51 protein-coding genes, 1 tRNA gene and 4 pseudogenes (1 of these 56 only partly in view) are annotated in these 57,066 nt (G+C 60.2%); 22 read left to right on the forward strand and 34 right to left on the reverse strand.

The window, feature by feature from the left end:
* Positions 1-117 precede the first annotated feature (117 nt).
* Genes IMCC21224_RS19745 through IMCC21224_RS19755 form a run of 3 tightly spaced genes read right to left on the reverse strand, consistent with a single transcriptional unit; the run spans position 118 to position 2,981 of the window.
* Positions 118-1,434 (reverse strand): TRAP transporter large permease, encoded by a 1,317-nt coding sequence (locus tag IMCC21224_RS19745; protein WP_082135353.1) that lies wholly within the window; start codon positions 1,432-1,434, stop codon positions 118-120.
* A complete protein-coding gene (locus IMCC21224_RS19750; RefSeq protein ID WP_047997324.1) occupies positions 1,427-1,918 on the reverse strand; it encodes a TRAP transporter small permease in 492 nt (163 codons plus the stop codon). Before IMCC21224_RS19750 ends, IMCC21224_RS19745 begins: the two co-directional genes overlap by 8 nt.
* A gap of 55 nt (positions 1,919-1,973) precedes the next feature.
* Entirely contained in the window at positions 1,974-2,981 is a 1,008-nt protein-coding gene (locus IMCC21224_RS19755) for a DctP family TRAP transporter solute-binding subunit (RefSeq protein WP_047997325.1), read from the reverse strand.
* 145 nt (positions 2,982-3,126) lie between these two features.
* On the opposite strand from IMCC21224_RS19755, the gene IMCC21224_RS19760 reads away from it, so the two are divergent.
* From IMCC21224_RS19760 to IMCC21224_RS19775, 4 genes are read left to right on the forward strand one after another with little or no spacing between them, the layout of a single operon-like run.
* Positions 3,127-3,951, forward strand: coding sequence for an IclR family transcriptional regulator (locus IMCC21224_RS19760; RefSeq protein WP_047997618.1), 825 nt, complete (start codon positions 3,127-3,129; stop codon positions 3,949-3,951).
* Positions 3,948-5,117, forward strand: a complete 1,170-nt coding sequence (locus IMCC21224_RS19765; protein WP_047997326.1) for an acetyl-CoA acetyltransferase — start codon at positions 3,948-3,950, stop codon at positions 5,115-5,117. The genes IMCC21224_RS19760 and IMCC21224_RS19765 overlap by 4 nt, the downstream gene beginning before the upstream one ends.
* Entirely contained in the window at positions 5,114-6,685 is a 1,572-nt protein-coding gene (locus tag IMCC21224_RS19770) for an acyl-CoA synthetase (protein ID WP_047997327.1), read from the forward strand. Before IMCC21224_RS19765 ends, IMCC21224_RS19770 begins: the two co-directional genes overlap by 4 nt.
* Complete coding sequence (locus IMCC21224_RS19775) at positions 6,678-7,505, forward strand: hypothetical protein (RefSeq protein ID WP_047997328.1); 828 nt, start codon at positions 6,678-6,680, stop codon at positions 7,503-7,505. Before IMCC21224_RS19770 ends, IMCC21224_RS19775 begins: the two co-directional genes overlap by 8 nt.
* An 81-nt stretch (positions 7,506-7,586) precedes the next feature.
* Here IMCC21224_RS19775 and IMCC21224_RS27955 read toward each other — a convergent pair whose 3' ends face one another.
* The 6 genes from IMCC21224_RS27955 to IMCC21224_RS19805 all read right to left on the reverse strand — a co-directional run bounded on the left by IMCC21224_RS27955 (position 7,587) and on the right by IMCC21224_RS19805 (position 13,335).
* Positions 7,587-7,739 carry a hypothetical protein gene (locus tag IMCC21224_RS27955; RefSeq protein ID WP_156178374.1) on the reverse strand — a complete coding sequence of 51 codons (153 nt, stop codon included), beginning with the start codon at positions 7,737-7,739 and terminating at the stop codon, positions 7,587-7,589.
* A gap of 199 nt (positions 7,740-7,938) precedes the next feature.
* Positions 7,939-9,216 (reverse strand): amylo-alpha-1,6-glucosidase, encoded by a 1,278-nt coding sequence (locus IMCC21224_RS19785; protein WP_047997329.1) that lies wholly within the window; start codon positions 9,214-9,216, stop codon positions 7,939-7,941.
* An 8-nt stretch (positions 9,217-9,224) separates the two neighbouring features.
* Positions 9,225-10,268: an ABC transporter ATP-binding protein gene (locus IMCC21224_RS19790; protein ID WP_047997330.1), complete on the reverse strand. Its 1,044-nt coding sequence runs from the start codon at positions 10,266-10,268 to the stop codon at positions 9,225-9,227.
* Between the two features lie 30 nt (positions 10,269-10,298).
* On the reverse strand, positions 10,299-11,138 hold the full coding sequence (locus IMCC21224_RS19795) for a carbohydrate ABC transporter permease (RefSeq protein WP_047997331.1): 840 nt from the start codon (positions 11,136-11,138) through the stop codon (positions 10,299-10,301).
* Positions 11,135-11,980, reverse strand: a complete 846-nt coding sequence (locus IMCC21224_RS19800) for a carbohydrate ABC transporter permease (RefSeq protein ID WP_047997332.1) — start codon at positions 11,978-11,980, stop codon at positions 11,135-11,137. The genes IMCC21224_RS19795 and IMCC21224_RS19800 overlap by 4 nt, the downstream gene beginning before the upstream one ends.
* Before the next feature lie 86 nt (positions 11,981-12,066).
* Positions 12,067-13,335 carry an ABC transporter substrate-binding protein gene (locus IMCC21224_RS19805; RefSeq protein WP_047997333.1) on the reverse strand — a complete coding sequence of 423 codons (1,269 nt, stop codon included), beginning with the start codon at positions 13,333-13,335 and terminating at the stop codon, positions 12,067-12,069.
* A gap of 285 nt (positions 13,336-13,620) precedes the next feature.
* Between IMCC21224_RS19805 and IMCC21224_RS19810 the strand changes: the two genes are divergently transcribed.
* Positions 13,621-14,655 (forward strand): LacI family DNA-binding transcriptional regulator, encoded by a 1,035-nt coding sequence (locus IMCC21224_RS19810; protein ID WP_047997334.1) that lies wholly within the window; start codon positions 13,621-13,623, stop codon positions 14,653-14,655.
* Between the two features lie 66 nt (positions 14,656-14,721).
* Here the strand turns inward: IMCC21224_RS19810 and IMCC21224_RS27305 are convergent.
* The 4 genes and pseudogenes from IMCC21224_RS27305 to IMCC21224_RS28990 all read right to left on the reverse strand — a co-directional run.
* Positions 14,722-14,964, reverse strand: a pseudogene (locus IMCC21224_RS27305) (transposase); the annotation flags it as partial.
* Positions 14,954-15,142: a hypothetical protein gene (locus IMCC21224_RS19815; RefSeq protein ID WP_047997335.1), complete on the reverse strand. Its 189-nt coding sequence runs from the start codon at positions 15,140-15,142 to the stop codon at positions 14,954-14,956. The gene IMCC21224_RS19815 and the pseudogene IMCC21224_RS27305, both read right to left, overlap by 11 nt.
* Before the next feature lie 80 nt (positions 15,143-15,222).
* Positions 15,223-15,726 (reverse strand): annotated as a pseudogene (locus tag IMCC21224_RS19820) (ABC transporter substrate-binding protein); the annotation flags it as partial.
* A gap of 73 nt (positions 15,727-15,799) precedes the next feature.
* Positions 15,800-15,985, reverse strand: a pseudogene (locus IMCC21224_RS28990) (hypothetical protein); the annotation flags it as partial.
* A gap of 24 nt (positions 15,986-16,009) precedes the next feature.
* Here IMCC21224_RS28990 and IMCC21224_RS28995 point away from each other — a divergent pair.
* Both IMCC21224_RS28995 and IMCC21224_RS26685 read left to right on the forward strand, forming a co-directional pair.
* Positions 16,010-16,126, forward strand: coding sequence for a hypothetical protein (locus IMCC21224_RS28995; RefSeq protein WP_369796057.1), 117 nt, complete (start codon positions 16,010-16,012; stop codon positions 16,124-16,126).
* 17 nt (positions 16,127-16,143) lie between these two features.
* Positions 16,144-16,524, forward strand: a complete 381-nt coding sequence (locus IMCC21224_RS26685; RefSeq protein ID WP_053079093.1) for a hypothetical protein — start codon at positions 16,144-16,146, stop codon at positions 16,522-16,524.
* Positions 16,525-16,768: 244 nt separating this feature from the next.
* Here the strand turns inward: IMCC21224_RS26685 and IMCC21224_RS19830 are convergent.
* The 10 genes and pseudogenes from IMCC21224_RS19830 to IMCC21224_RS19880 form a co-directional block, all read right to left on the reverse strand.
* Positions 16,769-18,120 (reverse strand): IS3 family transposase gene (locus IMCC21224_RS19830; RefSeq protein WP_156178093.1). Its coding sequence is split into 2 segments (ribosomal slippage): positions 16,769-17,784 and positions 17,784-18,120, totalling 1,353 coding nucleotides; the frame shifts between segments, so codons are not numbered across the junction.
* A 52-nt stretch (positions 18,121-18,172) separates the two neighbouring features.
* Positions 18,173-19,609 carry a hypothetical protein gene (locus IMCC21224_RS19840; RefSeq protein ID WP_231582157.1) on the reverse strand — a complete coding sequence of 479 codons (1,437 nt, stop codon included), beginning with the start codon at positions 19,607-19,609 and terminating at the stop codon, positions 18,173-18,175.
* A 263-nt stretch (positions 19,610-19,872) separates the two neighbouring features.
* Positions 19,873-19,948: transfer RNA gene (locus IMCC21224_RS19845), tRNA-Thr, on the reverse strand.
* Between the two features lie 207 nt (positions 19,949-20,155).
* Positions 20,156-20,269: pseudogene (locus tag IMCC21224_RS27310) on the reverse strand (transposase); the annotation flags it as partial.
* 230 nt (positions 20,270-20,499) lie between these two features.
* Positions 20,500-21,522 (reverse strand): Gfo/Idh/MocA family protein, encoded by a 1,023-nt coding sequence (locus tag IMCC21224_RS19855; RefSeq protein ID WP_047997337.1) that lies wholly within the window; start codon positions 21,520-21,522, stop codon positions 20,500-20,502.
* Positions 21,522-22,559 (reverse strand): Gfo/Idh/MocA family protein, encoded by a 1,038-nt coding sequence (locus IMCC21224_RS19860; protein ID WP_047997338.1) that lies wholly within the window; start codon positions 22,557-22,559, stop codon positions 21,522-21,524. Before IMCC21224_RS19860 ends, IMCC21224_RS19855 begins: the two co-directional genes overlap by 1 nt.
* Before the next feature lie 9 nt (positions 22,560-22,568).
* Positions 22,569-24,425 carry a TRAP transporter large permease subunit gene (locus IMCC21224_RS19865; RefSeq protein ID WP_053079143.1) on the reverse strand — a complete coding sequence of 619 codons (1,857 nt, stop codon included), beginning with the start codon at positions 24,423-24,425 and terminating at the stop codon, positions 22,569-22,571.
* 74 nt (positions 24,426-24,499) lie between these two features.
* Positions 24,500-25,525, reverse strand: coding sequence for a TRAP transporter substrate-binding protein (locus IMCC21224_RS19870; protein WP_047997339.1), 1,026 nt, complete (start codon positions 25,523-25,525; stop codon positions 24,500-24,502).
* Positions 25,526-25,666: 141 nt separating this feature from the next.
* A complete protein-coding gene (locus IMCC21224_RS19875; RefSeq protein WP_047997621.1) occupies positions 25,667-26,371 on the reverse strand; it encodes a GntR family transcriptional regulator in 705 nt (234 codons plus the stop codon).
* A gap of 142 nt (positions 26,372-26,513) precedes the next feature.
* Positions 26,514-27,200, reverse strand: coding sequence for a TetR/AcrR family transcriptional regulator (locus tag IMCC21224_RS19880; protein WP_047997340.1), 687 nt, complete (start codon positions 27,198-27,200; stop codon positions 26,514-26,516).
* Positions 27,201-27,326: 126 nt separating this feature from the next.
* Between IMCC21224_RS19880 and IMCC21224_RS19885 the strand changes: the two genes are divergently transcribed.
* Together IMCC21224_RS19885 and IMCC21224_RS19890 are read left to right on the forward strand one after the other, a co-directional pair.
* Positions 27,327-28,475 carry an HlyD family secretion protein gene (locus IMCC21224_RS19885; RefSeq protein WP_047997341.1) on the forward strand — a complete coding sequence of 383 codons (1,149 nt, stop codon included), beginning with the start codon at positions 27,327-27,329 and terminating at the stop codon, positions 28,473-28,475.
* Positions 28,476-28,480: 5 nt separating this feature from the next.
* Positions 28,481-30,064, forward strand: a complete 1,584-nt coding sequence (locus tag IMCC21224_RS19890; protein ID WP_053079094.1) for a DHA2 family efflux MFS transporter permease subunit — start codon at positions 28,481-28,483, stop codon at positions 30,062-30,064.
* 198 nt (positions 30,065-30,262) lie between these two features.
* Here IMCC21224_RS19890 and IMCC21224_RS27965 read toward each other — a convergent pair whose 3' ends face one another.
* Together IMCC21224_RS27965 and IMCC21224_RS27970 are read right to left on the reverse strand one after the other, a co-directional pair.
* The gene (locus IMCC21224_RS27965; RefSeq protein WP_053079095.1) at positions 30,263-32,719 is read right to left on the reverse strand and encodes a calcium-binding protein; all 2,457 of its coding nucleotides are present in this window, start codon (positions 32,717-32,719) and stop codon (positions 30,263-30,265) included.
* Entirely contained in the window at positions 32,716-33,072 is a 357-nt protein-coding gene (locus IMCC21224_RS27970; RefSeq protein ID WP_156178376.1) for a hypothetical protein, read from the reverse strand. The genes IMCC21224_RS27965 and IMCC21224_RS27970 overlap by 4 nt, the downstream gene beginning before the upstream one ends.
* Positions 33,073-33,162: 90 nt before the next feature.
* On the opposite strand from IMCC21224_RS27970, the gene IMCC21224_RS19900 reads away from it, so the two are divergent.
* The gene (locus IMCC21224_RS19900) at positions 33,163-33,981 is read left to right on the forward strand and encodes an N-acyl homoserine lactonase family protein (RefSeq protein ID WP_047997342.1); all 819 of its coding nucleotides are present in this window, start codon (positions 33,163-33,165) and stop codon (positions 33,979-33,981) included.
* Positions 33,982-33,984: 3 nt separating this feature from the next.
* Here the strand turns inward: IMCC21224_RS19900 and IMCC21224_RS26695 are convergent, their stop codons facing one another.
* Positions 33,985-36,033: a TRAP transporter large permease subunit gene (locus IMCC21224_RS26695; RefSeq protein WP_053079096.1), complete on the reverse strand. Its 2,049-nt coding sequence runs from the start codon at positions 36,031-36,033 to the stop codon at positions 33,985-33,987.
* A gap of 297 nt (positions 36,034-36,330) precedes the next feature.
* Between IMCC21224_RS26695 and dctP the strand changes: the two genes are divergently transcribed.
* Positions 36,331-37,290, forward strand: coding sequence for a TRAP transporter substrate-binding protein DctP (dctP, locus tag IMCC21224_RS19910; protein ID WP_231582158.1), 960 nt, complete (start codon positions 36,331-36,333; stop codon positions 37,288-37,290).
* A gap of 57 nt (positions 37,291-37,347) precedes the next feature.
* Here dctP and IMCC21224_RS19915 read toward each other — a convergent pair whose 3' ends face one another.
* On the reverse strand, positions 37,348-38,124 hold the full coding sequence (locus IMCC21224_RS19915) for an SDR family oxidoreductase (protein WP_047997344.1): 777 nt from the start codon (positions 38,122-38,124) through the stop codon (positions 37,348-37,350).
* A gap of 32 nt (positions 38,125-38,156) precedes the next feature.
* A complete protein-coding gene (locus IMCC21224_RS19920; RefSeq protein WP_047997345.1) occupies positions 38,157-39,062 on the reverse strand; it encodes an NAD(P)-dependent oxidoreductase in 906 nt (301 codons plus the stop codon).
* Between the two features lie 243 nt (positions 39,063-39,305).
* Here IMCC21224_RS19920 and IMCC21224_RS19925 point away from each other — a divergent pair, with 243 nt between their 5' ends.
* The 6 genes from IMCC21224_RS19925 to IMCC21224_RS19950 all read left to right on the forward strand — a co-directional run bounded on the left by IMCC21224_RS19925 (position 39,306) and on the right by IMCC21224_RS19950 (position 45,980).
* On the forward strand, positions 39,306-40,337 hold the full coding sequence (locus IMCC21224_RS19925; RefSeq protein ID WP_197089256.1) for a TAXI family TRAP transporter solute-binding subunit: 1,032 nt from the start codon (positions 39,306-39,308) through the stop codon (positions 40,335-40,337).
* A gap of 72 nt (positions 40,338-40,409) precedes the next feature.
* Positions 40,410-42,374, forward strand: coding sequence for a TRAP transporter fused permease subunit (locus IMCC21224_RS19930; protein WP_047997347.1), 1,965 nt, complete (start codon positions 40,410-40,412; stop codon positions 42,372-42,374).
* 19 nt (positions 42,375-42,393) lie between these two features.
* Entirely contained in the window at positions 42,394-43,311 is a 918-nt protein-coding gene (locus IMCC21224_RS19935; RefSeq protein ID WP_047997348.1) for an NAD(P)-dependent oxidoreductase, read from the forward strand.
* A complete protein-coding gene (locus IMCC21224_RS19940) occupies positions 43,308-44,156 on the forward strand; it encodes an oxaloacetate decarboxylase (RefSeq protein WP_047997349.1) in 849 nt (282 codons plus the stop codon). Before IMCC21224_RS19935 ends, IMCC21224_RS19940 begins: the two co-directional genes overlap by 4 nt.
* 50 nt (positions 44,157-44,206) lie before the next feature.
* The gene (pcaC, locus tag IMCC21224_RS19945; RefSeq protein ID WP_047997350.1) at positions 44,207-44,620 is read left to right on the forward strand and encodes a 4-carboxymuconolactone decarboxylase; all 414 of its coding nucleotides are present in this window, start codon (positions 44,207-44,209) and stop codon (positions 44,618-44,620) included.
* Between the two features lie 25 nt (positions 44,621-44,645).
* Entirely contained in the window at positions 44,646-45,980 is a 1,335-nt protein-coding gene (locus IMCC21224_RS19950) for an MmgE/PrpD family protein (RefSeq protein WP_047997351.1), read from the forward strand.
* Between the two features lie 34 nt (positions 45,981-46,014).
* On the opposite strand, the gene IMCC21224_RS19955 is transcribed toward IMCC21224_RS19950, so the two are convergent.
* The 3 genes from IMCC21224_RS19955 to IMCC21224_RS19965 all read right to left on the reverse strand — a co-directional run bounded on the left by IMCC21224_RS19955 (position 46,015) and on the right by IMCC21224_RS19965 (position 49,010).
* On the reverse strand, positions 46,015-46,698 hold the full coding sequence (locus IMCC21224_RS19955; protein WP_047997625.1) for a GntR family transcriptional regulator: 684 nt from the start codon (positions 46,696-46,698) through the stop codon (positions 46,015-46,017).
* Between the two features lie 139 nt (positions 46,699-46,837).
* Positions 46,838-47,644: an SDR family oxidoreductase gene (locus IMCC21224_RS19960; RefSeq protein ID WP_197089257.1), complete on the reverse strand. Its 807-nt coding sequence runs from the start codon at positions 47,642-47,644 to the stop codon at positions 46,838-46,840.
* A gap of 1 nt (position 47,645) precedes the next feature.
* Entirely contained in the window at positions 47,646-49,010 is a 1,365-nt protein-coding gene (locus tag IMCC21224_RS19965) for an MmgE/PrpD family protein (RefSeq protein WP_197089258.1), read from the reverse strand.
* A gap of 182 nt (positions 49,011-49,192) precedes the next feature.
* On the opposite strand from IMCC21224_RS19965, the gene IMCC21224_RS19970 reads away from it, so the two are divergent.
* From IMCC21224_RS19970 to IMCC21224_RS19980, 3 genes are read left to right on the forward strand one after another with little or no spacing between them, the layout of a single operon-like run.
* Positions 49,193-49,642, forward strand: coding sequence for a tripartite tricarboxylate transporter TctB family protein (locus tag IMCC21224_RS19970; protein WP_231582159.1), 450 nt, complete (start codon positions 49,193-49,195; stop codon positions 49,640-49,642).
* A 9-nt stretch (positions 49,643-49,651) separates the two neighbouring features.
* Positions 49,652-51,193: a tripartite tricarboxylate transporter permease gene (locus IMCC21224_RS19975; protein WP_047997354.1), complete on the forward strand. Its 1,542-nt coding sequence runs from the start codon at positions 49,652-49,654 to the stop codon at positions 51,191-51,193.
* Positions 51,190-52,167 (forward strand): tripartite tricarboxylate transporter substrate binding protein, encoded by a 978-nt coding sequence (locus IMCC21224_RS19980; protein WP_047997355.1) that lies wholly within the window; start codon positions 51,190-51,192, stop codon positions 52,165-52,167. Before IMCC21224_RS19975 ends, IMCC21224_RS19980 begins: the two co-directional genes overlap by 4 nt.
* 182 nt (positions 52,168-52,349) lie before the next feature.
* On the opposite strand, the gene leuD is transcribed toward IMCC21224_RS19980, so the two are convergent.
* The 3 genes from leuD to IMCC21224_RS19995 are packed head-to-tail and all read right to left on the reverse strand — an operon-like array spanning position 52,350 to position 55,143.
* Positions 52,350-52,937 carry a 3-isopropylmalate dehydratase small subunit gene (gene leuD, locus IMCC21224_RS19985; protein WP_047997356.1) on the reverse strand — a complete coding sequence of 196 codons (588 nt, stop codon included), beginning with the start codon at positions 52,935-52,937 and terminating at the stop codon, positions 52,350-52,352.
* Positions 52,934-54,331 (reverse strand): 3-isopropylmalate dehydratase large subunit, encoded by a 1,398-nt coding sequence (leuC, locus tag IMCC21224_RS19990; RefSeq protein WP_047997357.1) that lies wholly within the window; start codon positions 54,329-54,331, stop codon positions 52,934-52,936. The genes leuD and leuC overlap by 4 nt, the downstream gene beginning before the upstream one ends.
* A complete protein-coding gene (locus IMCC21224_RS19995; protein WP_047997358.1) occupies positions 54,328-55,143 on the reverse strand; it encodes a GntR family transcriptional regulator in 816 nt (271 codons plus the stop codon). Before IMCC21224_RS19995 ends, leuC begins: the two co-directional genes overlap by 4 nt.
* Positions 55,144-55,360: 217 nt before the next feature.
* On the opposite strand from IMCC21224_RS19995, the gene IMCC21224_RS20000 reads away from it, so the two are divergent.
* On the forward strand, positions 55,361-55,747 hold the full coding sequence (locus IMCC21224_RS20000) for a nuclear transport factor 2 family protein (RefSeq protein ID WP_053079099.1): 387 nt from the start codon (positions 55,361-55,363) through the stop codon (positions 55,745-55,747).
* Positions 55,744-57,066, forward strand: partial view of a hydantoinase B/oxoprolinase family protein gene (locus IMCC21224_RS20005; RefSeq protein WP_047997359.1) — the 5' portion only. The gene runs 372 nt beyond the window's last position; only the first 1,323 of its 1,695 coding nucleotides appear in the window; its start codon is at positions 55,744-55,746; the stop codon falls past the right edge of the window. The genes IMCC21224_RS20000 and IMCC21224_RS20005 overlap by 4 nt, the downstream gene beginning before the upstream one ends.

The following is a 57,066-nucleotide window of genomic DNA, read 5'->3' on the forward strand; positions in this document are numbered from 1 at the left end:
TTGATCGCCGCGGTCATCGCGCCCCGTGAGCACCCACGCGAGCGGTTCCTAAAAGCCCAAGATTAGCCCCACAAAGTGGCAACAACAGACGCAAGCCGTGAAGATAGCTTTTTAGAGCTATTTCATCAGTTCGGGCAGAAACAACGACAGCCCCGGCAATGCAGCAACGATCGCGAGACCAATCAGACTGACGACCAGAAACGGCAGGGCCGCCCGTGCAATCCGTTCTATTGGCAGGCGCGTGACGTTCGCCGCGACATAGAGGTTGATCCCGACCGGTGGCGTGATCAGCCCGATGGCAAGGTTAACCATCACCAGCACCCCGAACCAAACCGGATCCCAGCCCAGTTCGCGCACCACCGGCATAAAGATCGGCAGCGAGATGAACATGACCGTGACCGGGTCCATGAACATCCCGGCGATCAGAAGGATCACCATGATCACCAGCAGGATCACCGCGCCATTGTCGCTCAGGCCCAAAAGCTGCCCAGAGTATTGGCCGACCAGATCCTCGACCGTGACGACCCAGCCGAACAGGCTGGCATAGGCGACCACCAACATCACCACGGCCGAAGACGCCGCAGCATCGGTCAGCGCGTCATACAGCACGCGCCATGTGAGGGTGCGATAGGCAAAGGCCCCGACGGCAAGCGCATAGACAGTGGCGACCAACGCAGCCTCGGTCGGGGTGAAAACGCCGGAATAGATGCCGCCCAAGATTACCACCGGCGTCATCAGCCCCCAAAACGACTCGCGGAAGGTGCGGCCAAGATCGCGCCAGTACCCGGCAGTAACCGGCGCAGGAGCGAGCCGGTCGAGCGCGTCCCGCCCCCGTGCCTTGATGAAGGGCAGAACCAGCAGCATCAGCAGACCCATGAACAGGCCCGGAATGATTGCAGCAATGAACAGCGCGGAAATCGAAGTTTCAGCAATCACGCCGTAAATCACCAGCCCGATTGAGGGCGGGATGACGATGGACAGCGCCGCACCCGTGCAGACGAGCGCAGCAGCGGCGGCGCGAGGATAGCCGTCTTCCTCCATCCCGCGGATGATCATTGGGCCGATGGCCGCAACCGACGCTGGACCGGACCCGGACACCGCCCCCCAGAACAGACAAACCACGGTGCCGACCACACCCATACCTCCGGGCAGATCGCCGATCAGCACGCGAAAGAACCGGACCATACGTTCGGCAATGCCAAGCGATCCCATCAGCGTGCCGGCAAGGATAAAAAACGGGATCGCCAGCAGGGCGTATTTGCCAATGCCGGTGGCGATGAGATCTCCGGCAAGTTCAAAGCCAAAGCCGATTTTCCACATGGCGTACATCGCTGACAGCCCCAGCGCAAAAGCCACCGGAACCCGCAGGGCCATAAACACGAAAAACGCGACAATCATCTGGGTCCCGGCACCCATGCCAAACAGATCAGACACTGGGGGTTGCCGGCACTTCGGCGCGAGGCGCGTGCCATGTTTCGGCGGCGTGCTGCAGGTAGCGTATCAGCACCAGCGCAAAACCAAACGGCAGCGCCGCCTGATACCACCATGCGGGCACACCAAGCGCATAACTGCGCATGCCATTGCTCATCATGTTCATCAGCGACGCCCAGGAAAACCACGCCGAGGCCGCCAGCAGCGCAATGCTGAGCAGGGCGGATAGTGCCAACACCGCCTGCGCCAGTCGTCGGGGCAGCGCGTCCTGCACCAGCGTCACCGCCAGATGTTCGCCACGCCGCGCCGCAATCGCTGCGCCAAAAACGGTAAGCAAAAGGAAACCGTTGGTCAGAATCTCTTCGGAGGCCGCAAAGGAATAGTGGGTTCCATAGCGTACAACAACATTGGTGAACCCAAGCAGCGTCATGCCGAGAAACAGCACCGCGCAGACAATCTTTTCGAATTCCCGCAGAATGAACCGCAAGGCGTCCTCCTCCCGAATGGGCGCGGCCCGGTGTCCGGTGCCGCGCCGATCTGGTTTAGCTGCCTTGACCGGCCTCGTCGATGGCCTTGCGGAAGGCGCCGACGATTTCGTCGCCGACCTTGGCCGCCCACTCGTCAAACGCGGGTTGTGTCGCTTCGCGGAACGCGACCAGTTCGTCCTCGGACGGCTCGTAAACCTCCATGCCTTTGTCACGCAGGAAGGCAACACCGTCAGCGGTGCCCTTGCGAGTGATCTCGCGCTGATAGGTCATCGCCTCTTCTGCGGCTTCGCTCATTTGGCCCTGAGTTTCGGCATCGAGGCCGTCCCAGACCTTCTTCGACACGCCAAGGAAGATCGGGTCGTAGGAGTAATGCCATGTGGTCAGGTATTTCTGCACCTCATAGACCTGCTGCGGAATGATCACCGCGCCAATCGGGTTTTCCTGACCGTCAACCACACCTTGTTGCAGCGCGGTCATCGTCTCACCCCACTGCATCTGCTGCGGGTTGGCGCCAAGCGCGTTCATCACGTCGATATACATCGGCCCCGCGACGCGCATGTTCAGGCCCTGCATATCTGCGGGCGATTTGACCGGGCGGACGTTGTTGGTGACTTCACGAAAGCCGTTTTCGCCCCAGGCCAGAACTTCGATCCCCTTGTCACGCAGGATATCTTCGAGCAACTCGGCCGGTGCGCCCTGAGTGGTCGCGTCAACCTGATCGTATCCGGCATAGAGATAGGGCAGCGAAAATACTGCCATCTCGGGCACCAGCGGCGTCACGTTGATCGCCGAGGTCACAACCAGATCCAGCGCCCCACGGCCCACCATTTCGGCCTGACGCATCTGGTCGCCGCCCGATAGCTGCGCGTTCGGGAAGACACGCACATCCAGATCGCCGCCGGTTTTCTGCGCCAGAAGCTCGCCAAACCGCTCAGCGCCTTTTTGCCAGGTGGTGGTGTCACCAGTGTTATGCGACAGGCGCAGCGTTTCAGCCATTGCGGCACCGGACAGGATTGTCGACGCCAGCAGTGCGGCCAGCCCGGCCTTGAGTACGATATTCATAGATTTCCCTCCCTAGGATTGCACAATGTGGATCAGAAATAGAAAAGGAGGACAAGATAATTCTTGCAATCCCACTATAACTCCTCACCCTCTGAAGGATGATACCTCCCTTCGCCCTGAGAACTGGAACAGTGTGGTCCATATTATGAATACATCCGGAGAGGCGCGTACAGCCAGCGGCACGCAGGCGGTCGACCGTGCCCTGGCCCTGTTGGCGCTGGTCGGCAAGGGCAGTGGCGGCGGGGTGCCGTTAACCGCGCTGGTTGCAGAATCCGGGTTGGGCAAGCCAACTGTGCGGCGATTGATGCTGGCGCTGATCCGGGGTGGGCTGATCGAACAGGATACACAAAGCCGTCACTACCATCTGGGGGCGGAAAATTATGTACTAGGAACCCTGGCCACCCCGCGCCATGGGTTGCTGGAAATCGCGGCCGAATCCGTGGTCCGTCTGGCCCGCGACAGTGGCGACACCGCCTTTGTGACCATGCGGCGGGGTGCGACGGCGGTCTGCCTGCACCGTCAAGAGGGATCGTTTCCGATCCGCACCCACGCCCTGACCATGGGCGCGCAACATCCGCTGGGGATCGGTGCGGGGTCGCTGGCCATGCTGGCGGCGCTGCCCGATGACGAGGTCGAGGCGGTTCTGCGCGACAATGCCACTCTGCTGGCGGCGGATTATCCTGACCTCGGCGCCGGGGCGCTGCGCCACGAGGTCGCCACGACGCGGACGCGCGGCTTTGCGCTAAATCCCGGACGGGTGGTGCCGGGCAGTTGGGGCGTAGGGGTGGCGCTGCGGCGCGCGGATGGTTCGGTTGCGGGCGCGCTGTCGCTGGCCGCGATCGAAAGCCGGATGCAACCGCCCCGCGACAGCGAATTGGCGACTATGCTGCAGCGCGAAGCACTGGACATCGAAACACGACTGGCGCGGCGTCCGATCCGCGCCCATTCCGAAAAGGAGCAACAACTATGACTGATCCGAATATCGTCGGCTGGGCACACAGCGCATTTGGCCGCAGCGATGCCCCGGACACCGAGGCGCTGATGGCCGAAGTCACTGCCCCCGCGCTGGAACACGCAGGCATCACGCCTGACGACGTCGACGGGATCTTTGTCGGGGTCTTCAACAACGGGTTCTCGGATCAGGATTTTCAGGGCGCTCTAGTCGGTATGGGCGACGAACGGTTGGCACGCGTCCCGGCCACCCGCTATGAAAACGCCTGTGCCACCGGGTCCGCTGCGTTGCACGGCGCGATGGATTTCATCGCCAGTGGCCGCGGCAAGATCGCGCTGGTCGTCGGCGCGGAAAAGATGACGGCGACCCCGGGTGCCGAGGTCGGCGAGATCCTGCTGGGCGCGTCCTACCGGCGCGAAGAGGCGGGCGTGGGGGGCGGCTTTGCCGGGCTGTTTGGCAACATCGCGGCAAGCTACTTTCAGAAATACGGCGATCGTTCAGAAGAGCTGGCGATGATCGCAGCCAAGAACCATGCCAATGGTATGGCCAACCCGTTTGCCCATATGCGCCGCGATTTCGGAGTCGCATTCTGCAACACGGTGTCGGACAAAAACCCCTATGTTGCCGGGCCGTTGCGCAGGACTGACTGTTCGCTGGTGTCCGATGGTGCCGCGGCCGTGGTCCTCGCCGCACCCGACGTGGCCGCAGAACTGAACCGCGCAATCGCCTTTCGTGCGCGCAGCCACGCCAACGAACCGCTGGCGCTGTCTCGTCGCGATGTGACCCGGTTTGACGGCGCACGTCGCGCCTGGGACGCCGCTTATGCCGCCGCCGGGATCACGGTGAATGACCTGAGTCTGGTTGAAACCCACGACTGCTTTACCGTCGCCGAGCTACTGGAATACGAGGCGATGGGCCTGACAGAGCCGGGGCAGGGCGGTCGCGCAATTCGCGAGGGCTGGACCGCCAAGGATGGCCGCCTGCCGGTGAACGCCTCTGGCGGTTTGAAATCCAAGGGACATCCAATCGGAGCAACGGGTGTGTCGATGCACATCATGGCCGCGATGCAGTTGATGGGAGAAGCCGGGGATATGCAGATCCCCGATGCTACACTGGCCGGCGTGTTCAACATGGGCGGCGCTGCGGTTGTCAACTATGCTTCGATCCTTGAGCGGGTGTCATGATGACACCTGTTTCGACCCGGGTGATGAACCTGTCGCATTTCCTGACGGAAAGCGCGCGACGACACCCTGACGACATCGGCCTCGTCTGGGGCGAGGCGCAGTGGAGCTGGCGCCAGATCGAAGCGCGTGCAACCGCCTTTGCGGCCGCCCTGCGTGACCGCTACGGCGCGACAAAGGGCGACCGCATCCTTGTCCAGTCGGCCAATTGCAACCAGATGTTCGAAGCGGCGTTTGCCTGTTGGAAATTGGGCTGCGTCTGGGTGCCTGCGAATTTCCGTCAGACACCGGAAGAGGTCGCCTGGCTTGCGCATTCATCCGGGGCCAAGGGCCTGATTGTCGGTGCCGAGTTTGGCGACCATATCGCCGCCTGCGCCGATACCGTTGGGTTTACCGTGACCATCGGCGGCGACGGGGCAGATGATTACGAGACGCTCGTCACTGTGCATGACGGGATCAAGGTCGCGCCGATCGCCGTGGATCGCGACGATCCTGCGTGGTTCTTTTTTACCTCTGGCACGACGGGCAAGCCCAAGGCAGCGGTACTGACCCACGGGCAGATGGCCTTTGTCGTGACGAACCATCTATGTGATCTGATGCCCGGCACCGGGCCAGACGATGCGTCGATCGTGGTGGCGCCGTTGTCGCATGGCGCGGGCATTCACCAGCTGGCGCAGGTGGCGCACGGGGTCAAGACAATCCTGCCGGGCGGAGCGCGCTTTGACCCCGACGACATCTGGCGGCTGGTCGCAAAATGGCAGGTCAGCAACATCTTTACCGTGCCCACAATCGTAAAAATGCTGGTCGAACACGAGTCGGTCCACGCCCACGACCACTCCAGCCTGCGCTATATGATCTACGCCGGCGCACCGATGTACCGTGCCGATCAGGTGCGCGCACTCAACGTGCTGGGGCCGGTGTTGGTGCAGTATTTCGGGCTGGGTGAGGTGACGGGCAACATCACCGTGCTGCCTCCCGCACATCACTCTGCCGACGATGACGTCATGCGCATCGGCACCTGTGGCTTTGCCCGAACGGGGATGCAGGTCCAGGTTCAGGACCCTGAGGGGCAGGAATGCGCGCCGGGTGTGACCGGCGAAGTCGCCGTCATCGGCCCCGCCGTCTTTGCCGGTTACCACGACAACCCAAAGGCCAACGCCAGCAGCTTTCGTGACGGCTGGTTCCTGACTGGCGATCTGGGCCATCTCGACGATCAGGGTTTTTTGTATCTGACTGGACGCGCGTCTGACATGTACATCTCGGGCGGGTCAAACATCTACCCGCGCGAGATCGAGGAAAAGATCCTGCTGCATCCCGACATTTCCGAAACAGCCGTTCTGGGCATGCCAGACCCGACATGGGGCGAAGTCGGAATCGCGGTCTGTGTGGCCCGCGGGTCGGCCCCAGATACCGCGGCGCTGCTTGACTGGCTGGGTACGCGCCTGCCGCGCTACAAGATGCCTAAACAAATCGTCTTCTGGGACGAGATGCCGAAATCGGCCTATGGCAAAATCACCAAAAAACTGATCCGCGCCGAATTGGTCGCCCGAGGTGAGATTGTCGATGCCTGAGGCGCGGCGGATCAATCACCCCGGTCCCCCCGCTGTGCAGCGCTGCGACGCCATACCCTGCCACGCAACCCAGAAAACGGTGATGCTGCGCGCCGGACTGCCGTTGCTGGATGCCATGGTCGAGGCCGTGGACGGTGCTGCGGCATGGTTCGATTTGTCGGGCGTCGACGCTGACACATTGTCGTTTGTCCGTCCGGCTCCGGCGCCCGGTGATGGTCATGTGGCGTGGTACAGCGCGACCGTGACGTTGGAACATGCCCGGATCGTCCAGGCCGGCGCGCATCTTGGGCGCCGCGACAGAGCACCCTTTGCACATATCCACGGGGTCTGGTCCGATCAGGCCGGAAACCTTTGCGCCGGGCACCTTTTGAGCGAAGTTACAGTGCTTGGCCGGGATGTTCAGGTTGATGTTCTCGTGCTGGATGGCGCGCGGATGGAAAGCGTTGAGGATCCTGAAACCCGCTTTACCCTCTTTCGCCCGATCAGTACCGCAGATATCACGCATCCCAATGCCGTCCTCGCGACCGCGCGACCACATGAGCATATCCAAGAGATCATCGCCACAATTGCCCAAGAGTGCGGATTGGATCGCGCCACGGTCAAGGGGATCGGTAGTCTGGTCGGGACTCAATTCGCTGACGGCACCGGTATTGAAAGCTATGCGACCGAAGTGCTTTTGACCCAAGGAAGCGTGTCAGATGCTGGTGTCGATCTCAACGCGGTATCGGTTGGGTTTGACGGCCCGCAGGCTCAAGGTCGCCTCGCGCGGTCAAAAAACACCGTCTGCGTCACGTTCGAGCTTGTGCTGGTTCGTGAGTGAGCTTTTGAATTGGAGCGTTTCAGCGCAGCGCGACACAAGAAAATCCATGAGACAACTGACCTTTAGCGTCAGTACGTTGGATCATGGATAGATAAGCCAAAGCACCGAACTGTCGTTCAATTGCCAGCCGTGCATGAGGTACACCAATCGTCCGGCGACGATCTCATTTGCAACGCGCCAAATGGAGTTGATCGACAGCCCAGCCCCTGCCTGTGTCGCGATGTGTTGATCCATGACAGTCGAACTCTCACTCAGGCTCACCTGCGGCAGGAAAGTGGGCCCGTCATCGGCAAGCAGGTTTTGCCTGGCTTTGATCTTTCATTCCGCCAAAAAAAGGTGCGGCGAAACGGCTTGAGAGTTTCCTCTCTCTATCGCGTAGCACAATCGGATTGTTCGCCAGAGATCTTTGTCATGTGCAGGATGCACCTGCCTTTCATGCCGCCTGTCTGTCGCGGATGAGGAATTCGATCACCATGGCTGCGGTCCAGGTAAAGCTGCTGCCGCCACAAGGTTCGCCGGTGATCGGGTCGTAGTATTCGGCAAATCCGCTTTGCTCAATCAGTCGCAGGCTGGTTGCTATGATGCGTTCAACAACGGCCGTTTCGCCAGCCACAGCAAGACCGTCGGCAATCAAGTAGTTAACGATCAGCCAGACCGGACCACGCCAGTATCGCTTGCCGTCGTAGTCGGGCGCCGACGGATCGTGGCTCGGCACAAGGAAGGGCGCCTGTTCGCCGAGGCTGGCGATGCGCTGCGCAATGGCCCTGGCGCGGGGCTGCGGGATGGGGGCAAAGGTCGCCAGAAGACCGCCGATCGACCGGCTTTGGATCGACGCGCCGCTGGCGCGATCAAAGCACAGATACTGGCCATGCTCTGCACTCCAGAGCGTTTCCATCGCGGCGATGCCCTTGTCTGCCTGGGCGCGGGCGGCGCGGGCGATGGTCTCTTCGCCCAGAACCTCGGCAAGCCATGCCAGATCAGCGCAGGCGCGGATCAGGATGGCGTTGAAACCAGGATCGACCACGCGGAAGGGCGAGGCGTCGTGCAATTGCGCATTATCCCAGCCAAGATCGCGGAAATGCTGAACCAGCCAAATGAAGCGCTGATACTGCGCGTCCGTAGGGCGGTGCGCAGGGTTGGCGTGTTGGGTGTCACGACGGACAAAAGGCATCACGCCTTCGGTCGGCACCCGGCCTAGCGCGGCGTCCCAGTCGACGGAATTGTCGCGGCCGGACTCCCACGGGTGGATGATCGCGACCAGCCCGGTGCCCTCGGGATCGCGGCACCGAAAGAACCAATCGTGCCACGCCGCGATCTTGGGCAGCAGCGCACGGGCGCGGGTCCGGGCCATGTCGCGGTCCTTGGCGCGTTCAAACAGACGGCGCACAGCAAAGCCGGCCACTGCGGGCTGGGTGATGCCGGTGGTGGGCACTGCGCGTCCGGTCTGCCAAACATCAGGACCGGGGAAATACCCGTCGTCATGCTTGTGAAAGATGATGTGCGGCACCATGCCGTCATCCCACTGATGGTCGAACAGCGTGTCGATTTCAGTCCAGGCGCGGGCTTCGTCGAAATGGCCAAAGCCAAGGGCGCTGAGGCAACTGTCCCAGTTCCACTGGAATGGATAGAGTCCCTTTGTCGGGACGGTGTAGGTGCCGCGATCATTCTGCGCGAGGATGGCGCGGGCGGCGGTGATCATCGTTTCTGACATGACAGACCTCAGGCAACAGCAAGGGTGGATTGGGGATCGAACCAGCGGACGCGGTCTGGCTGCGGCGCAAGGGTCAGGATTTCGCCGACATTGACCGTCAGGTCGCTGTCCAGCACGGCACGGATCATCGTGCCGCCGACGTCGCAAGTGACCAGCAGATGCGCGCCGAGCGGCTCGACCAGCTTTACCCGCGCCTTCAGCCCGTGATCGGCCAGGCGCATGTCCTCAGGGCGGATGGCGAATTGTAGCGGCGTGTTGATCGACATCGGCCCGTCAATGGTTTCACCCGCAACGCTCCATTTGCCGCTTCCGGCGGATTCGGCACGCAGGAAGTTCATCGGCGGGTTTCCGATAAAGGCCGCGACAAATTCGGCAGCCGGGTTCCGGTAAACTTCGATAGGTGATGCCGCCTGAACGATTTTGCCCTTGTGCATGACGCTGATCCGGTCAGCCAGGCTCATCGCCTCGACCTGATCGTGGGTGACGTAGATCGCGGTGGTTTTGCTGTCGGCCAGCACGCCCTTGAGTTCGGCGCGCATTTCCAGGCGCAGCAGCGCGTCGAGGTTGGACAACGGTTCGTCCATCAGGATCACATCGGGTTCCATCGCCAGCGCACGCGCCACGGCGACCCGCTGACGCTGACCGCCCGAAAGTTCGCCAGAGTAACGCTTGAGCAACTGCTCGATATGCATCAGTGTTGCAACCCGTTCGACCCGGCGCGTGACCTCGTCATTTGCAACCTTCGCCATCCGAAGGCCAAAGCCGATGTTTTCAAACACGGTCAGGTGGGGAAAGACCGCGTAGTTCTGGAACACCATCGCGATGCCGCGATCCTTGGGAGCGAGATGGTCCACCCGACGTCCGCCGATCCAGACTTCGCCCGTAGTGGCGGTTTCCAGCCCCGCGATGATGCGCAGCAGCGTGGTCTTTCCACAGCCCGAGGCACCAAGCAGAACCATGAATTCCTGGTCCGCAATCGTCAGGTTGATGTCTTGCAGGGCCTGGTATGCCCCAAAAGTCTTGGCGACGTTCTTGATCTGAATTTCGGCCATAGGTCTGGCTCCCTTTGAATACGCCCCGCTTCAGCGGTTGGCGATGCCCCACATTGCAAACAGGTACTTGCGGACGGCAAAGATGAAGATCAGCGCCGGCACGACCAGGATGAACCCGCCAGCGAATTTCAGATGCAGCGGGCTTTCCGCGAGGCTTTGCAGCAGAAAGGCCGGCAGGGTGCGGTTCTCGATGGTCAGGACCGCTGCGGCAAAGACTTCGTTCCACGAGATCACGAAGGCAAAGATCGCACTTGCCGTGATACCGGGCAGGATCAGCGGCAGCACAACCTTGGTAAAGGCGGTGAAGCGTGTGCACCCAAGGGTCCAGGCGGCCTCCTCTAATTCGATCGGGATGCCCGAAAAAAGCGAGAATGTGATCAGCACCGCAAAGGGGATGGCCAGTGTGGTATGGACCAAAGCCAGACCAAAGGCCGTGTCGTCAAGGCCAACCCGGATGAACAGCACGGCCAGCGGCAGCGCCAGAAGCGGCAGCGGAAAGGCACGGGTCAGCAGGATGAGCATGCGAAACAGCTCTTTGCCACGAAAGTCAAAGCGCGACAGGGCATAGCCGGCCGGGGCGCCAATCAGGATCGACATGATCATGGTCATCACCGCCACCAGAATCGAATTATAGAGCGCGTCAATCATCCCCTGGAAACCGGCAAAGAACTTCATACTGCCAAAGTCGAACTCCGGCACGAAAGGCTTGGGAAAGGCGTTCACCGTTTCGGGCGAGGATAGGGTATTGATGAACAGAAAGTAGAGCGGAACCAAGACCCAGGCGCAAAGCAGGATGACAGAGGCGATATAGAGCGTGCGACCGCTGCGTCGGGTGTTGATCAGGGGTACGTCAGTGGCGGCAGCGGTCATATCGTGGCTCCTTTCGGGACGCGCAGGGCGCGCAGGATAACGAGCGTGGCGCCAATCGAGATGACGAGGATGATCAACGCCAGCGCCGCAGCGGCCCCACTATTCGAAAGGTCGAACTGGTAGGCATAGGTTTCCCCCATCAGTACCGGAAAGAGCGTACCACCAAGGGCTGCCACAACGGCGAACACCTCGAAGGCCAGGATCACACGCAACACCAGCGCGGTTTGCAGCGACGGGCGCAACAAGGGCAGCGTGATCTTGAGGAACCGTTTCCAGGGCGATGCACCAAAGACTTCGGCGGCTTCATAATATTCCTTGGGGATCAGGCCGATCCCCGCGACAAGGATCACCAGCATGATCGCCGTGGCACGCCAGATTTCGGCCAGCGCAATGGCGATAAAGACCATCGTCATGTTCTGATACGAGATAAAGTTCATCGGCTCGTCGATAAAGCCCAACCCATGCATCATCGAATTGAGGAAGCCGGACTGTTCGAAAATCGCGAGCCAGATGATCCCGGCGGCCAGATCCGAAATCCCCAGCGGGATCGTCCAGACATACAGCACCAGATCGCGGCCCTTTTGCATCTTGCTGACCATGGTGGCCATCAGCAGTGACAGAGCGAGCTGGATCGGAACCACGACAGCGGCCAGCAACACCGTGTTCCACAGCGAGATCGAGAATTTCCAGTGGCCGACCACATCGCGGAAGTTGTCCAGCGACCACCCGGCGTCAGAACCAAACGCTTGCTGGGCGACGAGCACAAACGGGTAGAGAAAGAATATGCACAGGAACACTGTCACCGGAAGGATCAGGACATAGGGAAGCAGTCGCGCGTTCATCGCATCGCTCCGATATTATGGGGGTTTGGGGGTGCCCGGACCGCAAAGGGTCCGGGCGAATCCGCGTCAAGCGCGAGCCGGGAGAGTTACTCGACCGGGCACGGACCGTCAGAGGCGGCATCAGGTGCCCAGCACGGCGCGCCGGTTTCCTGCATGATGTCGTTCAGCCGCTTTTTCTGGTCGTCCAGCACGGCACGGATCGGCTGGCGGGCCAGAACGATACGCTCGAACGTGTCGACGAAAATGCGGTTGAACTCGCCTCCCTGATCGCCAAGACCGGCAGGCAGAAGCCCGGGGTTGGCATCGGCAGACGCGCTCATCTTGGCGATGGCGTCGCCTGCGGCCTTGACCGCGGGGGGCAGATCGTCGGGCAGATCCACATCAACCACCGGAAAGAAGTTGGTGGCGCGCAGCGTTGCGATCTGGGTTTCAGGCGTCATCATATAGGCGATGACGGCCTTGGACGCTTCCATGTCAGGCGCGGTCGACGGGATTGCCAGGCCGGCAAGCACTGGCATGAAACCACGCCCGGTGGGGCCTGCCGGGGCCGGGAACGCTACAAAATCATCCGGGCGGTCATTAAAGGCCTGCGCCAGACGCGACGTGTGGTCGAAGGCAACCCAGACATCGTCGGACAGAAGCTGTTCCTGCATGAACGAAAAGTTGGTCGAGGCCGGGTTGGTGTGTTCCCAAAGATCAAGGAACGCTTGCCACGCGGTCTCGGCTTCGGCCGAGGCAAAGGTACGCACGACGCCGTTGGTGTAAGAGGGGTAGAGGTAGCCTTGGAAAAAGCGGTGCTTCAGTCCCTTGGGGCCGGCGGGGAAACCGAACAGCGGACGACCTTCGCCCTCCTGCATGTTGGCGGACCATTCGATCAGTTGGTCATAGGTCAGCGCATCGATGTCTGCCCCTTCAGGCAGATAAGGCAGCGCCTTCTTGTTGGCAGCCATGACATAGCTTGCCTGCATCCAGGGGATGTACTTCATCTCGCCGGTGCCGAGTTTAGCCAGCTCGTTGAATGTCTCGCTGGTGGCGGACAGGCCAAGCTCGTCGAGCGGAGCAAGCGACGCCGGATCAAGTGCGGCAAAATCGCCGTGCAAAGAACCAAGCACGCCGATGGTGCCGGTGTTGGCCTGGATTTCCGCCTGCAGGCGGGTGAGCCAAGGGCCGGTCTCGTTCGGCTGGTAGTCGATCGCGGTGTCGGATCCCGACAGAACGGTCTCGCGCATGGCCTGCGCCTCTTCGGCGGGGCGGGCTTGGGTCGACCAGAAAAGGACATCTGCCTGCGCGGCAACGGCAGAGCAGAGAATGGCAATACCGGACACAGCGCCAACAAGTTCGATACGTAGAGACATGGTTTCCTCCCAGAATGGACAGTCGGGCCAGACCTCCTCGTCTGATCCCGTCGCAACGTTGCCGTGCCCTCGTTACGTCAGGGGCATAGACAATGGTGATCGAAGGGAGCGGCCTGGCAAATGGGGCGGCCGACTCGCTAGGAATGGCTCAAGTATGATATAACGATATATCAATCGTCAAGGAAAATTTAGGTAGTAAAATCTTGGTCTTCATTACTGAGATGGGATATATCTTGGCAATAACTGTGCATGCGAGCATAATCGTTTTATCCGCGGGGGAGTGCGATGGCCCGAAAACCGACACTTGCCAGCGTCGCAAAGGCAGCCGGGGTTTCGATCCCGACCGTCAGCCAGGTCATGCGCAGCACCGGACGGATTTCGGCTGAGACCCGCGAAAAGGTTCTGAACGCCGCAAATGCGTTGCACTACATCCCCGATTCACGTGCCGCGTCGATGCGATCTGGCGTGAACCGGGAAATCGGATTTGTGATCAACCAGCTTGCCAACCCCTTCAATGCTGAGGTGATCGGGGGCGTGGTCGATTTGCTCGAAGCCGAAGGCTACCTGGTCTCGATTCTGGATACTCGGGACGATGCCGTCCGCCAGGGCCGCCATCTAGAGGCGTTCATCCGACACGGCCGCGGCGGGTTGCTTTGGGTGCCCGCCACCGATACACCCGACGCTACCTTTGACATTCTGGCCAAACACGGCATCCCAACCGTAACCTTCCTGCGCCGCGTGAGCGACAAGATCGACCATGTCGGCATCCGCAACGCCGAGGCGATCGCCACAGCCACGACCTACCTCGCTGATATGGGCCACAAGTCTATTGCCTATCTCGGTGGGACGGACATGGCTGCGGTACGCAGAGAACGCATCGCCGGGTATTGCGCCACTCTGGCCGGTCGTGGTCTCGGCCCCGCCATCGTCTGGGAATCCGCCGACAACAAACCCGCCGCACTCGATGCGGTCATCAGGCTGCGCGCGGCGCATCCCAACGTCACCGCGATCGTGTGTAACGGTGACACGGTGGCGCTCGGGGCGTGCCTCGGCATTCTAAAAATGGGACTTCAGCCGGGCGTCGACATTTCGGTCATTGGATTTGACGACGTGCAGGAGGCGGCCGTGGCAACGCCACCGCTGACGACGATGGCGGTGTCGCCACACCGGCTGGGCCGCAAGTTGGCGCGGGTTCTGCTGGATCGGATTCAGGATCCGGCCATGCCTGTGAGCGTGTCCGAGATCACGGCCGAACTGATCATTCGCGACAGCACCGGCGTTCCGATGCCGGACCACCAACAGAGCGTCCTGTCCAGATGATTTGAACGCGCGGTCGGCGATCGAATGTGTGAAGTCACGCTGAAGCGCGATTTCTGTAGGTTCAGGTTATCTTGTTCTAGGCTTTCCTTCCAACAGTTTTGCGCGGAATACCTCGGCAGGGGTTTGATAGCCGGGGCACTTGGGCGGCGTCGCGTTGAGGCGGGCGCAAATCGACTTCAGATATCGATTTGTGAACGCAGTGGGATCGGCCTTGCGTGGCAGGTAGCGGCGCAGACGGTTGTTGGTGTTCTCGACCGTACCTTTCTGCCACGGTGACTGCGGATCACAGAACCACGGATCAACGCCCAAACGGCCGATCAAAGCCCATGAGGTGACGAAACCGTACGATTTCTTCTACCGGGGAATCTGGCGGCAGGAACAGCGACGTCGGATCGCCGCCCATCCGGATAAGAAAGAACACCGCAAGCGACACGCCAAAAACGACGACGATGGCGTAGAGAACGCGTGACAGGATAAAGGCGGCCATGGCGGATTAGATCCTTTCTGGTGACGGTGAAACCGATGCCGTCGAGGCTGTCAGCCGGTAGATCACCGGCTGACAGAGGGTCAGGTCATTCGAAATGCGCGCCGCGCAAATCGATGATACCGTCGCTGCGGGGCGTCCAGCCCAAAAATAAGCGGCGGCTGGATCATCGGCAGGTGCGGCGCCTCTTCCTTGGTAATGACTGCGGCCTTGGCATAGATCGCCTTGCGCTCGTCGGCATCAATGGTTGCCGACCCGGCATCCAGCAGTGTGTCAAGCTCGGCGTTGCTGAAATAGCCTTGGTAAAGGCCCGATTTCAGCAGCGGATACCAGACCAGGTTGGGGTCGCGCCCGCTCCAGCCCGGAAAGATGATGCCTTCGCGGCCCTTCTTTTCGGAAACCTGACCCCAGACACCGGGTTCAAGATCCTCGATCTCGGCCTTGATCCCGACCTGAGCAAGGAACCCGGCCGTGGCTTCGATGATTTCCGCATCCTTGAGGAAGCGGCCCTTGCGCGAAATCATCTTGACGGGAAATCCGTCGGGATAACCGGTCTCGGCCAACAGCGCCTTGGCCTTTTCGGGGGCGTATGCATAGGGTTCCCATGCCGTTCAGCAAAGCCGCCTGAATCGCGTCGACATTGATCGCCTGACGCACTTTCTTGTTGGTCAGTGGCGTGTCGCGGGTGGTGTCGAAGACAAAGAAATACAGGAAATCGCTGGGCACCACGGCCACTTTGGTTTCGTCGGTGTCCAGTCCGTCAACGTCCTCGGGCGGTATATCCGCCGCGATATCAACACCGCCGCTTCTAAGTTCGGCAACCCGATATTCACCGTCGGCGATCAGATCATGGAGGCGGCGCTTGCCCTGATGGAAAAGGTGTGCATCCCGTCAGCTGCCTCGCGTCTAGACGAGTTTCCCCACCAGTTTTCCGGTGGAATGCGACAGCGGATCTGCATCGCGCGCCTGCGCTTGATCCACAGCTGATTGTCGCGGATGAATCTGTGTCGGTCTTAGATGTTTCGGTCAAGGCGCAGGTGATCAACCTGTTGCTTGACCTGCAGGAACGGCTGGGGCTGGCTTATCTCTTTATCTCGCACGACATGTCGGTGGTTGAAAGGGTCAGCCACCGTGTGGCGGTGATGTGCCGTGGCGAGATCGTCGAGATTGGCCACCGTAACGATGTGTTCGAGAACCCCCAGCCGCCCTACACCCACCGCCTTTTGGATGGGGTGCCGGTCCCCGACCCTTCGCGCCGCCACGGGAAAAGAGAACTGGACAACAGCGAGATCCAGACGCCTATCAGGCGGCTGGATTACACCGTCCCTGAACGGATGTACCGCGAAGTTGCGGCAGGACACCACGTCATGATCAATGCGCAATGAACCTGCTGGACTCGGGTTGGGACTGTCCCGCTGGATATCGGTCGCTAGCATACAGTCGTGCTAAGCATGGTCAGGGAATTTTATTTACGCTCGTGGATCGAGGCGCCTACGTTTTCAGAAGAAGTCGTTTGAACATAATCTTCATTATCTGATTCATCCGGGCCTCTGGGGTGTCCGTCGTCATATAAAATGGGACATCAGAGCGGCTTGAGCATTGGAGGCTCTGGCTCGTTTGTGTGATTGATTATGCGGCTTGTTTTTGGTGTTGCAAGCGGCGTTCGCGGATTGTCAGTATCTTGATCTTCTTCCTTTCTCTGAGGATGGCTTTGTCGCGCCCAAAGTAGACGTCGGCGGGCGTGACGTTGTTGAGACTCTCGTGGTATCGCGCGTTGTTGTAATACTCTACGAAGGCCCCGATCTGGCGTTCGAGATCGCCGGGCAGGTAGTAGTTTTCCAGCAGAACCCGGTTCTTCATAGTTTGGTGCCAGCGCTCAATCTTGCCCTGGGTTTGCGGATGGAATGGTGCCCCGCGAACGTGGCCCATTTTTTGATTTCCCAACCACTTGGCGAGGTCGCCAGAGATGTAGCAGGCCCCGTTGTCACTCAGCAGGCGCGGCTTGTGCCGGACGACGGCTTGGTCACAGCCCGATGCGCTCAGAGCCAGTTCAATCGTGTCCGTCACGTCCTCGGCCCGCATGTTTGTGCAAAGCTTCCAGGCGATGATGTAGCGGCTGTAGTCGTCGAGGATGGTGGACAGGTAATACCAGCCCCAGCCGATGATCTTGAAGTAGGTGAAGTCGGTCTGCCAGAGCTGATGGATGGCCGTGGTCTTGTCCGTGAACTCGTCCGCGGCCTTGATCACCACATAGTCCGGCGCCGTGATCAGATCAGCTGCTTTAAGAATGCGGTAAGCCGATGATTCCGAGATAAAATACCGGTTCTCATCGGTGTATTTGACCGCCAGTTCACGTGTCGTCAGCGCCTCATGTTCTAACGCAAACTCGATCAGGTCATCGCGCCGGTCTTGGGGTATTCGATTCCAGACCGACCCTGGTCGAGGAGACCGATCGGCCAGCGCATCGAACCCGCCCTCGACGTAGCGATCATACCAGCGGTAGAAAGCCGTGCGCGGAATGCCCAGCATATCCAGCGTCATTTTGGTGGGCAGATGCGAACCTTCAACGGTGCGGATGATCTCAAGCTTCTCGGTTGCAGGGTATCTCATTCCTCCACCTCCCCAGCCCCTGTCATACTTTTTTTGAGCAGACGGTTTTCCAGGGTGAGATCGGCCACGCATTCCTTCAGGGCCAAAGACTCAGAGCGAAGCTCCTTCACCTCCGGCGACGTGGCTTGGCGCGCCGTATCGCCAGACAAGCGACGCTTGCCAGCCTCCAGGAACTCCTTCGACCAGCTGTAATACAGGCTCTCGGCGATACCCTCCCGCCGACATAGCACCGAAATGCTTTCCTCACCGCGCAGGCCAGCTAAGACGATGCGGATCTTCTCCTCTGCAGAATAGGTCTGCCGCGTCTTGCGGCGGATGTTCTTGACCAGCTTGTCAGCTGCGTCCTTCGACGTTCCGGATGTCTTGTTCATCTTCGCTCCTTGAAAGCTACGATGAACCAGAAATCCTCCGTTGTTCAAATCCTCAAATCTGTCCCAAAAGCGCTGACGTCAGACAGTTTACAGATGGCCGCCCGTCAGCCTCGGCTTCGAGAATTTCCAGTTCGGTAATGGACTGCTCAAAAATGCGTCCAAGCGTATAGAGGCCGATGCTCCGCTCTGGGTCGCGCTTCGCAGCGGGCGCATTTTCGTCATTGACCACACCCTCGCCCCAACTGGAGGCATAGTTGTAGTTGGCGGACAGGTAGAGCAGCGTCTGCTTGTTGACGGCAAGGCTCGCCTCGTTCTGGCCCTGCCCGCGTTCACAGAAGATGCTGTTGGGTATGTGCAGGTTTTCCAGCTCAGGGTCCGGTGCGATTAGACCACCGTTGAACTGGTTTATCTGGTGATCGCCAAAGGCTCGGCCATCGTTCATCGCAGTGAAAAGGCGGCGCAGCCATTGCCAAATTTCCCCGCCCTTCGGGTCGAAGAATTGATCGTCGGCTTGCCTGATCAGGTAGTCGCGCAGGAGTTGCGGTGGGAAGCCCAAGGCGCGGCCCATATCCTCGCAGAAAAACACGAAGATCGCCCGGTCGAGGACTTTCTGAGCCAGCCGCACCAACCGACCCTTGGTGCCGGGGAAACGGTCCGTGTCTGGGCCGTTGTGTTTCAATAGGTTTCGGTAAAGGTGTTCACGGAAACCGCGATACTCTGCGTAGAAGCGGTTCTCTAACTCGCTTTGCCGGAACCGCTGCTGCTGCAACAGTGACAGCAACTCGGCCCGCCCGCTAGTGCCTCGGACGATCAGCGTGTCACTGTGGAACAAGCGCGAAAACAGGAACCGGTCGAAACGACCTTCGTCTGTTTCGCCCAAAAGGGTGGCATGCTGAAGCAGGTCTTTCTTCTCTAACGTAAAGCTAATGAATTGCCGCTCGCCGCGATCAGCCCAATATAGGCGGAACTCATTCATATCGGTGACAATGGCCCAGGTCGGAATGATCGGCTCATACCCGAACATACCTTTACGGCTGGCATAGAGGTAATCGAGGCCTTGCTTCACGGGCGACCTGGAATTGCCCTTGCGTTTCTGGGGGGCGTCAAGGGCGCTCTTGATATCTTTGAATTCGACAAGCACCTGCGGGACCGGTGATGCTTCGTCATGGGTAAAGTAACCTAGAGCAGCATCGGCCTCCCCCATACCGCCCCGCTGTCCGGCACCTGACACCGGAAAAGCAGGATAAAGTGTGTAGTTCGCTTCTCCGCCCTCTTGTCCCGCCTGGACGTAACCCCAAGTGGCGTTAAAGAACTCAGCTAGTAGAGCAGACTGAGCCGTAGTTTCTTTCTGTGCACCTCGAGCGGCCCAACGCCGAAGCCGGTTAACAAGCTCTGCTTCCTCGGTGCTATCCTTGAATGTTTCGTATTCATGCGCCCACACGGAGCGCAGAAATGATTTCGATATAAAAGAATTTTGCATGTCGCTCATGAACGGCGGCCTCTAACCGCGCTGCACGAAAACACCTGCTGCAAACGGCACCTCTATGATCACTTTTGTTACTAGTTGTAGATGAATTTCCGGACGTAAAACAAACGGAAGTTGGGCGAAAAACTGCGACTTTTAAGATTTCGCTGTTTTGACCAGCTCGCGTCGCGCTCCGCGACCGATTGATCAAGGGTGGACGAAAAGGTGGGTGGGACACCGCATCTTTAGACTAAGTATCTAAGAATGTTATACTTAATGAAGAAAGATGGTGCCCCCACACGGACTCGAACCGCGGACCTACTGATTACAAATCAGTTGCTCTACCAGCTGAGCTATAGGGGCTAAGCGCCTTAGATGGCCCGAAGTTTCGAAAAAACACTCGCTTCCGGCGAGCGATTAACACAGACTAAATGGTACTTCAATAGCACTTTCCATGGAATACTGAAACGCGCCAGGTCTTATGGAGATCATCCGCTTGAGCGTTTGATCCCAGGGCTTGATGATGAGCTGTTTTCTCAGCATAGGACGGACCTGAACAGAGCCCGGTCACTCCCTTCCGCCAAATTTCGCGCGCCACTTGTAGAAGCTCGCGCTGCTCATCCCATGTTCCCGGCAAAGCTCGGAGATCGGCACGCCGCGCTCCGCTTGCTTTAAGATCCCCATGATCTATGTGTTGCTATATCGTGGTGTCTTCACTAGAAATCTCCTCAGATATCCTGCCGACTTGCCGAAAAAATTCGGCTATTGAACAGCACTAATTTTAGGGAGAATTTGGGTTGGTGACCAGCGCCTGAACCCTACAGGGCGAATATATAGGCAGATATCATCACGTCTTACCCTTCGAACATGGTACTTTAGACCGTTAATGTGACTCTTCCGCCGGATGGCAAACTCTAGCCCTCTGCCAGCTTGCCCCGGCGCACGGCAAGATGTTGTGCCCTCATGGCGAGGTCACAGACTTTGAACGTGCGCGCTTGCGGGCAGGTGGTTTCGGTGCGGTTGCAGATATCGGTGATCAGGTTGTTGAAATAGGGCAGCGGCGCGTCTGCGCAGTGGATATGTTCGCACGTCGTGCCGTTGACCAGAAACAGATGGTCCGTTCCCGGCCGCCCCGCCACATCGACATATTTGCGCAGCTCAATCGTGCCTTCTGTTCCGGTGATGAACAACCGCCCGTCGCCCCAATTTGGCAGCGCATCAGCGGTGTACCAGTCCACGCGGATATAGCCTTGCGCATGGGGGGACCGCAGAGATACCTCGCCGAAATCCTCAAACCTTGGGTGATCCGGATTGGCGAAATTTCCGACTGAGGCGAGAGAGATTTCGGCATCCTCACTGCCGGTGAAATGCAGAAACTGTTCGATCTGATGCGACGCGATATCGGTCAGGATGCCGCCATAGGTCGCCGCGTCAAAGAACCAGTCCGGCCGCGTCGGCGCGTTCAGACGGTGTGGCCCCAGACCCACGGTCTGCACCACATGCCCGATTGCGCCGTCGCGCACCAACCGGGTGGCTTCGCTGGTGGCGGGCACCTCGAAACGTTCTGAGAAATTGACTGACCAGATACGCCCCGTTTCGCGCACGGTTGTCTGCAAGCGGGTCAATTCGTCGGGCGTGATGCATCCGGGTTTGTCGACCATCACATCTTTGCCCCCCCGCATCGCGGCAATCGCCAGATCGGCCCGTCGATCCGGGCGGCAGGCGATCAGCACGAGTGCGATTTCAGGATCGTCCAGAATATCCTGAAGGTCGCGTTCCGGTGCCTTGGGGAACCGCTCGATGAACCCGGCACGGGGCTGCGGATTGCCTTCGGTCCACCATCCGGCCAGCTCGGCTCCGGCCTGCTGCATGCCCTGCGTCATGCCATAGATATGGCGGTGATCCATCCCCAAGGCGGCGAATTTCAATTGATCCATCAGACCACCTCTACGTCGGCCAGCTGCCCGTCTGCACCCGAGCGCACCATCGCGTCAATCAGCGCATGCACGCGCAGCGCCTCGCGCCCCGGAATGCGCGGCGAGGCGCCCGTAGTGATCGCACCAGCAAATTGTTCGATCAGGTCGCGGTGCCAGTCACAGGGGAAAGCCATCGGATCAGCGCCGCCGCCGGTTCCGGCGGTTTCACCCAGCTCCTCGGTGCGGCCGTCGCGCCATGTCACGCGCAGCTGACCACCGGTCAATACGGCAGTGGCTTTGGTGCCGTCCAGCACCAGCCGCTCGACCTCGCCGGGATAGGTCGCAGTTGTCGCCACCACCGACCCCAGCGCACCGCTGGCAAATTCGATCCCGGCAGTGGCGAAATCTTCGGCCTCCATCCGGTGTAGGGCAGTGGTGCCGGTCAAGGCCTGCACAGCGCGCGCAGGGCCGGTCAGGCTTAGCATCAGGTCCAGAACGTGGATCGCTTGCGAAATCAGCACTCCGCCGCCGTCGCGCGCATAGGTGCCGCGCCCCGGTATGTCATAGTAATCCTGGCCGCGCCACCACGGGATCTCGGCGCGAACCAGCGCCAGATCCCCCAACGCACCGTCATTGATCAGCGCCCGTAGCCGCCGCGCTCCGGCGCGAAACCGGTGCTGAAACACAATGCCAAGGGTGACGCCGGCAGCCTCGCAGACCCCAACGATGTCCTGCGCTGCTGCCAGACTGCGCTCGACCGGTTTTTCCATCAGGATATGTTTGCCCGCACCCGCCATCTGCGCCACGATATCCGCGCGCTGGTTCGGTGGTGTTGCGATGATCACGCCATCGGTGCCGGGATCAGCGGCAATCGCGTCCAGACTGTCGAACAGCGGGAAACCGTAAGTCTCCTGCACTGCCTCGGCCTTGGCCCGAGTGCGGTTGAACACGCCGGACACCGCGACGCGACCCCGCAATTCGGTCAGTGCCTCGAGATGCGGTTTTGTCGCCATGCCAAGGCCGATAACCGCCAGGCGGGCAATGGGTTTGTCTGTCATGTCATATCCTCAGGGTCCGAACCACCGGATCGGCAGCAATGTGATTTGCGGGATCATCGTCACAAGGACAAGGACCACCAGTTGCATCCCGATAAACGGTAAAATGGCCCGGAACACCGCCGTGGACGGCGCGCCGCCGACCCGGGCCGTGGTGAACACCAAGACACCCAGTGGCGGCGTCAACGCGCCAATCACCAGATTCATCACCATCACGATGCCGAATTGCAGCGGGTCGACCCCGGCGGCGACCACCACGGGCACAAGGATCGGCACAAGGATCACCAATGCGGCGATCATTTCGATGAATAATCCGACAAAGATCAGAAACAGGTTGATCAGCAGCAGCAGATAGAAGGCATTTCCAGTGAGGGCCCCGAGCCACGCAGCGATCTTTTGCGGGGCCTGTTCAAAGGTCAGGATCCAGGCAAACGGTGACGCCGCTGCGATGATCACGGCCACGGCCACGGTATCCTCAACCGCCTCGCGAAACGCCTCGGACAGGTTGTCGATGGTCAGGCCGCGATAGATCAACGCACCGCAAAACAACGCAAAGACAAAGGCAATGGCCCCCGCCTCGGTCGCCGTGAAGATACCGAAACGCACGCCGCCAACAATGATCACCGGCAGGCAAAGTGCCGGGGTCGCCAGCCAAAAGGCACGCCAGCGCACCGCCCCGGTTGACCGATCCGTATGCCCGCCATAGCCGCGCCGGACCGAAATTAGCCAAACCACCAGCGACAGCGCTAACGCCACCATCAGCCCCGGCACAATTGTGCCGACGAACAGCGCCCCCACCGACACCGACGCCAGCGCCGCATAGATGATCAGCCCCAGCCCGGGCGGGATCATGTTGGCCAGCGTCGACGCCGCGGCGGTCAGCGCGCAGCTAAAGGCGCGGTCATAGCCGTGCTTCTCCATCTGTGGGACCAGAAGTTTCGCCGTGGCCGATGCGTCGGCAGTCGACGATCCCGACACCCCTGCCAGCATCACGTTGGTGACAATGTTGGCCTGCCCTAGCCCGCCGCGGAAATGTCCGACCAAATGATAGGCCAGATCGACGATCCGCACCGTGATGCCGCCCGCGTTCATCACAGCGGCGGCAAGGATGAAGAATGGGATCGCCAACAGGGTGAACGAGTTCAGCGCCCCCGACATGTTCTGCGTGATCGTCACCAGCATCAGCGGCGGCAGCGGCGTCAGCCCCGCGAACGACCCCAGCACCAGCGCATAGACAATTGGCACCTCGGCAAAGATCAGGCCCAGCGTGACCACCATCAGGATCGTCGTGCTGCTCGCCTCGCCGAACAGGGCGCCGCCCCCGGCCTTGAGAATGAAATAACCGGCGATCCCGGCGGCTAGCGCGGCAAGCCCGCTCCACCAGGCCCGCCCCTTTAGCGGCGCGGTCATAAAGATCAGCGCCACTGCACCGCCGACCGGCACCGCCATGAAAAGATATTTCAGCGGAATGCGCAGCGCGGGCAGCACCTGCAGCGCCCGGTTCATGAAATCAATGCCGTGGATCACAAGGATCACACAGGCAATCACGTTCATAACCCGCAGAAACGCCGCATGATGATGTTGCCAGACCGCGCCCATTTTCGGCACAAACAGCGAAATCGCGATATGCCGGTCGCGAAATGTCAGCAATGCCATGCCAAGAAACACCGCCCAGACAAACAGGAACTGTGCCGCCTCTTCGGGCCAGGGCAGGGACGCGTTCAGCACGTAGCGGCAGAAAACCTGTAGCACGACAACGCTGGTCGCGCCCAGCATCAGGAGCACGCAGATCCAGTCCAGCGCCCTGTCGAGCCTGCGATAGCCCTGCGCGGGTGGGCGCGCCACGGCGCTGGTCGTCGGATCTGTCATCAAGGCTTCTTTCACCATATCCCCCAAGGGTTTTCCGGCTCTTGCAGAGCATGCCGCAAGGCCGGAAAGGTCGTTTAGGCCAGCGCCTGAATCTTGGCGATCATCGCGGCGGTTGCTGGGCTTGTCTCACCAAAGGTGTCATACAGGCTGGCGGACTTTTCCTCCCATTTGGCCTTTTCCTCGGCGGCAAAGGGATGGACGGTGCAGCCAACAGCCTTGAGATCCTCAAGCGCCTGATCCGCCCCGGCGCGATTGACGGTGCGCTGTTCGGCAAACACTTCTTTGGCGGAACTGCGGCACAGCTCTTGCAGGTCATCCGGCAGCGAATCGAGCCAGGCGGCGTTCATGCGGATCGCTTTGGGCAGGAACCAGTGATAGGTCGGCAGGATGTTGGTCGCCTGTTCGTGCCACTTGAACCCAAGGACCGAAAAATAGTCCGAATCCAGCCCGTCGATGACCCCGGTGGACAGCGCCGAATACTGTTCCGAATAGGGCAGCGGCGTCGGATTGGCGCCCAGAAGTTTCCAGAAATCGACCCAGATGCGCACCTCGGGCACCCGCAGCTTGACGCCTTGCAGGCTGGCCAGATCGGTCACCGGTTCTTTGGTCAGCAGGTGACGAAAGCCGACCTCGCCGTAGGCCACGAATTCGACGCCGGTCTTTTCGCGCGCGATGCGGCTGATTTCCTGCCCGATGTCGCCCTGCAGGACGGCGTCGACATGCGCCTCGTTTTTGTAGATGAATCCGGGGGCGCCGGCGGTGGCAGCAATCTCAGGGGCGATGGCCTCTTCGCTATCGGGGCCGGCGGCGGTGACCTGAATGGTGCCGATCCGGCTCATTTCGAGCAGTTGCGCCAAACCGCCGAGCTGGCTTGCCGGGAAATGCTGCGCGTCAATGCGCCCCTCGCTGCGCTCGTTCAGGATGGTGGTCCAGGCGTCAAAGGCGTTGGTGAACGGTGATCCGATCGCCTCGGAATGGGCAATCTTGCAGACAAATTTGTCTTGTGCCCAGGCGCTGCGCATCAGCATCGGCGTGGCCAGAGCCGCCCCGCCCAACTGCAACAACGTGCGGCGTGGCAGACTTTGGGTTAATTTGGTCATTTCTCTCTCCCCTTTGGTGTTGCCCGCACTGGCATCTGTTTGTCAGTGGGGCTCTTGATGATCCCGATTGCCGGGACGGTGGTTGCCAAAATTTGCGGGCCTCCCCTGCCCGCCTCGGTTGCTAAATAACTGTGGCCGGAGTCATATTCGTTCCGGTTCAAAAAATTCCGGGCGTGCGGCAGCGACAACCGGCACATCCTCGAGGATCTGGCGCAGGTGTCGGCGCATCGTCTGTTCCGCCATATCGGCGTCACCGGACCGGATGGCATCGACAATGTGGCGGTGCTGTTGCACCAACACCCGGCGCGGAAACTGTTGCGCGCTCAGATGGCGAACCCGGTCCATCTGCGATTTGATGGGCTGCAGAAAATCCCAACCAGCCCCCTGCCCGGCAAGATCGGCGAGTTTGCGGTGAAACGCCTCGTCCAGTGCCATGAAAGGTTGCGGATCGTCCTGGATGGCCGCATCGGTTTGCGCCGCCAGCATGTCATCCAGGTCACGCACAGCGTCCGGGGTCATCTGGTGCGCCACACGCCGCACAATGTCGGCCTCGACTGCCTCGCGGACAAACTGTGCGGCCAGAACGGCGGCGACGTTGATCCGGCTGACATAGCTGCCCCGCTGTGGGCGGACCTCAACCAACGAGACCTCCGCCAGCTTGATAAAGGCCTCTCGCACTGGCTGACGGCTGGTGCCGTAAGAGGCGGCCACTTCAACTTCGGACAAACGCATCCCGGGCGTCAAATCGCCCCGAACGATGCGCCCGCGCAACAGCCGGAACAACTGTGGACCCACCGGTGCTGTGGCGTCAAGCCGCTCAGGTTTAGATATGATTGCGCCTGACATGAATGACATTGCTCCCCCAGTCGCATCCTGCACAAATCGTGCCATACTAGTCAACAGGTTGTTTTTGATAAAAGTTCTGATAGCGCAAAACCGCACCGCGCCCTGTAGCTGTTACATGTGGCGATCGGGGGTGATCGGGATGTCAGGCGCCGCTTTCGGGGCCGACATCACCCCGTTGGTAGGCCGCCATGAACAAGGCAACAGCACTGGCAACGGCGACCTCAATCTCGGCAGGCAAGGGCGCGTCAGTCCTCTGGCCAAACAGCCGCGGTTTCCAGAGTGACGCGGTCGACAGCTCAAGGAACTGAACCGCCGCATGCGAAACGTCCGTAATAACGAGGCGTCCCGCCTTCACCTCGCGGTGCAAAAAGGCCGCAAGGTCGGTCTGAGAGCGCAGCGGCCCACCGGCAAAGAATCGTGCGCCCAGCGTCGGCATCCGTTCGGCAATCCCGATGATGATGCGCTGCGCCTGCACCACCTCGTCCGAGCAGACGATGGATGCGATGGCACAGCCATAGCGATGCAGCACCTCGGTCGGCGGCGCATCGCTGGTCAGGATCTCTGTCACCGTTTCAAACCGCCGGTCGCGTTCGAGCTCGACCATCGACTCGAACAGGTCTTCCTTGTTGTCAAAGTAGATATACAGCGTACTTTTCGAGACGCCCGCTGCGCGGCAGATGTCATTTACGCCCGCTGCGTCAAATCCACGCTCAAGAAATACCCGCTTGGCCCCGGCCAGGATCTGGCCGCGTTTCGCCGGATCGGCGCCGGCCGCATGACGTGCGTTGCACTTTTTTTCGTTTAATTCGCGGGCATTCTTGCTGGACATGACGACTCCTCTTGTGGATGTCATTTAATCGAACCGATCGGTTCGATAAAGCCTTGAACAGACCGAAAGGGTGACCTATGTGCCAATCGAACCGATCAGTTCGATTAACCGCAGGAGAGCGGGACCATGTCCAGACACGAACGACCTACCGCTGAACCTGCCGCCACTGACCTACCCGCGACAGCTATCGCCGCCCCCCGCAAGGGCAACCGCAAGAAGGTGATCCTTGGGTTGATTGCACTGGTCGTCCTTGGCATCGGCGGCTGGCAGGGTGAGCAATACTGGACCACCGGGCGGTTCATGGAAACCACCGATGATGCCTATGTCGCAGCAAATGTGACGCTGGTGAGCAGTCGTGTGCAAGGCTATGTCGCGGCGGTCGAGGTGGGGTCAAACGATCATGTTTCCGCCGGCGATGTTCTGGTCCGCTTGGATGACGGCGATTATCGCAACGCGTTGGCCACGTCCCAAAGCCGGTTTGACACCGCGGGCGAGACATTGGCGCGGATCGACGCCCAGATTGCAGCCGCCCGCGCGGGCGTCACGCAGGCCGAGGCCGCGCGCGACACGGCAGCAGCGCAACTGCGCACCGCGAAAACCAATGCCGACCGCACCGAGCGCCTCGCCAAGGAAAAAGTAACCAGCCAGGCGGCACTCGACACCGCGACCGAAGATCTTGACGTGGCCCGTGCAGGCGTGGCCAGCGCCGAGGCCGCCATTTCAAGCGCCAAAGCGCAGGTTGCCGTGCTACAGGCGCAGCGGGCCGAGTCCGAAGGCCAGCGCCGCGAACTTGAGATCGCCGTCGACCAGGCGGGTCGCGATCTGGATCTGACGGTCTTGCGCGCGCCCGCTGATGGCATCGTGGCTAACATGACGCTTGAGGTTGGCGATATGGTTGCACCGGGCGCGCGGCTGGCGGCGCTGATCCCCGACGGCAGCCTGTATGTTGAGGCAAACCTGAAGGAAACGCAGATGGCGGGCGTCGGGCCGGGTGCATCGGTCGAAATGTCCTTTGACGCCCTGCCCGGACAGACGTTTGCAGGGCGCGTCGCATCGGTCGCGCCGGCGACGGGGGCGGTCTTTTCGCTGTTGCCAGCGGACAATGCGACCGGCAACTTTACCAAGATCGTGCAGCGCGTCCCGGTCCGAATTGCACTGTCCGAGGCCGCGTTGGCCACCGGCCAGCTGCGGGCTGGGTTGTCGACCGAGATTGCCATAGACATCCGCACGACGCCGACCCCCGGCACCGCGACGGTTGCCGCCGCGTCGGAGTAAGATCAGTGGCCGCAACAGCCCGCCCGACGCCGACGGCACCCCGTGTCACCGATGAGACAGAACTGACGCCGCGCCGCATCGCCGCCTTTATGGTGATGGTCGTGGGCATGTTCATGGCGATCCTCGATATTCAGATCGTCTCGGCCTCGCTGCCGGATATTCAGGCCGGGCTTGGTGCCTCACCCGACGAGATCAGCTGGGTTCAGACCTCATACCTGATCGCCGAAGTTATCATGATCCCCCTGTCCGGCTTTCTCGCGCGGATGATGTCGACGCGGCTGCTGTTCGCATTGTCCGCCGCCGGGTTCACAGCCGCGTCGTTCATGTGCGCCACCTCGGGGTCGATTTCCGAGATGATCCTGTGGCGTGCGCTACAGGGGTTCCTTGGCGGTGGGATGATCCCTGCGGTCTTTGCCGCAGCTTTCACCATCTTTCCGCCGTCCAAGCGTAACATCGTCTCACCGATTATCGGGTTGATCGCCACCCTAGCCCCCACCGTCGGGCCAACGGTTGGCGGCTATCTCAGTCACGCGATGTCGTGGCACTGGCTGTTCCTTGTCAACGTGATCCCTGGCATCCTCGTCGCCGTGGGGGCCTGGAACCTGATTGATTTCGACCGCCCGGACTGGAAGCTGTTCGACCGCTTCGATTGGTGGGGTCTGCTGGCGCTGGCTGCATTCCTCGGCGGGCTGGAATTTGTGCTTGAGGAAGGGCCGTCAAACGACTGGCTGTCAGATCATGCGGTTGCTGTGATGGCGGTGGTGATGATCGTTGGCTGCATCGTCACATTCTGGCGCGCGTTCACACGGGACGAGCCGATTGTCGATCTGTCGGCGTTTGGTGATGTCAATTTTGCCGTGGGATCGTTGTTTTCCTTTGTGATGGGCGTGGGCCTATATGGGCTGACCTATCTTTATCCGCTCTACCTTGGGTCGGTGCGCGGGTATGACAGCCTGATGATTGGCGAGACGGTCTTTGTCTCGGGCCTCGCCATGTTCTTTAGCGCGCCGCTTGCCGGTATCCTGTCGTCGAAAATCGACCTGCGGCTGATGCTGTTGATCGGTTTCATGGGGTTTGGCACGTCGACCTGGATGCTGACCGGCATGACCGCCGACTGGGATTTTTCCGAACTGCTGCTACCGCAGATCCTGCGTGGCATGTCGCTGATGCTGTGCATGGTGCCGATCAACAACCTCGCACTCGGAACGCTGCCGCGCGACAAGATGAAGGGCGCGTCGGGCCTGTATAATCTGACGCGCAACCTTGGTGGTGCCCTGGGCCTTGCGGTGATCAACACGTTGCTCACCGACCGTGGCGCGCTGCACTACGAACGTCTGTCCGAGTCCGTGTCTTGGACCAACCCCGAGGCGGTCAGCCAGTTGGCGGGCATGGCCAGCACCCTGACGGCGCGTGGGTTGGACGGTCAAACCGGCGCGCTGGCACAGATGGCGGCACGGGTCCACGGACAGGCAACGGTGATGTCTTTCATCGACATCTTCACGATCATCACCGTGATTTTCGCAAGCCTCGCGCTCGGGGCGCTGCTGATGCGTCCGGCAGCCAAGGCCCCGGCAGGGGCGGGACACTGATCCGGGCTGGCCGATGATACGTGGAAATCTAGTGCCTCTTCGCCGCGTTGACTATAGCTACGCGACCAGAGACCCCTCACCGGATGAGGCGCGTCACACCCTAACCCTGCGCAGGTATGCGCAATCTGCGAGCTATGGCTTGGCTGTTGGGTTACGACGTTGTCCTTTCCCCCGTCATACAGCCGGGATTCTCTGTTGTCAGACGAACAGGAAATCCGCGACGCTCAGGTCCGTCGCAGTGACGCCGAGCACCTGGATAACGTGGCCGTCGTAGGTCATTGTCACGCTTTGCTGTCCGTCGATGACAGCGTCGGTGATGTTCAGCGCGTCAACCCTGCCTTGCAGACCGGTGCCCGGCGCGTTGGCGATTCCTGTCATCCGGAACATATCGGCCCCGTCCTGAAAATCGGTGATCAGATCCAGTTCAGAGGCGTTAAAGCTGTTGAAAATAAACTGATCGGCACCTGCCCCTCCGGCCATCGTGTCATCGCCGGCACCGCCGTTGATCAGATCGTTCCCCTGCCCGCCAAAAATAAGGTCGTGACGTCCCCCCCCGGCAAGGAAATCGTCGCCGAGTCCGCCGCGGATAATGTCATCGCCTTCACCGCCGCCGATATCGTCGTTGCCGTCGCCGCCGATCAGGCTGTCACGGCCAGTGCCACCGCCCAGGCTGTCATCCCCCGCACCACCATTGACGGTATCATTGCCAAAGCTGGCACCCATCGTGTCGTTACCGTCGCCGCCAGCCGTGGAATCATCCCCCGGGCCACCGTTTACAATGTCATTGCCGGTGCCCCCATCCATGACATCGTCATCCTGACCGCCGCCCATGGTGTCATTGCCCGCGCCACCGTTCATGGTATCGTTGCCGGTGCCCCCGCCCATATTGTCATTGCCCCCGCCCCCCGTCACGACATCGTTGCCATCCGACCCGGACAGCCTGTCATCGCCCAGCCCGCCATCAAGAGTGTCGTCACCAACGCCGCCCGCCGCAATGTCATCACCCGCGCCAGCGTTGATGACATCAGCCCCCTCAAGGCCGTCAATCGTGTCCGCGCCGTCCGAGCCTGTGATTGTGTCCGCTGCCGTTGTGCCCGCAGTCGAAACTGCTGCGGCGATGATCCCCTCCAGGCCCCCTGCCGCTGGCGTTCCTGTGAACAGCTCCATGGCATAATCAGCGATGATCGCCTTTAAAACGGTGGCCTGCTGCGTGATCAGAGGCAGCGAACGGTTTTCCAGCCGCTGCTCGGCCTGGATCTGGATGTTCAGGGTGCCATCACCAGACAGTGTTTCAAGCACAAGATCAGGTTCATTCGCGCCAATCTGGGCCGCGTTGCCATTTTCGGCCACGGCATTGATGCGCTCAACATTCACACCCAGCGCTACCGCTACGCTGTCGGTGTCCGCGACGGCTGTCGCGTCGCTGCCGTTATCCGCAACAGAAACCGAGGTCGAGGTGGTCTCGGCCGTCGCTGTCGCTGATCCACTGTCGCTCGACGCGGCAGACGCCGAGGACAGAGACAGTGCCGTGGCCAGGGCACTCGCTCCGTTGCTGGCAATCGCCAGCGTGTCGGATGTGTCCACCGCAGTGGCCGCAGCGGCACTGCCATTTTCAGCCAGAGCGTTGGCGATGGAATTGTCCTGACTGCTCGCAGAGGCGTTGCCGCCCGCTCGGCCAAGACTGGTCGCGGAACTTGTATCCTCGGATGTACTGACGGAGGTCGCACCAGACTCGGCGCGGGCCGTCGCAACCGAAGCCGTCTGGGCCGACGCGGTTGCATTGCTGCCGGAAACGGCGTCAGCGTCCGCGGCGCTTTGCCCAAGTGCCGAGGCGACTGCGCCAGAACCGGTTGTCGAAGTTGCGGACGCGGCAGACCCATCAGCCGCAACCGCGTCCGACGTCGCGCCGGTTTCTGCGACGGCGTTTGCAACGGAATCTGTGGTCGCAGTCGCTGTCGCGGTGCCATCGAACGTCGCCACTGCCGCTGTTGTGGAATTGTCCGCCGCCGTCGACAGCGCGTATCCCAAAGTGGCGCGCGCCGTGGCCGTGCTGTTATCCACTGCTGTGGCCGAAACAAGGGTCGCCGCAGGACTGCTGCCATCATCAAAGAACGCCGTCAGTGCGACATACGTTGTGGTCGCGAAATTGAACCCCTCCAGAACTGTAGCAAGTCCGCCGTCGACGCTGATCCTGGTCAGGGACACTTCTGCTGCGTCTTCGCCCACCTCGACTTGGGCCGCCAGTTGATCCGGCGCGCCTGCTGTCGGCATCAACTCGATGGTGATGTCTCGTGGTGCTTCACCTGCATCTGCCGCCTCTACCTGATAGGTCAGCATACCCGTGCCGCCGCCGTCTCCGATGCTATAATCGATCTCGATGGTGACCGGGCTGTCACCGCTGCCTAGCCCGTCAAACGGTGCCGTGTCGATCTGGAATGTGCCCTGTGTGCCCGCGCCGCTGACATAGGAAAACCCGGCGGCGTCGGGCGTGACGACCGAGCCATTTACGCGTGCGCCGGTCAGCGTGAATTGGTCCGCGTTCTGCGTGGCCGCCGCCCCTTGAACACGCTCGACCACATCCGCAAATACAAAGGTGACATCGGTGCCGCGATACAGCGCGCCAAAATTCAGAATGGTGCCATCTACTAAAATCACAATCTTCTCCTAATATGAGATTGACGGAAAATCATCATGTAGAGCGGGCTGTATTTCATGCCCGGTGAACTCAATTTACGAATTTTTCGACACGAAACGCTTTTGACATCGGCACGGAAATTTTCGATGCGAAACTCCACTGTCAGCCTGCCAACTTCCGGCAGTCCGATCAAGGTTTTCTTCAAGGCGGTGTTGAGTTCGGACGACATCAGGATTGGCGATGGACGTTGGCAATTGGGCAGCCCGCACTGGATCTCTGATGTCTCGAGGGGATCCCATCGCCGGGTATCCTGTGCAGGCCGGTCGCCACATGTGTCATCCGCGCCTGCCAACGCCCGCTCGGCGCATTTCATCGGAAAACTGGTCCGATGTTACTGGTCCAAGTCGCCAAGCTCTTCTAAGCTGATCGCGCATACATCAGACAATCATACGGATTGACCAATATGAACACCACTCTGGCACCAGGCGCAATCGAACCCTTTGAGCTGTTTGCGATCAGCTATGCGCGTCATTCCCAGCGCACCAACAAGGATAATTTTATCGGCGGAGATTTCCACGAATCGTCAGACCTCGCTTATTATGTGTGGGTCGCGCGGCGCGGGGATCGCCTGTTCCTGATTGACACCGGCTTTGGCCCGGATGCGGCGGCAGCGCGTGGGCGTGAACTGTTTCAGACGCCAGCGCAACGCTTGCGCGGTTTCGGCATAGACCCGGCGCAGATCGACGATGTCATTCTCACCCACCTTCATTATGATCATGCCGGCACGCTTGCGGATTTTCCCAAGGCCACCTTTCATGTTCAGGATTCCGAGGCGGCCTATGCGACGGGACGCTGCATGTGCCACGGCTACCTGCGGCAGCCGTTTGATGTCGAGGATATCGTTTCTTACGTTCGCCACCTGTATGGCGGACGCGTCGCGTTTCACGACGGCATCAGCCAGTTGGCGGACGGTCTGTCGCTACACCGTATCGGTGGCCATTCCGCGGGGCTACAGGTGGTGCGGGTCTGGACCCGGCGTGGCTGGGTGGTCATCGCGTCGGACGCCTCGCACCTTTATGCCAATCTGAACGACGCAAACCCGTTTCCTGTTGTCTACGACGTTGCCTCAATGTTGGAGGGGTTCCGAACAGTGGTGCGCCTTGCCGATTCTGAGGATCACGTCATTCCCGGGCACGATCCAATGGTCATGACCCTTTACCCGCCGGTCGCTGCGGATCTGGAGGGACAGGTTTTTCGCCTGGATGTGCCGCCAAAAGTCTGAGACCTATTCGAGCTGATGCGGCAACCAAAGAACAATCTCGGGCACCGTATAGATCAGGGCCAGGAATGCTACGATCACAGCGACAAAGGGCATGACGCCATAGACGATTTCCCTCATCGGGGGGGAGTCGCTGGACACACCGCGCAGGATGAACAGGATGATCCCCACCGGTGGCGTCACCAGCCCGAGTTCGATCATGATGACCAGAAACACCCCGAACCAAAGGGGATCAACCCCGATCGACATCATCAAGGGAAAGGTCACCGGCAGGGTCATCAGCATCATCGAAATCGATTCGATGAACATGCCCAGCAGGACATAGATCGCGGCGATGATCGTCACCACCAGCCACGGCGAAAGCTCGGCCGCGGAAAAGACCGATACAAGCGTCTTGGGGATGCGCATGAAATCAAAGACCCAGCTCATGATCGCGGCCCCGACCACGATGAGCAGCAGAAACGACGTGATGCGCACAGTCTCAATCGCGGTGTCATAGAGCGCGCGCCATGTCAGCATCCCGCGCGCAAGGCAGATCACCAGTGACGCAGCTACGCCCACTCCGCCGGCTTCGCTGGGCGTGGCAACACCAGCATAGAGCGACCCCAGGACGGCCACGATCACCAGGATGAACGGCAGGACCGACAGTGAACCGCGAAGCTTTTCTTTCATCGAATAGGAATCGCCGCGCGGCGTGGCTGCAGGCTGAAAAAACGACCATGCGGTGACGCAGGCCATGAACCCCAGGCTCAGAAGAAGCCCCGGCACAACACCGGCCACAAAAAGCTGCGTGACCGGCACGCCCACGGTCGTCCCGTAGATGATCATCGCGATGCTGGGTGGGATCAGAATCCCGAGCGTCGCCCCCGCAGCAACAACGCCGTAGGTCAGACGCGTGCTGTACCCACGCGATATCATCTCGGGGCAGGCAACCTTGCCCATGGTTGCGGCAGTTGCAAGGCTCGACCCAGAAACGGCGGCAAAAACCGCCGAGGCACCGACCGTGGCGTGGGCGATACCGCCCGGTGTCCGCCCGAACCAGCGGGTCAGTGAATCAAACAGCTCTCGGGTCACGCCGCTGCGGATCAGCAACGCCCCCATCAGCACGAACATCGGCACAGCGGTCAGGGTGAAGGTGTTCACACTATTCCAGGACCGCTCAGCCAAAAGCGATAGCTGTGGACGAGGCATCAGAAATATCAGTCCAAGCAGACCCACAAGTCCCAGTGTCAGGGCCACCCGGACCCCGAGGATAAGCAGCGCAAAAAGACACCCGACAAGGAGCAGGCTTTGAACCAGCAACCCGGCACCGCTCGCCAGCCAGAAAACTGTACCCGAGCCTACGATGATCGCGGCAAGCACGCCACAAAGCCGGGGACCGTTTAGCAACAGACAGGCGCCAAGTACGGCGGTCACGATCGCGGCAGAGCCGAGGTCGACACGCAGCTTTGCGATTGCAACCGGGCGGTCCCCCAACGCCAGCAGCAGCAAGAACAGCGCCAGAAAGAGCAGCACGACACCGATTTCGCGGGCGCGGGATGCGATACTGTCACGGAAAATGTCGGCGAGGATGGACCAGAAGAACGCGATATAGCCCAAGGTCACGAACAGCTCGGGGATCCATTGCGGCGTGCCAAGCAGACCCCAATCCCGTGTTCCATTGACGTATTCGGACCAGTTGAACGCCGCCATCTGCCAGCCCGTGAACAGAACAAACGTCAGACCCAGCCAGTTTGTCAAATGTTCGAGGCCGCGACGCGACTCCCCGTTGATATTGGTGATGAGCAGCTCAACTTGTACATGATCGCCGCTGCGCTGTGCCTTGGCGAGACCCAGAAAGGTCATCCCGACAAGCAGATAGGTCGCAATGTCGCTGCCCCAGTAGGTGGGTTCGTTCAGCACGTATCTTGAGAAGATTTCGAAACAGACGATGCAGGTCATAACCAAAAGCGCCAGGGCGCTAAGTACGCCGGTGGCCTCGGTGATCCTGTCGATTGTGGTTACAATAGCCGATGGCTTTGGCTGACCTGTGTCGGCCACATCTTCAGTGAACACGCTTCTCTCCCCAGTCAATGGACCACGACCCCGGCACTGAGGGTCGGGATATCAAATGGGCTTGCCTATTGCAATGTTATGTATGATCGTAAGACAATGTTAGTCATACAATCACAAAAAATTTGAAACTAGCATCCTGCCCCCACTCACGACAGGGCTTAGCAGAATCTGAACCGAAAGAGGAGGAGAACCGAAATGCTTTCAAGACTCTCAAATAGGAATCGCCGACACAGGGCTTCGAACAGGCTAACAAGCGCCTGCGCATCCATACTTGTTGCTGCAGGCATGCAGTTGGGCGTGGTCGGCGCTGCCGCTGCGCAGGACATGGACCTGACCATGGGCATCCTGTCCACCCCGAATTCGCTTTACCTCAAGATGATGGAAGAGGTGCCCGGGCGGTTTGAGCGCGCCACTGGTGGTAAGGTCAAGGTGACGCTGAACGATTCGCTTGTCGGCGGAACGCAGATCACGGCCTCTGTGCGCGACGGGCGCGTGCCCATGTCCGGCGCGCTGCACACCTATCTCGCTGCCGAAGAGCCGCGTCTTGGTGTGTTCAACCTGCCCGGACTTATCAACAATATGGCCGAGTATGCCTATCTCTGTAACGCCTTCTGGTGTGGCGACGTTGAGAACCTCTGGGCCGAAAAGTGGAACTCGGTGGTGTTGGCAGAGGGGGCCTGGTGCAGCCAGGCGCTATTCTCGACCGAGCCGATTCGCACGCTCGAGGATTTCAAGGGCAAGAAACTGCGCGTTCACAATCCGCAGACCGCGTCACTGATGGAGGCGCTTGGCGCAAAGCCGTCGCCACTGCCCCTGTCCGAAGTTGCCCCGGCATTGCAACGTGGCGTGATCGACGGTGTATTCACGTCGACCTGCTATGGCAACGGGCAGGAATACTGGCGCGTCGCCCCCAACGTGCAGAACTGGAAAATCGGCCCGATCACCGGCTGGGTCGTCATTATGAACAAAGATATCTGGGACGAAATCCCCGAAGACCAGCAGACCGCGATCCGCGCCGAAATGAAGAGCCTTGAGAACGAAGCGCTCTATAATTTCTATAGCGTCGTGAATGCCGCTGTGGACGAGATGAAAGCCGAGGGCATCGAGCTGTGGACCGCACCGCAATCCGAGGTGGACCGCGTCACCGCACCGGAATACTCGGACGCGGCATATCAATCCTTTTATGATCGCGCCAAGGAAGTTGGATTTGACGGCGAAGCCTATGTCGAGAAAGCGCGTCGCGTCCTGGGCAAGTGAATAAAAATGGCCCGCCCTTTGCAAGGCGGGCCATTTTTCCATAGACATTCGTTGGGGTCAGATACCCTGAGTCGCGCCGCCATCCACGATAAACGTCGCACCGGTGATATACCCGGCCTCAGCCGAGCAGAGATATCGCACCATCGAGGCAATATCGCCGGGCGTGCCATAGGCTCCGATACCCAGATCGTCGCGCATCTGCTGCATTGCATCCTCACGCGTCAGTCCGGCCTGAGCGGCGAAAGTGTCAATGCGTCGCGCCAGACGGTCGGTTTCGATATGTCCGGGGCAGACCACGTTGACCCGTGGTGCCCTTGGCCGCTTGGACACTGCCTTGGAAAAGTTGATCAAAGCGGCATTCACGGGCCCGCCGATACTGAACTGCGGCTCTGGCGTCTGCGCACCAATGCCGGAAATGTTGACGACGCAGCCCCGGCTGTCCTCAAGGGATGTCCACGCCGCACGACAAAATCGCACCGTCGCATGATATTTCAGGGCAAAGCCTGACAGGTGCAAATCGTCCTCAAGGTCCAGAAAATCGCCACGCTGGGTGTCCCCGGCATTGTTGACCAGAATGTCGATACGCCCAAAGGCTTCGATCACCTGGGCGATGACGGCGCCCGGGGCCTCGGGCTGGCTCAGATCGGCAGGCAGCACGAGGCTGCCCCCGGCGCCACGCTCTTTCGCCTCGGTCGCAACCTCGGCCAGTGCTTTTGGGTCGCGTGCCGTGAGGGCAAGGATGCAACCCTCTTCGGCCAGGGCCAATGCGATGGCGCGGCCAAGGCCGCGACTGGCGCCTGTTACGACGGCGACGCGTGGACGTGTCTCAGTCATGGTCTATTCCCTTTCGAAAACATGTCCGGACCTCAGCTATTGGTCACTGCCGGTACTTCGTGCTTGGCCCATTCCTCGATCACACACATGATCCGCGTCATGTCGACGTCATAGCCCAGATGATCGCGCGTCAGGTTCAGCATCTGACGCACAGCGGTGCCGACGGGCATCGGCACACCCATCCTGTCAGCCTCTTCAAGGCATAGACGTGCGTCCTTGGCCGATAGGCCGATGGCCATGCCGAAATCGAACTTGCGCGACAGCATGTGCTTGGGAAACTTGTCTGTCGTCGTGGTGTTGCGGCCCGAGCCGGCGTTGAACACACTGAGCATTGCCTCCGGGTCAAGCCCGGACTTGGCGCCCAGCACCATCGCCTCGGAGGTGATTGCCAGTGCGGCTGTGGACATGAGGTTGTTGAGCACCTTCATGGTCTGGCCCTGCCCCGCGGCGGTTCCGACGGCGAAAACCTTGCCAAGGTTTTCAAGCGCCGGGACAAGTGGCTTTGTCACATCCTCGGGGCCCGCAAGCATCAGCGCCAGGGTGCCGGCCTGCGCCCCCTCGGCCCCGCCGCTGACCGGACAATCGACGAACGTACGCCCCGCCTGCATGACGTTGGCGGCGATATCCTTGGCAGCTTGGGGTCCGGTGGTCGAAAGATCGACGATCACCTTGGCGCCGTCCGCCGACAACAGGCCATTCGGCCCGCAAACCACAGCAGTCACCACATCCGGCGTCGGCAGTGACAACAGCACGACAGGCGCCTGTGCGGCCCCCTCGGGTCCCGATCCGGCCAGCGCCGCACCTGCTTTGCTGATCGCCTTGCAGGCGGCATCACTCGGGTCGAATGCAATGACGGAATATCCCGCCTGTATGAGACGGGCCGCCATTGGCCGCCCCATCGTTCCGAGTCCGATAAAGCAAAAGTCGTAGGTGTTCACGTCGATATCCCGTCATTGTGGTTTGGCCATGGAAGTAAAGTAATGCACGCGCCTGGCCAGTTGCATATGTTTGTATAATCATCATACAATTTTTTGAGTGTCAATGATTGACCTTCCCCTGAAACCCGGTATGAATCGGCTAGTGCTAGATTGTATGACTGGATGATTGACTTCTTCACAGCCGATGCGCGATCCGCACTTCGCCCGGCCAACAAAAGGCCCGTATTCTGGGAGGAATATCAGATGATTGATCAGACTAGGCGCAAACTTATTTTGCACAGCACGGCAACTGCACTTGTCGGTTTCACCGCATTTCCGGCGATCGCTCAGGATACGCTGGGCAGCCCTGACTGGAATTATGAGATCGTCCTTGGCGGCGGGTCAGCGACTGGGAATTCGCGTGTTCTGGCGGGCGCGCTTGGCAAAATCATCACCGAAAACGTACAGGGTGTCCGTGCCAGCGGCGCGGTATCGCCAGGGTTCGACGCCGAAAGCGCCATTCATACCCATGAGGGCGCCTGGCACGGTGGCGTGGGTACGCCGCTGACCATCCAGAACGCGGTCAAAGGTGTCGCCCCCTTCCCCAGCGAGGGCATCGGCCTGAACCTGTGGTTCTACCACAATGAAGTTCCCCTGAACGTCCTGGCGCGAACAGATACCGGCTTTACCAGCATTGCCGACCTGAAGGGGGCGACGGTTGCGTTGGCACCCAAGGGGACGTCAAACTATCAACTGAGCGAAATTGTGTTCGCCGACAATGGCGTATCGATTGATGACATCACCGTTCGGTATATGGATACGTCAGAGGCCATTTCGCAGCTTCAGAACGGCAATATCGACGCGATGTCCTATGTCCGCGACTTCTCTGGCGCGGTCCTCGAACTGACAACGTCGCGCGAGGTGACGCTGCTGCAACCAACCGAGGAAGCGTCGGCCAAGATCGCAGAGCAACTGCCGTGGTCCGGGCCGGTAGACTGGCCGTTTGTCAAGGAATATCCGGGCATGAACGTGCCGGCGCCGGGGCAGGTCTTTGTCTCGCCCGAGTTCATGTTCCTTGATTCTGATCTGCCCAACGATCTGGTCTACGCGATGACACGGGCGGTCTGGGAAAACATCGAAACGGTGAACCGCAGTTCGAAAGTATTCGAGAACGTCAACCTTCAGGAAGCCCTGAAACGTGTGCCGATCCCGCCGCATCCGGGTGCTCTGAAATACTACAAGGAAATGGATGTCCCCGGCTGGGAGGAATACCAGGATCTCTTGCCCAGCGAGTGATCCGTACCGGCACGGGGCATCGTTCCCGTGCCGCCCGACATCCCGGCCCTTCGCTCCAGTGGATACTTTCGAATGAACACCCAAGACACGAGCACTTCACAGGCATCTGACACCGCCGCGCCGTTGGTGGCAGATAGCCTTGACCTGACGCAAAAGCGCGGGCCACTCTGGAACTTTGCGACGGGCGCCATTTCGCTCGTGCTGTTCCTGTATCCGATGTACTGCGGCTTTTTCGGCGGACCTCCGTCGCTTGAATACCGGCCAACCTACCTGCTGCTGATCATGGTGCTTACGGTGGTGATCCTGCCGTCAAAGATCTTTCCGCGGCATTCCGTAGGTGAATGGGCGCTGAACGCGGTGATCCTTGCCGGTGCCGCTGCCTGCGTTTGGGTGGCGATGAGCTGGCTGGACTTCGCTCTCGTCTTTTCGTTGTCCCTGGCGGAAAAGCTGGGCTGCGCGCTGCTGATCCTTGGCGCGATGGAGATGACGCGGCGAACGGCAGTGAAGCCGATGAATTATGTGGCCGTCGTTGCCATTCTTTATGCTCTGTTCGGCTATATGCTGCCCAATCTGTTCGGGCACGCGGGGCTGAGCGTAGACCGCCTGCTCTGGAGCCAGATCTTTTCGACCGACGGACTCTTTGGCACGCCGCTGGCCATCGGTGCGAACTACATCGGCCTCTTTGTCTTTTTCGCGGCGCTGCTGGATTGCAGCGGTGGCGGGCAGAAGTTCATGAACTTCACCCTCGCCATCGCCGGGCGTTTCCAGGGGGGACCGGCAAAGGTCGCGATTCTTGCCAGTGCGCTCATGGGGATGATGTCAGGCAGTGCCGTAACCAACATCGTCACAACAGGTGTCATCACCATTCCGATGATGAAACGCGTGGGCTATCGGAAATCCTTTGCCGCTGCGGTCGAAGCGACGGCATCTCTCGGCAGTCAGATCACCCCGCCGATCCTGGGTGCGACGGCGTTTCTGATGAGCGAAATCACCGGTTATCCGCTGATCACCATCATGGGCCTGACGCTGGTGCCCTGCCTGCTGTTCTATTTCTGTATCTTCGCTCAGGTGCACCTCGCGTCGCTCAAGTATGATATTGAACGACTCGATCCGGTCGAACTGCCCAATCTGCGCCGGGCGAGCCTTGAGGTTATTCCGTTCTTTGTGCCGATCATCGTGCTGATCGTACTGCTGTGGAAGCGCTATTCAGCCGACTACGCGGTATCGTTGTCGATCATCGCATTCCTCGCTGTGTGCCTTTTGACCCGCGAGACGCGCAACAGCCTGATCGCCAACTTTATGAATGGTCTGCGGCAGGGCGCGGCCACCTGCATCCCGCTTGTCGGTTCGCTGGCGATTGCCGGTGTGATCATCGGTGTTCTGACCATGACCGGTCTTGGCGATCGGCTGTCCTACCTGATCGAGATCGTGTCGGGCGGCAACCTGCACATCATGATCGTGATGACAGCAATCACCTGCATGCTTCTTGGCATGGGTATGGTCACCGTCGGTGCCTATGTGCTGGTTGCCGTGACAGTGGCACCGCTGATGGTCGATCTGGGCGTTGAACTGATCGTGGCACACCTCTTTATCTTTTACTTCGCGGTGATGAGTGCGATCAGTCCACCCGTGATGGTCGGGGTCTTTGCCGCCGCATCCATCGCCGGTGCCGATCCGATCCGCACCGCAATCCATGCGCTGCGCCTGTCCATTGTCGGTTTCGTGGTGCCGTTCATCTTTATCTACGATCCGCAGATTCTGATGATCGGCGGCGTGACGCTGCATGGGCTTTATATGTTGGCATCGGTCTTTGTCGGGGTTCTGGCGCTGGCCATCGGGTTTGAGCGTTATACCTTCTACCGCCGAATCCCGGTGTGGCACGCCTGCCTTTTTATCGCGGCAGCAGTGATCACCATGATCCCGACCATCTTTCTAAGCACGATGGGCCTGCTCGCAATCGCCGCCATGCTCGGCTTTGAATACGCAATCCGGGGGCGCCAAACCACAGCACATGACGCAAGCGGAACACACAATTGAGACCTGGGAGTTATACGATATGAGCAAGAAAAGCGTCGGCCTGATCGGCATCGGTATGATGGGCGATCCGATGGCCCGAAACATGATCAACGCCGGATTTGACGTAGTGTTGTGCGATACAAACGCCGCCAAAGCCAAAGGGTTGGCCGATGAAATCGGGGCGCGGGTCAGTGCAACGCCTGCGGATCTGGCGAAAGAGGTTTCGACGATCATCACCATGCTGCCCAACAGCGCCATCGTGGGCGATGTGCTGTTTGGTCAGACCGGCTTTGCTGATGTGGCCAGCGCTGGCAGCCTTGTCATCGACATGAGCTCGGGCGACCCGCACGCCACCATAGGTTTCGGCGAACGCCTCGCGACTTTGGGCCTGCGGTTGATAGACGCGCCGGTCTCGGGTGGTGTCCCTCGCGCGAAATCCGGGTCCCTGACCATCATGGTCGGCGGCGACCTGGCCGCCTTCGGCGAAGTCGAGGAGCTGCTGAATTCAATGGGCACCCCGACCCATGTTGGGATCCTCGGTGCGGGTCAGGCGATGAAGGCGCTCAACAACCTCGTCTCGGCAGGTGGCTTCCTCATCGGGATCGAAGCCCTGCTGATCGGGCAAAAGTTTGGTCTGGCACCTGACCTGATGGTGGACATCATCAACAGCTCGTCCGGCATGAACAACTCGACCAAAAACAAGTTCAAGCAATATGTGCTGTCACGTGATTTCGATGCCGGCGGCTTTGCGTTGTCCCTGATGGCGAAGGACGTGGGTATCGCAATGAGCGTCGCCCACGCGACCAAGACCCCCGCCCCGTTTTCAGCCATGTGCGCCGAGGTTTGGGGCGCGGCGTCTAACATGCTGGGCTCAAAGGCGGACCATACCGCAATCACCCAGATGTGCGAGACATTCGCCGGGCTGGAGCTTGAGAAGACCGAGGGAGGCAAGGGATGACCAACCGTTCGGCCCAATTCCGGGCGCTCTTTCAGCAGGGTCCGTTTGTCTGCATGGGGGCGCATGACGCCCTGACCGCCAAATTGGCCGAAGAGGCCGGAGCCAAGGCGATCTATGTCAGCGGTTTTGCCGCCTCCGCCATTGTCGCGGCGGCGCCGGACACTGGTGTGTTGACGCGGGACGAGATGTTCGACCACATCCGCCGCGTCCACCGTGGCACTTCGCTGCCGATCTTTGCCGATGCGGACACGGGGTATGGCAGCATCGCGGACGCGGTGAAAACCATGCAAATGTGGGAGGATGCAGGCGCCTCGGTTCTTCACCTCGAAGATCAGCAGATGCCCAAGAAATGTGGGCATTTCCCAGGCAAAGAACTGATCCCCAAAGAGGAGATGGCCGAAAAGATTGCTGCCATGCTGGCCGTGCGGCAAGACCCGGATTTCTTTTTTGTCGCTCGCACCGACGCGATCGCCGTAACCGGACTCGAGGATGCCATCGCGCGGCTTAAAACCTATGCCGCCGCAGGGGCCGATGGGCTATACGCGGACGCCCCCGAAGATATTGGCCAGATGAAGGAGTTGGCGCAGGAAATCAGACCCCTGGGCAAACCCCTGCTGTTCAACATGGCCCGATCCGGTAAGAGCCCGGTCCTGACCATGGACGAAGCCTATGCGCTTGGGTTCGACTATTGCCTTTGCCCCATCGAGCCGATGCTGACGGTCCACAAGGCTGTGGGCGACATGATGCGCAGGTTCATGGCCTCACCCAGCACCGATACGATCGCATCCGGCATGACGGACTTTCACGATTTCAACCGCTTTGTCGGCGAACCCACCGAACCTTGAACTGATCCACACGACCCGGACAGCAAAGACCCCAAAAAAGGAGTTAACCCATGAGTATCGATCCTAACAACGAGAGCGAACTGTTCAACAAGGGCCTTGGCATCCGGCGCGAAGTGCTGGGGACCGCACATGTGGACCGTTCGCTGGCCGCCGCCGACGATTTCACTGCACCGATCCAGCGCCTCGTGACCGAATATTGCTGGGGAGAGATCTGGGGACGCCCCGGTCTGCCGCGTGAAATGCGCAGCGTCATCAATCTGGCGATGCTGTCGGCGCTGAACCGGCCCCATGAGGTGCGCCTGCATGTCCGCGGCGCGATCAACAACGGCGTCAGCCGCGAGACCATACAGGAAATCCTGCTTCAGGTCGCGATCTATTGCGGCGTGCCTGCGTCGCTCGACAGCATGAAGGTCTGCGCTGAGGTCTTCAAAGAGATGGACGAAGAGGCCGCAGCTTCAAGCTGAAGCGCGGTTCAGGGAAGGAACGGACATGAACGATCTCAGCAGGATGCTGGCACACAGCATTGTGACCAGCCAAGCCGCATCGGTAGGACCCGAGACGTCGAAAGAGGCGCATCGTGCCCTCGTCAACTATATCGGCTGTGCCCTTGGCGGCGCCGATCACCCGGCGATGGACATCACATTCGATGCCCTTGGTGGCTTTTCGGGCCCCGGCGCAGCGGGGGTCATTGGGCGGCCAGAAAAGGTGGATGTACCTTTCGCAGCGCTGCTCAACGGTCTGAGCTCGCATATCCACGATTTCGACGACACGACGCCCAGCAACTACATTCACCCGACCTCTCCCGTTGCCTCGGCGTTGTTCGCCTGGGCGGCGGCGACGCCGGTGTCGGGCCGCGACTTTCTGCACGCCTTTGCCTTGGGATTCGACACTGTCACGCGGATCGGAGACGCAACCTATCCGAACCACTACAAGGCGGGGTGGCACAGCACGAGTTCGATCGGGGTCTTCGGCGCCGCCGTGGCGATCGGCAAGCTGATGGGACTGAATGAACAACAGATGCTCTGGGCCATTGGTCTGGCGGCGACCCAGGCCTCGGGTTTGCGGGACAATTTCGGATCAATGGCAAAGGGCTTTCACCCTGGTCACGCCGCACGTTGCGGTATCGAGGCAGCCTGCCTGGCGCGGGCCGGATTTACCACAGGAACGACACCCCTGGAGGGCCCGCGCGGTTTCGCGGCAGTTACGTCCGGGGGGCTGCTGGACGCCGCGAACTTTACCGATGGGCTGGGAACCTCCTACCGGTTCGAGGGCAATACCTACAAACCCTACCCATGCGGGATCGTTATCCATCCCACGATCGAGGTCTGCAGCACATTCCACGACGAGGGACTGGTTCCGGACAAGATCAAGGCGGTCGAGGTGAAAGTCGCGCCGCTGGTGCGGGATTTATGCGACCTACGCCCCAGCAGTGGCCTGCAAGGCAAGTTTTCCATCTATCATGCGGCGGCTATTGGCCTGGTTCGCGGACAGGGTCGCCTTTCGGAATTCACCGACGAAGCTGTGTCTGATCCCCGGATCGCAGCGATGCGGGACAAGGTAACCGCCGTGGCGGACAGCACCGTCGGTGAGGATTCGGTTCGGGTTATCATCACTATGGACGACGGACAGAAGATCGAAAAATTCCTCGGTGCTTCGCTCGGAAATCTGGTGAGACCTCTGAGCGACGCACAGCTTGATGAGAAGTTCCTGAACCAGGTCGGCGTTGTCTCTGGCGATCAGGCCCGCAAGGTTCTGGAACGCTGTTGGGCCATTGGCGATATGAAAAACGTTGGCGATCTTGTGCAGGCCTGTGTCACAGGCTGAGCCGGGATCGGACGGAAACCGCTGCGGTCGCCATTCAACTTTCGCTGTCCTCGATAAGCGGAATGGCGGCGGCGGCGGCATTTCTGACATGAAGCAGAGCCAGCTCATTTGCCTTTTCAATATCCCGCGCTGTCAGGGCATCCACAAGGGCGGTCAGCTCCTTGATGCTTTCCTTGATCCGCCCCGGCGCCTTGAGCGAGGTCGCCCGCAGCAGAGTGATGCGCGAATTCAGCATATATATGCATTTTCCAAGCGCTTCGTTGTTCGCCCCCTCAACCAGGCAATCATAGAACCTGTTCTTGGCGGCCAGACGCGCCTGCGGATCGGGCTTGCGTGATACGGTCCTTAGGTTCGACAGCGCGGCTTTTAACGCTTTGCGCTGCTCTTCGGTCGCGTTCTCTACGAACAGGCGGCAGGCCAGACTCTCCAGCTGCTGTCGCACCTCATAGATGCCCTCGGCCTGTTCGCGCGTGATCCGGGCGACAAAGGGGCCGCGATGCGGCTCTACGATTACCAGTCCTTCGGATTCAAGCTGACGCATGGCTTCCCTGACCAATGTCCGGCTGACCCCTGTCATCTCGCACAGTTCGCGCTCGGGCAGGTGATCGCCCGCCTTGAACCGCCCAACGGCTATGGCGTTGCGGATGCTTTCGGTCACACTAAAGCGCAGGGGCGCAGCAATGCGATCGACACGGAACATACTGTCTGAATTGGTCATGAACATGCCATCCTTTCTGCGGTGGTCGTTCTGAATGTTGAGCGGCCGTTTCGCCGAGAGTCGGCTATCATGAATTTCCCCTGTGCCGGTTTGCATCATACAATATTAGACCGGATTGCAATCAGGAAGCGAGCCTCTTCTACGCGGCAAGCCATCCGCCATCGATCGGAAAGACAGTTCCGGTAATATCGGCCCCGGCTGGGCCGCACAAAAATACCAGCGCCGCCCCGATGCTGTCTTCGGACACAAAGCGCCCTGTTGGGCTGCGCTCTTCGGCATAACGGCGTGCAAGGTCGTCGAAATCCTCACCGGATTGTTCGGCCATTCCTCGGATGCGGTCTAGGATCGCCTTGGTTCCGACAGAGCCGGGGCAGATCGCGTTGCAGGTCACACCTGACTTTGCCGTCTCGATCGCAATGGCGCGGGCCATACCGATAAGTGCCGTCTTTGTCGTGACATAGTCGATCCGGTTCTCGGCACCCCGCCAGCCATAGTAAGAAGAAATGTTAAAGATGCGCCCCCACTTGGAAGCCGTCATCCACGGCAGACACAGACGGCTGGCATTGAAGGCACCGGTGAGGTTGACGCTGATAGATCGATCCCAATGATCGGGATCAAACGCCTCTAGGGGTCCAAAGTGACGCACCACAGCGTTGTTGACCAGGATGTCGATACCGCCAAAGTGCTCCTTGGCGGTATCGACCATCCGCTCTACCTCGGCGCGCTGCCCCACATCCGCCGGGACGTAGATTGCAGATATACCGTAGTCCTCAGCGAGTTTCTGCGCCAGCGGCTGCTTTTCTTCGACGCAAGCGAGCCCGTTCAGTACCAGATTCGCGCCAGCAGCGGCGAGGTTCTCGGCCATGGCAAGCCCGAGTCCGCCTTCGGACCCGGTCACAAGCGCCGTCTTTCCCCGCAACGTCCCGGTCATTTCAAGTCGCGCCATATCAGTGCCCCGCCATTCGAATGATATCCCCGGCGTCTGCCGCATCGTCGATCGACCAAAGCGCATCCAGCAAGCCGCGCATATCACCCGCAAAGTCTGCTCGTTCTGCGGCTGCCACAAACTTTGCTTCGATCTGCGCGTCACTCAGGGGGCGACCGCGCGACCCCGCAGCCTGCGCAATTTCACGGGTGAGGGTCCGACCGTCGACCAAATGCACGACCAGACGAACCGAAGCCACTTCGCGCCCGGAGTCATCGTCGAACTGCACGTCAGGGCGTCCGGCCGCGATGGTTCTGTGTGCCGCAGCATCGGAAAACTCATCTAGTCCAGCCTGACCCGTCAGCAGGGCGATCGCAATGGCATGCTGGGCACTGACCTGGGTTTCCCGCCCGGTGGCAGCCAAAGGCCGGTCGGTCCGCTGCTGCAACAACGGATGCCCGCTAAGTTCGATTCGCGCCACCTGCTCTAGCCGCAGTCCTTCGGCTTCGCGCAGGTCCAGAATACCTTCAAGTACCGGGTTCAGAACGACGCCAACCGGATAGGGCTTGTAGGTGTTCGCCGCAAATTCCCACGTCTGACCAAGAGCGTCGGTCAGCCGTTCGGCAACCGGATCTTTGCCATATACGTTCAGGTAACCGCGCGGAGCGCTCAGCGGGCGGGCGGATCCGCCGCATCCCTCGGCGGCCAACTGGGCCGAGATGTATCCGTTGCGCGCGGCCCCACCCATGCTGACACTTTTCGCGCCGGTGCCGAGCGTCTCGACCATTCCCGAGGATTGCGCCGCAGCGCACGAAAAGGCGTCTATCATCTGCTCGTCTGTCAATCCGATCAACCGTCCGCTTGCGGCTGCGGCACCAAAGATTCCGCAGGTCGAGGTGATGTGCCAGCCATGGGCATAGTGATAGGGTGAAACCGCGTTGCCGACCCGACATTCCACCTCGCACCCCAGAACAAAGGACTTCAGCACATCGCGACCAGTCGCGCCGTGGAGTTCGGCATGGGCAAAGAGGCCAGAATATACCGCTGCGGCCGGGTGAATGATTGTCGCTTCGTGGGTGTCATCGAAGTCAAAGATATTCGCACCTGCGGTGTTGATAGAGGCCGCCAGCGGCAAATCCACACGCTCGGACCGCCCGATCAGGGTGCAGGCAACTCCACTTGAGAACCGCATGCCCGCGCGCAACATCGCCTCGACAGGCTGCTCTCGACAGCCGGTGAATGCGGTTGCGAAGATGTTGACGAGGGCGCGCCGACCTTCGTGAAGTACAGCGTCCGGGATTTCGTGAAACCCACTGGCAAAGGCGGCCAAGGCCCGCTCAGGGGTAGCACCGGACCGTTCAACCGCCGCGCTCACAGGCCAACCCAACTGTGTTCCATACCCATCTCGTACGCCCTCCCCGATATGATAAGATTGTAGTATGCAATTATTGACATACTGCTATTTCCGTCTAACCTGTAGGCAATTCCGACGCAAGTGCAGCGTCGATCCGAACCAGCAGTGACTGGCGGAAATCAAGCCTCGAAACAGGGGCAACGGGAGGAAGAAACGTGACAAGACTGGATCTCTTCGGGGGGGTGTTCCTCACTACCTTCGGATTGTTCATGATCTTCGTGGCCATTCCAATGGGCACCGAGGATGGCATGTACTACGGATTGCCGCCCACCTTTTTTCCGACATTGCTTGCGTCAGGGCTGACGCTCTGCGCGGCAGGTCTGACAGTTCAGTCGGTTTTTCGTATGATGGCAGGGCGCACCGGTGATGCGGTGCCGATCAGCCGCTGGAATCTGCTGATGTTCGCTCTGCTGGTCGCAGTGATCTTCGCCGGCGTCGTTCTGTTGGACATCTTCGGCCTGGTGATCGGCGCGCCGCTTCTTATTGCGACGCTGATGGTGATTTTAGGTGACCGTAGCCCACTTCGAATCGTGCTGACCTCAGTTCTGCCGGTTGCTGCGTTCTACTACCTGGCGCTTCACATCCTGCATACGCCTGTGCCCTAAGGAAACGTCATGTTAGAAAACCTCACCGCTGCGGCGAGTGAAATTTTTACGCCACTCACGCTTGCCTACATCGTTATCGGCGTGCTGATCGGCTATGTTGTGGGCGCTCTGCCGGGCATGAACCGGACGACGGCCATTGCGATCTCGCTGCCCTTTACCTTTGCGATGTCGCCAGCGGCTGCGCTGTCCTTTCTCATTGGTATTAACAAAGGGGGTGCCGCCGGTTCAGCGGTGTCCGCCATCCTCCTGAATATTCCGGGCGAGCCGTCGTCCGTCGTCACGACCTACGACGGGTATCCGATGACGCAACAGGGCAAGGCGCAGAAGGCGCTCAAGATTGCTCTGATCGCTTCGGTTGCGGGCGACGTCCTGGCAACGCTTGCTCTGATCCTTCTTGCCCGCCCCATCGCCAAATTCGCTATCGGCCTCGGCCCGGTCGAGCTTGCTTCGATCCTGATCTTTTCCATGACCTTTATCGCGGCCGTCTCGGGCGATAATTTCTTCAAGGCTCTGATCGCGGGCTTTCTGGGCCTGCTGCTCTCTGCCCCTGGCATTGATTCCGAAACCGGACTGCCGCGGCTGACCTTTGGCCTGCTGCAACTTTACGACGGCGTGCCGCTTCTTGCCGTCGCTATCGGCACCCTCGCCCTGTCAGAAATCCTGTCGCAGATCGACGGGGGGTGGCGCGGTGGCTATCACATTGCCCGGACCGTCGATGACACGACAAACGAAGCGGACTCGCAACTGTCGCGCGCAGAGCTAAAGCAGGTCTCGCCTGCGATCCTGAAGGGATCACTTGTTGGCACTGCGGTCGGCCTGCTGCCCGGGCTTGGCGCGACGCTCGCTTCGTTCCTGTCTTACAATTGGGTGCGCCGCAGTTCGCCAAACTCGGAACGGTTTGGCAAAGGTGCCCCGGAAGGCGTCGCCGCTTCGGAAGCGGCGGACAACGCTACGGTCCCGGCTTCGCTGATCCCGGTCTTTGCCATCGGCGTGCCCGGCAGCCTGTCCACCGCCCTCCTCATGGGGGCTTTCATGATGCACGGGTTGACGCCCGGCCCATTCCTGTTCCGCGAAAGCGGCGATGTTGTCTTTGCGATCTACCTTGGGATGATCCTGGCCTCGGTCGCGCTGCTGATGGTCGGTATGTTCGGCCAAAAGCTGTTTACCCTTGCGGTGCGGATCCGCGCGTCCGTCATCATGCCGGTGATCGTGTTCCTGTGCATCATCGGCGCGTATATGGAGGGCGGCGGCATGTTCGGCGTCTACCTCATGCTGATCTTTGGGATCGTTGGCTATTTCATGAAGAAACTGGACTATTCGTTCGTGACCTTCGTGGTTGGTTATGTGCTCGGCCCCATGGCCGAACTGACCATCCGCCAGTCGTTGATCCTGTCGAATTCTGATCCGGCAATTCTGCTGGATCATCCGATCGCGATCCTGTTCCTGCTGCTCGCCGTATTCTCGATCTGGCGTTTCAGCATCGCCGGGGTGCGATCCCCCGACGCGGATCAATCGCGCACTACATCAAAAGAGGGAGGAACCAAACCATGACACTCAAGAGACGAGAATTCGGAAGGCTGGCCGCTGCGCTGGCATGTCTGGGCCTATATTCGGCGCCGGCGGTGGCCCAGGACAACTGGCCCGAAGATGCCATCACCATCGTGGTCGCCTATCCGGCAGGCGGCGGGACGGATTCGGCCATCCGGGCAATGACCCAGATCGTGAGCGAGGAACTGGGCCAGCCCATTCTGGTGCAGAATGTTGGCGGTGCCGGTGGCGGTGTTGCCGCCAGCCAGGTCGCCAGAGAAGAGGCCGACGGCTATACGCTGCTTGCCACCAACTCGACCTCGATCACTCTTGCTCCGCTGGTGCAAAAAGCGCTCTATGATATCGACAGCTTCGATCACATCGCGATCCTCGGAGACTTCCAGAACGCGATTTTCACCGGCCCCGACCAGCCTTACAACAGCCTTGATGAGCTGATCGACACCGTAAAATCGGACAACAGGGCCATGACCTATGCAAGTCAGCTGGCCATCGACCGGCTGCTCATGGCGTACATTGCCAAAGAACGCGGGTTCGAATTGCGCCCGGTGCCGGTGAACGGCGGCAGCGGCGCGGTGCAGGCGGTTTTGTCGGGCGATGTGGACGTTGCTTTCTCGGGCGGCTCGTGGCGTCCGATCGTGGCCGCGGGGGATGCAAAGTCGCTGTTCGCGGCATCCTTTGATCGTCTCAAGGTCGCGCCGGATCTGCCGTCCATGAAGGATATGGGTTTTGAGTTCGGTGTGACCAGTCGCATCTCGCTGCACGCCCCGGCGGGCGTGCCCGCTGACAGACTCGAAAAGATCTCGGCAGCGTTTGATAAGGCCGTGAACAGCGAGCTGGCACAATCCGTCGGTGAAAAGCGCTCTATGGACATGACATTTCGCGGGTATGACAAAGCCCAAGATCTGATGCAGCAGGAACGGGAAACCTACGAAAAGATTCTGGCAAATGTCGGCCCGGAAACGCTCAAGGGGAACTAAGGTCCGTAATCAGGCCGCCACGGCAGATTCCATGGCGTGGCGGCCTGATCACATCAGCATAGATCATCGCACAAAGAATGGGACCCGACCCAAGATGACAGTTGCGCCGGGTCCTGGCTTTGGCCGTTGTCATTTACTTGTGTTTTAGACGTGGTGAGAATGTGGACCCTGCCACCCCGGGTTCAAGTATGCGGCCAGGCCCAAGCAGACTGCGCGTGGCGCGCAGTACGATAGGCAGAAATCGCTTCAGCGTGTTGCGCGGTCAGGTCGATATCGTCCCACCCATTGCGCAGCTTTTCCCGCCAGACCGGATCCAGCTCGAATTGAACATTGCGCCCGGCGATCAGGGCAGTCCCGGTTGTCAGGTCGACATGTGCAGTAGCGGTCCTGCTGCCCAGTTCGGTCAGCAGCTCTTCGATAACCGTGTCGTCGAGACGCGCCGGGAGCAGGCCGTTATTCACCGCGTTGCCAGAAAAGATATCGCCGAAACTTGGGGCAAATACGGCGCGGATGCCAAAATCCACCAGCGCGTAAACTGCGGCCTCGCGACTCGAGCCGCTGCCAAAGTTGCGCCGCGTGACCAATACCTTGGGCGCGGTTCGGTTCAGGATGTGATCGGGGTCGTCCTGCCTGATGTCATGCAGCAGGTAGCCGCCATAACCGGCGCTGCGCGGCGTTGACATAAATCGCGCCGGAATCAGCTGATCGGTGTCCACATTTTCGGCAGGTAGGGCGGCAACGTCACCCTCAAGGATTTGCCAGCCGCTCATGACCGCCCCTCCAGCAGCGGGCGCACATCCGCGAGATGGCCAGTCACGGCGGCGGCCGCGACCATCGCCGGACTCATCAGATGGGTGCGCGATCCGCGCCCTTGCCGGCCCTTGAAATTCCGGTTGGTCGAAGACGCGCAGCGTTTGCCCGCCTCGACCCGGTCGCCATTCATCCCGACACACATCGAGCAACCGGACTCAGCCCATTCCAGCCCTGCTTCGGTAAATATCTGCGCCAGCCCCTCGGCTTCGGCCTGCCGTTTGACCGCCGCCGAGCCGGGCGATACCAGCCCCGGCACACGCGCACGTCGCCCGGCAAGAACCTGCGCCGCCATGCGCAGATCCTCGATCCGGCCATTGGTACAGGACCCGATAAAGACCTGATCCACCGAAATCGACGTCAGCGGGGTACCTGGCGACAGCGCCATGTAATCAAGTGACGCACGTATCGCTACGCTCTTGCCGGCTTCGAACTGCGCCGGGTCCGGCACGATGCCGGTGATTGGCAGTGCCTCTTCGGGTGACGTACCCCATGTAACCGTCGGCGCGATGTCCGCCGCGTCGATCCGGTCTTCACGGACGAATGCAGCGTCGGGATCGCTGTTAAGCAGCGCCCAGTCATCAACGGCGCGGGCCCAATCGTCGCCTTTGGGGGCATAGCGGCGCCCATCGAGATAGGCAAATGTCACCTCGTCCGGGGCGACAAGGCCCAGTCGCGCGCCACCTTCAATCGACAGGTTGCACAGGGTCATACGACCCTGCATGCTGAGATTGTGCACCGCAGAGCCAGCGTATTCGATTGCATGACCGCGCGCGCCATCCGCGCCCAGCCGCGCAATCCAGTGCAGCGCCATATCCTTGGCCGTGACGCCGGGGCCAAGCGTGCCGTCGATGGTGATTCGCATTGCGCGCGGTTGCGATTGCCAGACTGTCTGCGTCGCCAGAATATGCGCGACCTGGGTTGCACCGACACCAAAGGCCAGCGCGCCGAACGCGCCATGTGTCGAGGTGTGACTGTCACCGCAATTCACCTGCACTCCGGGCAGCGTCAGACCCAGTTCCGGCCCGATCACATGCACAATGCCCTGTGCCGGATCCTTGAGATCAAACAGCCGGACCCCGTGTGCGCGGGCATTGTCACCCAATGTACGGATCATTCGGGCAATGTCGGGATCCATCTGGCCGGACCGCGTCGGGGCGTAATGATCCACCATGGCAAAGGTCAGTCCCGGCTCAGCCACCTTTTGACCACGCGCCTCAAGCTTGGCAAAAGCGTGGTGCGACCCTTCGTGGACCAGATGCCGATCAACCCATAGCAGGGCCGAACCCCCCTCGCCTTTCAGCACGGTATGCGCCTGCCACAGTTTTTCCAACAAAGTCTGCGGTGCGTTCATTCGGCTGCCTCGGACCGTGGGACGTCAATAACCGGCTCCCAGTGGCGGGTATCGTCTGTACCAACGCGGTTCAACGACATTTCAAGCCGGAACAGGTCGGGCCGATAGAGCGCAGAAAGATATTCCACACCCTTTCCGTCGGCATCCAGTACAACCCGGCGCAGTGACAGAACTGGCGCACCAACGCTGAGACCTAGAACCTCTGCTACATCTGGGGTGGCAAGCGTGGCACTAACGCTTTGATGTGCGCGTTCGATACAGACACCCGAGCGTTCAAGCAGACGGAACAGCGGTGTCGTCGCCAGATCGGCCTCGGTATAGTTGGCGGCGACGTCTTCGGGTACATAGGTGGTGAGGTGCGAAAACGCCCGCCCCTGTGCCAGACGCACCCGCACAGCCGTCTGAACCCGACCGTCGCCGGGCAGACCCATCGCTTCGGCCACAACAGATGGCGCGACGCCGTAAGAAAACGACAGCAGACGCGCCGTAGTTTTTTGATCCATCTCGACAAGTTGCGGAATCAGCGTGGTAAAATCGGCCAGCACAGGCGGATACGAGGTCTGCGCCTGCACCACTGTACCCGACCCCGCGCGCCGTGCGATCATGCCGTCTTGCGATAGCGCATCCAGCGCCCGGCGCACCGTCACTCGTGACACACCCAGCCGCAGCGCCAGCTTTTGTTCTCCCTCAAGCGCCGCGCCTGGCGCGTGCACTCCGCGCAGGATTTCTTCCTGCAACAACAGATAGACCCGCCGGGCCTTGCCCCCTTCGGGAAGGCCAGATCCTTTTCCCGCTGCTCCAACTTGCGCCATGCATTCCTCCACTCGTTACTGGATTCTAACGTCCTGTCTGCCAAACACAAGAAATCTAACTTGCAAAGATGAAAATAATTACGCTTTGCGAAGACGACAATCTGTATTACAAAAAATACAGATTGAACGGAGGTGCTGTAGTGATCGGCAAAAACATGACGGGTATGGGGCGGTATTTCGGAAAAGATCGCAGTGCAAGTGAAAAGCGGCGCTGCGTATGATCGATTCAGGCGACCCGACCAACATCGTGCAACGATTCCTGGCGGCTCTGGAGGCCCGGGATATCGATTCTGCCCGGGGCCTGATCGCGCCCGGGTTCACAATGATATTTCCCGGCACCGCCCCCATGACATCTCTGGATGCACTGATTGCGTGGGCGACACTGCGTTACAGGTTTGTGCGCAAGACTTTCGCAGGCTTTGATCCGGTCCCCGGACAGGGGGACACCGCAACAGTCTATTGCCGTGGCACGCTTTCAGGCGAATGGCCCGACGGCAGCGCGTTCATCGGCATTCGTTTCATCGACCGGTTTGAACTGGTCGCAGGACAGATAACCAGACAGGACGTCTGGAACGACATTGCAGAAACAAAGGCGGCTCCATGACAGAACCCATCGACCCGATCACCCTGGCCGTTCTGGCCGGACGGATGGAACAGATCGCAGACGAAATGGACGCGACCCTGTTCCGCGCGGCCTTTAATCCGATCATCGCCGAGGCGCATGATGCATCACACGGGCTGTATCATCCAGCGACCGGCGACACATTGGTACAGGGGAAATCGGGGCTGCCGATCTTTGTCGGGGTGATGTCCTTTGCCGTTCGCGCCGTCATCGACAAGGCCGAAGAACACGGTGATCTGGCAGACGGTGATATCTACATCTTCAACGATGCCCACATTGGCGGCACTCACCTGAACGACATGCGCCTTGTCCGGCCCTATTTCCGCGACGGCAAGCCGTTCTGTTTTCTGGCCTCGGTCGGTCATTGGCACGATCTGGGCGGCGGAGTACCGGGCAACTACAACCCCGCCGCAACGGATGTGTTTCAAGAGGCATTTGTGCTGCCGCCGGTACGGCTGGCTCGCGCCGGTGTGGTGCAGACCGACGTTATTGACATCCTGATGCGCAACACCCGGCTGCCACAATCCGCCGAGGGTGACCTGAATGGACAGCTGGGCGCGCTGGATCTGGGCGTCAAGCGGATGGACGAGCTGCTGGACGAATACGGTGCCGACACGGTGCGGGCGGCGCTCGATTCGCTGCAAGATCGGGCCGAGATGCTGATGCGTGCCGAACTGACGGATTTGCCCGATGGTCGCTGGGAGGCCGAGGATTTCCTCGACAATGACGGGATCACCGACACGCCGCTGGCCATTCGCGTTGCCCTTGAAATCAAGGGGGACACCATGACGCTTGATTTCACCGGAACCGCAGATCGCTGCGCCGGTCCGGTCAACATCGCACTGCCGACGGCGGTGGCGACGGCCTATGTGGCGATCAAGCACATCTTTCCGGCGCTGCCGGCCAATGCGGGCGTGATGCGCCCGATTGACGTGAAAATTCCCGAAACTTCGTTGTTGTCTGCCCCGTTCCCCGCCCCCGTTGGCGGCTATACAGAGACGATTCTACGCATGATCGACGTGATCTTTTCCGCCGCCTCGCAGGCCGCTCCTGACCGCGTGGTCGCGAACGCCTATGGCACGATCAACGCGCTGTCGATTGCGGGCAAACGCGAAAACGGTCAGCCGTGGGTCATGTTCAGCTTTTACGGTGGCGGGCATGGCGGATCGCCAGAAGGTGACGGGCTGAACCACGGCAACGCGCCGATTTCAACCGCGACGATTCCCCCGATGGAGATCCTGGAGGCCGCCTATCCGGTGATGTTCCGGCAGTGGGCGCTGCGACCCGACAGCGCGGGTGCA

It is taken from the genome of Puniceibacterium sp. IMCC21224 (assembly GCF_001038505.1).
GTDB lineage: Bacteria > Pseudomonadota > Alphaproteobacteria > Rhodobacterales > Rhodobacteraceae > Puniceibacterium.

Coding starts and splice junctions, on each gene's coding strand:
- IMCC21224_RS19840 (WP_231582157.1), bottom strand. CDS start 19,609: ATGAGCGACATGCAAAATTCTTTTATATCGAAATCATTTCTGCGCTCC.
- IMCC21224_RS19760 (WP_047997618.1), top strand. CDS start 3,127: ATGAATACATCCGGAGAGGCGCGTACAGCCAGCGGCACGCAGGCGGTC.
- leuC (WP_047997357.1), bottom strand. CDS start 54,331: ATGAACGCACCGCAGACTTTGTTGGAAAAACTGTGGCAGGCGCATACC.
- IMCC21224_RS19935 (WP_047997348.1), top strand. CDS start 42,394: ATGAGCAAGAAAAGCGTCGGCCTGATCGGCATCGGTATGATGGGCGAT.
- IMCC21224_RS19880 (WP_047997340.1), bottom strand. CDS start 27,200: ATGTCCAGCAAGAATGCCCGCGAATTAAACGAAAAAAAGTGCAACGCA.
- IMCC21224_RS19805 (WP_047997333.1), bottom strand. CDS start 13,335: ATGTCTCTACGTATCGAACTTGTTGGCGCTGTGTCCGGTATTGCCATT.
- IMCC21224_RS19975 (WP_047997354.1), top strand. CDS start 49,652: ATGTTAGAAAACCTCACCGCTGCGGCGAGTGAAATTTTTACGCCACTC.
- IMCC21224_RS19800 (WP_047997332.1), bottom strand. CDS start 11,980: ATGAACGCGCGACTGCTTCCCTATGTCCTGATCCTTCCGGTGACAGTG.
- IMCC21224_RS19795 (WP_047997331.1), bottom strand. CDS start 11,138: ATGACCGCTGCCGCCACTGACGTACCCCTGATCAACACCCGACGCAGC.
- IMCC21224_RS19860 (WP_047997338.1), bottom strand. CDS start 22,559: ATGACAGACAAACCCATTGCCCGCCTGGCGGTTATCGGCCTTGGCATG.
- IMCC21224_RS19775 (WP_047997328.1), top strand. CDS start 6,678: ATGCCTGAGGCGCGGCGGATCAATCACCCCGGTCCCCCCGCTGTGCAG.
- IMCC21224_RS19955 (WP_047997625.1), bottom strand. CDS start 46,698: ATGACCAATTCAGACAGTATGTTCCGTGTCGATCGCATTGCTGCGCCC.
- IMCC21224_RS19855 (WP_047997337.1), bottom strand. CDS start 21,522: ATGGATCAATTGAAATTCGCCGCCTTGGGGATGGATCACCGCCATATC.
- IMCC21224_RS19900 (WP_047997342.1), top strand. CDS start 33,163: ATGAACACCACTCTGGCACCAGGCGCAATCGAACCCTTTGAGCTGTTT.
- IMCC21224_RS19885 (WP_047997341.1), top strand. CDS start 27,327: ATGTCCAGACACGAACGACCTACCGCTGAACCTGCCGCCACTGACCTA.
- IMCC21224_RS19815 (WP_047997335.1), bottom strand. CDS start 15,142: ATGGCCGCCTTTATCCTGTCACGCGTTCTCTACGCCATCGTCGTCGTT.
- leuD (WP_047997356.1), bottom strand. CDS start 52,937: ATGAGCGGCTGGCAAATCCTTGAGGGTGACGTTGCCGCCCTACCTGCC.
- IMCC21224_RS19785 (WP_047997329.1), bottom strand. CDS start 9,216: ATGTCAGAAACGATGATCACCGCCGCCCGCGCCATCCTCGCGCAGAAT.
- IMCC21224_RS19870 (WP_047997339.1), bottom strand. CDS start 25,525: ATGACCAAATTAACCCAAAGTCTGCCACGCCGCACGTTGTTGCAGTTG.
- IMCC21224_RS27955 (WP_156178374.1), bottom strand. CDS start 7,739: ATGGATCAACACATCGCGACACAGGCAGGGGCTGGGCTGTCGATCAAC.
- IMCC21224_RS19980 (WP_047997355.1), top strand. CDS start 51,190: ATGACACTCAAGAGACGAGAATTCGGAAGGCTGGCCGCTGCGCTGGCA.
- IMCC21224_RS19755 (WP_047997325.1), bottom strand. CDS start 2,981: ATGAATATCGTACTCAAGGCCGGGCTGGCCGCACTGCTGGCGTCGACA.
- IMCC21224_RS19865 (WP_053079143.1), bottom strand. CDS start 24,425: ATGACAGATCCGACGACCAGCGCCGTGGCGCGCCCACCCGCGCAGGGC.
- IMCC21224_RS19925 (WP_197089256.1), top strand. CDS start 39,306: ATGATTGATCAGACTAGGCGCAAACTTATTTTGCACAGCACGGCAACT.
- IMCC21224_RS19995 (WP_047997358.1), bottom strand. CDS start 55,143: ATGGCGCAAGTTGGAGCAGCGGGAAAAGGATCTGGCCTTCCCGAAGGG.
- pcaC (WP_047997350.1), top strand. CDS start 44,207: ATGAGTATCGATCCTAACAACGAGAGCGAACTGTTCAACAAGGGCCTT.
- IMCC21224_RS19770 (WP_047997327.1), top strand. CDS start 5,114: ATGATGACACCTGTTTCGACCCGGGTGATGAACCTGTCGCATTTCCTG.
- IMCC21224_RS20000 (WP_053079099.1), top strand. CDS start 55,361: ATGATCGATTCAGGCGACCCGACCAACATCGTGCAACGATTCCTGGCG.
- IMCC21224_RS19940 (WP_047997349.1), top strand. CDS start 43,308: ATGACCAACCGTTCGGCCCAATTCCGGGCGCTCTTTCAGCAGGGTCCG.
- IMCC21224_RS19765 (WP_047997326.1), top strand. CDS start 3,948: ATGACTGATCCGAATATCGTCGGCTGGGCACACAGCGCATTTGGCCGC.
- IMCC21224_RS28995 (WP_369796057.1), top strand. CDS start 16,010: ATGGAAAAGGTGTGCATCCCGTCAGCTGCCTCGCGTCTAGACGAGTTT.
- IMCC21224_RS19790 (WP_047997330.1), bottom strand. CDS start 10,268: ATGGCCGAAATTCAGATCAAGAACGTCGCCAAGACTTTTGGGGCATAC.
- IMCC21224_RS19960 (WP_197089257.1), bottom strand. CDS start 47,644: ATGGCGCGACTTGAAATGACCGGGACGTTGCGGGGAAAGACGGCGCTT.
- IMCC21224_RS27970 (WP_156178376.1), bottom strand. CDS start 33,072: ATGAAATGCGCCGAGCGGGCGTTGGCAGGCGCGGATGACACATGTGGC.
- IMCC21224_RS19915 (WP_047997344.1), bottom strand. CDS start 38,124: ATGACTGAGACACGTCCACGCGTCGCCGTCGTAACAGGCGCCAGTCGC.
- IMCC21224_RS19930 (WP_047997347.1), top strand. CDS start 40,410: ATGAACACCCAAGACACGAGCACTTCACAGGCATCTGACACCGCCGCG.
- IMCC21224_RS19810 (WP_047997334.1), top strand. CDS start 13,621: ATGGCCCGAAAACCGACACTTGCCAGCGTCGCAAAGGCAGCCGGGGTT.
- IMCC21224_RS19875 (WP_047997621.1), bottom strand. CDS start 26,371: ATGTCAGGCGCAATCATATCTAAACCTGAGCGGCTTGACGCCACAGCA.
- IMCC21224_RS19950 (WP_047997351.1), top strand. CDS start 44,646: ATGAACGATCTCAGCAGGATGCTGGCACACAGCATTGTGACCAGCCAA.